Origin of the sequence: Rhizobium sp. BK313 (assembly GCF_014193655.1) — a bacterium.
Classification (GTDB): domain Bacteria; phylum Pseudomonadota; class Alphaproteobacteria; order Rhizobiales; family Rhizobiaceae; genus Rhizobium.
Genome location: NZ_JACHZQ010000001.1, coordinates 683,953 through 741,623 on the forward strand (window position 1 = coordinate 683,953; position 57,671 = coordinate 741,623).

Sequence of the window (57,671 nt, forward strand, 5' to 3'; positions counted from 1 at the left end):
AGACGCGCTCCTGCTTTTCGATGGCACGGCGGAATTCCGGTGTTTCAGTGATCTTCAGACGGACGTAAAGGCCAATTGCCACCAGCGCCAGGCTGATGAGGAAGGGAATGCGCCAGCCATAATCGAGGAAGTCGGCATCCGGCATGCTTTCACGCAGGATCAGGAACAGACCAGCCGACAGGATGAAGCCGATCGGCGCGCCGAGCTGCGGGAACATGGCGTACCAGCTCCGCTTGCCCTCGGGTGCATTTTCCGTGGCGAGTAGCACTGCGCCGCCCCATTCACCGCCGAGGCCAAGACCCTGGCCGAGACGGCAGAGCGCCAGCAGCAGCGGTGCGAGAACGCCGATCGAATCGTAGCCTGGGAGAAGGCCGATCACGACGGTCGAAAGACCCATGGTCATCAGTGCTGCCACCAACGTCGCCTTGCGGCCGACCCTGTCGCCGAAATGGCCGAAGATCATCGCGCCGATCGGCCGGGCGAAGAAGGCGATGGAGAAGGTTGCAAAGGATTGAAGCGTCGCCGAAGTGGGGTCGCTTGCCGGGAAAAATAGCTTGGGGAAGACGATAACCGCCGCCGTCGCATAAACGTAAAAGTCGAAAAATTCGATCGTTGTGCCGATAAGGCTCGCGATCAGAACGCGTGCCGGGGAATTCGCAACGACGCTGTTCGATGACGAGGGAGTCGGCGATAAAGGAGATATCGCGTCAGTCATGGTCCTACCAATTTAGATGATGCTAAGGTTTCCTTAGCGGGAAGCGTGTGTCCTTAGCGCAATTTTTGTTCAGCGCAAACGTTTAAAAAGCAAGAAACGATTGAATGCGTGCTAATCTTTTGCCGTATTTGTTGATTCGTAAGCAATTGAGCGAGCGTTTGCCGTTTTTATAGGCGCCTGTCCGGTGAAATCTTACCGGAACCCTTTTTTCGTAAGTGGCTAACTTGCACTCTGGTTGAGGGCTGAGGAGATAGTTTTATGCAAAAAAAACTGATTGCGGAGTTTCTTGGGACATTCTGGCTTGTGTTCGGCGGCTGCGGAAGTGCAATCTTTGCGGCAGCTTTTCCGAGCCTCGGTATCGGTTTTCTAGGTGTTGCTTTCGCGTTTGGGTTGACCGTGCTCACCATGGCCTTTGCGGTCGGGGGTGTGTCGGGTGGCCATTTCAATCCAGCGGTTTCGGTCGGTCTCACGGTTGCCGGCCGCTTCCCCGGTTCGCAGCTCATTCCCTATATCATCTCTCAGGTCGTCGGCGCGATAGTCGCAGCGGCCGTGCTCTATCTGATCGCCAGCGGCAAGGCTGATTTCCAGCTCGGCGGTTTTGCGGCCAACGGTTACGGCGAGCATTCGCCGGGCGGTTATTCCCTTGTATCGGCACTGGTCGCCGAAATCGTACTGACGTTGTTCTTCCTGATCGTGATTCTCGGCTCGACCAGCAGCAGGGTGCCGGCCGGTTTCGCACCGATCGCCATCGGCCTCGCGCTGACGTTGATCCATCTGATCTCGATCCCGATTACCAATACGTCGGTCAATCCGGCCCGTTCGACCGGCCAGGCACTATTCGTCGGCGGCTGGGCGCTGCAGCAGCTCTGGCTGTTCTGGGTGGCCCCGATCGTAGGCGGCGCGCTCGGCGGACTCATTTGGAAACTGGTCGACGATCGCGACTGATTCAGGCTTGCAATAAGCCTCGCGAAGGCCCGCGCCGGACACCCCTGCGCGGGCCTATTTGTTTAAAAATTTCTAAAGATCGATATTCAAACATAGCAACTCTCTGATTCTAATGGCAGAATTCTTCAAGTCGATTTGATTCGAAGAGATCGATGTCAGCGAGAGCGGCCAAAAGTTAACGAAAGTAAACGCTTCATTAACCTTAATGCTGTTCTAATGGAGCGGTAAAAGACGTAGCGAGAATCGCTACTTAGCGATCAGGCAGACGTCGATTGAAGACGGTGAATTTGGGGGTATTGATGGGTGGCAAGCATGTGGCTGTCCTTTTGGGCGGATTTTCCTCGGAGAGGCCGGTTAGCCTGTCTTCGGGAAAAGCATGCGCCGATGCCCTCGAGGCCGAAGGCTTTCAAGTCACGCGGGTCGATGTGGGGCGGGATGTATCCGCGCGCCTTGCTGATCTGAAACCCGATGTCGTTTTCAATGCTCTGCATGGTCCCTTCGGTGAAGACGGCACCATCCAGGGCATTCTTGAATATCTGCAGATCCCTTACACTCATTCGGGCGTGCTTGCTTCGGCGCTCGCCATGGACAAGTCTCGTGCCAAGAGGGTGGCTGATGGCGTCGGCATTCCTGTCGCCGATTCGTTGGTAATGGACCGTTTCGCCATTGCTGGCAAACATCCGATGAAGCCGCCTTATGTCGTCAAGCCGGTACGGGAGGGTTCGAGTTTCGGTGTCGTGATCGTCAAGGAAGATCAGGCGCATCCGCCGCAGATCATCGCTTCCTCCGACTGGCGCTATGGCGATGAAGTGCTGGTTGAGCGTTTCATCTACGGCCGGGAGCTGACGTGCGGTGTCATGGGAGATACCGCGCTTGGCGTGACCGAGATCGTGCCGCTGGGACATAGCTTCTACGATTATGATTCCAAATATGCAGAGGGTGGATCAAAACACGTCATCCCTGCTAAAATTTCACCGAATCTTTACCAAAAGATACAAATATTAGCGTTAAGGGCGCATCAAGCTATCGGCTGCCGTGGCGTCAGTCGATCTGACTTCCGTTATGACGATCGCTTTTCCGAAGAGGGCGAGCTTATCTGGTTGGAAATCAACACTCAGCCAGGCATGACACCTACCTCGCTCGTGCCCGAAATGGCCGCTCACGCCGGCTACTCTTTTGGCGAATTTCTCCGGTGGATGGTGGAGGACGCGTCTTGTTTGCGCTGACGGTCAAAAATATGAGGCGGTCCCGCCACCGTGTCCCACTCGCGATTGACGATGTCGAGGATGCGTTCGTGTTGCCGCGGCCGATGCGTCGTGCTGTGCGCTTCCTCGTGAGCCTAGGTTCCGGCCGCGTCAACATTCCAGCCCATACGGGCACGGTCTCCGCTCTCGCTCTCCTGGCTGCGACGGGCCTTTATGGCATGTCGATCGGTGGCCATACGCAGGACGTCGCGCAGGCAACGACTTCGGCTGCTGGCTTTGCAATCGAAGACGTGAAGGTCTCGGGCAACGATCAGACCTCGGAAATCGAAATCCTGCAGCTTCTCGGTCTCGACGGCACGACTTCGCTGGTGGCGCTCGATGCCGATGCGGCTCGCCAGAAGATCGCGAGCCTGCCCTGGGTGCAAAGCGTCGAGGTCCGCAAGGTTTATCCGAAGACCGTCGAGGTGAAGCTCACGGAACGCAAGGCTTATGCCATCTGGCAACATGGTTCCGAACTGTCGCTGATCCAGAAGGACGGCAGTGTGATCGCGCCGCTGCGTGACAACAAGTTCGCCAAGCTGCCGCTTTTCGTCGGCCGTGATGCCGAAACGGCTGCGGCGTCGATCGATGATGAGTTTGCCAACTGGCCGGATGTTCGTGGCCATGTGAAGGCTTTCGTACGCGTCGCCGGCCGTCGTTGGGATCTCTATCTCGACAATGGTGTGATCATCAAATTGCCGGAAGACAACATTGATGGCGCCCTCGCAAGACTTACCAGGCTCGACAAGGACGAGAACCTTCTGCAGCGCGATATTGCCGCTGTCGACCTTCGCCTTGACGACCGTACCGCCATTGAATTGACCCCGGATGCAGCGCTTCGCCGCCAGGCAGCGTTGGATGCAAGAACCAAGGCTTTGAAGAAAGCAGGGCAGGATACATGAGCTTATTCAGTTCGTCCCATTTCGGTCTGCCGCGCCTGAAGCCGCTGTCCTCCAAGCGGTCGCATATCGTATCCGTTCTCGATATCGGTTCGACGAAGGTCGTCTGCATGATCGGCCGGCTTACGCCGCGCGAGGAAAGCCAGGTTCTTCCGAACCGCACGCATAATATCGAGATCATCGGCATCGGCCATCAGCGTTCGCGCGGCATCAAGACCGGTGTGATCGCCGATCTCGACGCGCTGGAAAACGTTGTCCGTCTTTCGGTCGATGCCGCCGAGCGCATGGCCGGCCTCACTGTCGACAGCCTGATCGTCAACGTTTCCGCGGGTCGTCTCGGCAGCGATATCTATACCGCCACCATCGATTTGGGCGGCCAGGAGGTCGAGGCCAACGATTTGAAGAAAGTCCTTGCCGCCGCTTGCCAGCAGTCGCTCCGCCAGGATCGCGCCGTGCTGCATTCGCTGGCAACCGGCTATTCGCTCGACGGCGAACGCGGCATCCGCGATCCCCTGGCGATGTTTGGCGACGCGCTGGGTGTCGATATGCATGTGGTCACAGCGGAGCGCGCAGCCCTTCGCAATCTCGAACTCTGCATCAACCGCGCGCACCTTTCGGTCGAGGGCATGGTCGCAACGCCTTATGCCAGCGGTCTCGCCGCTCTCGTCGACGACGAAGTCGAGCTCGGTTGTGCCGCGATCGACATGGGCGGCGGTACGACCACGATCTCGGTCTTTGCCGAAGGCAAGCTGGTGCACACGGACGCCGTCAGCCTCGGTGGTCATCATGTCACCACCGACCTTGCCAGGGGTCTTTCGACGCGCATCGAGGATGCCGAGCGGCTGAAGGTAGTGCATGCCTCTGCGCTCGCGAATTCTTCGGAAGAGCGCGAACTGATTTCCATCCCGCCGATCGGCGAGGATGAACGCGACCAGCCCACGCAGGTGCCGAAGGCGCTGGTGTCGCGCATCGTCAAGGCCCGTATCGAGGAGACGCTGGAGCTGATCCGCGATCGTATCCAGCGTTCCGGTTTCAGCCCGATCGTTGGTAAGCGCGTCGTGCTGACGGGTGGTGCCAGCCAGTTGACCGGCTTGCCGGACGTGGCGCGGCGCATCCTTGCCCGCAACGTCCGCATCGGCCGCCCGATGGGCGTATCCGGCTTGCCGACGGCGGCCAAAGGCCCCGCCTTTTCCACGGCGGTCGGACTGATGATCTATCCGCAGGTTGCGGACATGGAGACACATGCGGCGGGCAGCGGTCTGCTCTCGTCGCTTGGGGGTAACAACAGCCGCATCGGTCGCGTTGGCCAATGGCTGAAGGAGAGTTTCTGAGTGCCTGATCCCGGATCGCGGCAAGCGCTTTCCGGGCAGGGGTCAGGCGAGTGAAATATAGTGAATTGGCCGGCGTGGCGATGCGGCCATAGAGAGAAGGAACGGGTACCATGACTATCAAGCTGCATAAGCCAGATATCACCGAGCTGAAGCCGCGGATCACCGTGTTCGGTGTCGGTGGTGGTGGCGGCAATGCCGTCAACAACATGATCACGGCAGGCTTGCAAGGCGTCGATTTCGTCGTCGCCAATACAGACGCACAGGCTTTGACGATGACGAAGGCAGAGCGGATCATCCAGCTCGGCGTCAATGTCACCGAAGGCCTCGGCGCCGGCTCGCAGCCGGAAGTCGGCCGCGCGGCTGCTGAAGAGTGCATCGACGAGATCATCGATCATCTGAACGGTACCCACATGTGCTTCGTCACCGCCGGCATGGGCGGCGGCACGGGCACGGGTGCTGCGCCGGTCGTTGCACAGGCCGCCCGCAACAAGGGCATCCTGACCGTTGGCGTTGTCACCAAGCCGTTCCATTTCGAAGGTGGTCGCCGCATGCGGCTCGCCGAAATGGGCATCCAGGAACTGCAGAAATCGGTCGACACGCTGATCGTCATTCCGAACCAGAACCTGTTCCGTATCGCCAACGACAAGACGACATTCGCCGATGCGTTCTCGATGGCTGACCAGGTTCTCTATTCGGGTGTTGCGTGCATCACCGATCTGATGGTGAAGGAAGGTCTTATCAACCTCGACTTCGCCGACGTCCGTTCGGTCATGCGCGAAATGGGCCGCGCTATGATGGGCACAGGCGAGGCTTCCGGCCAGGGACGCGCAATGCAGGCTGCTGAGGCTGCCATCGCCAATCCGCTGCTCGACGAAACCTCGATGAAGGGTGCACAGGGCCTGCTGATCTCGATCACCGGCGGCCGTGACCTCACTCTGTTCGAAGTCGACGAAGCTGCGACCCGCATCCGCGAAGAAGTCGATCCAGACGCCAACATCATCCTCGGTGCTACCTTCGACGAATCGCTGGAAGGCATCATCCGTGTGTCCGTCGTCGCGACCGGCATCGATCGCGCGATCAACGAAGCGGCCGACAAGGCTATGGAATTCCGTCCGGTCGCAAAGCCGGTTGTCCGTCCCTCCGCGGCCGTTGCTCCGGCAGCGGCCGCAGCTCAGCCTGCCCATGTCGCGCAGGCACCGAAGGCCGTTGTCGATCCGATCGCGCAGACCATCCGTATGGCGGAAGCCGAAATGGAACGCGAATTGGAAATCCAGCCTATCCGCCAGCAGCAACCGGTAATGCAGCAGCAGCCGGTCGCTCAGGAGGAAACCTTCCGTCCGCAGAGCCGCATCTTTGCAGCCGCACCGGAGGCACAGCCGATGCGTCAGGCTCCGCTTCAGCAGCAGCCGGCCCCGGTCATGCATCAGCAGCCCCCGATGCAGCACCAGCCGGCTCCCGCGCAGATGCAGCAGCCGATCCGTCAGGAGCCGGTCATCCGGCAGGCTGCCGAGCAGGTCCGCATGCCGAAGGTCGAGGATTTCCCGCCGGTCGTGAAGGCCGAGATGGAACATCGGGCTCAGCCGGTTGCCGCCCAAGCTACCGAGGAGCGCGGTCCGATGGGCCTGCTGAAGCGAATCACCAATTCGCTTGGTCGCCGCGACGAGGACCCGGCTTTCAGCGACATGACGGCTTCGGCTCCGAACGCCGCCTCGCAACAGCGCCGTCCGCTGTCACCGGAAGCCAGCCTCTACGCACCGCGTCGTGGCCAGCTCGATGAGCAGGGCCGTCAGGTTCCGCAGGCACGCATGGCAACCCAGGAAGACGACCAGCTCGAAATACCGGCTTTCCTGCGCCGGCAGTCGAATTGATCCGGTAAAGATCATCCTATTAATAGGATGCTAACCATGTTTGTTGAATCCGGGGCTTATCGGCCCCGGATTTCTTTATTTTCGACCTGTCTTTAATTCTAAAATTACCTAGCAAATTCAATCGTCTGCTTTCGTAACAAAACGAAAGAAACAGTGATTTGGAATGCGATGTCCCCGCGCGTATGTAGGTAGCAAGCGAGCCTGCGGAATCGCATTTGGCAACTGTTGCATGTGAGTTCGCGGAGTAGGTAACAGACTGAACCAGCAATGAGGGCAGGGGTCCAAAGGTGACCGCCCGGTCTGGAACAGACAGACGAAGGCAGAATTTATATGGCAATCGGATTACTGGGTTTTCAAACCACCATTGCAAGCCCTGTAACACTTTCGGGTATCGGTGTTCACTCCGGTGCGAATGTGTCGATTACGCTCTATCCGGCCGAAGCCGGCGCGGGCGTCATCTTCCAGCGGATGCATGACAACGGCGACGTGACTGAGTTGCGCGCCGTTTCCTCGCAGGTCGGCAACACCGATCTCTGCACGGTTCTCGGCTTTTCGCCGGCGCGCTCCGTCGCGACGATCGAACACGTCATGGCGGCGATTTACGCCGTCGGCTTGGACAATGTCATCGTCGAAGTCACCGGCGCGGAAATGCCGATCATGGATGGCAGCGCTTATCCTTTCATCGAAGCGATCGAGCAGGCAGGTATCGTTTCGCTCGGCGTCAAGCGCCGCTATATCCGCGTCACGAAGCCGGTGCGAATCGAAGCCGGTGGTTCCTGGTGCGAGTTCCGCCCTTATGACGGTACGCGTTTCGAAGTCGAGATCGACTTCGATTGCCCGCTGATCGGCCGGCAGAAGTGGGAAGGCGATCTGACCGCGAAGACCTTCAAGACCGAGCTGTCGCGCGCCCGCACCTTCGGCTTCATGCGTGATGTCGAGCGTCTCTGGGCTTCGGGGCATGCGCTCGGCTCTTCGCTCGAAAATTCCGTTGTCATTTCCGACGACAATACAGTGATCAATGTCGAGGGCCTGCGTTACGCCAAGGACGAATTCGTTCGTCACAAGGCGCTGGATGCCGTTGGCGATTTGGCGCTGGCCGGCGCTCAGTTCATCGGCTGCTACCGGTCTTATCGCGGCGGTCACCGCATGAATGCCAATGCGTTGAAGGCGCTGTTAAGCGATCCCTCGGCTTATGACGTCGTCGAAACTTCTGCTCCGCGTCAGCGTGCGCATAGCCGCGATTTCGTTGCCGTCAATGCTCCCGAATTCGCCCCCTGGTCTGCGTGACCTCCAGAAAGCCAGGTGGCAAAGTCGCCGCTCCCGAAAGGGGGCGGCTCTTTTTTTAACAGGAGATTCGCCAGCAGTGCTTCAAAGCCGGGCAAGGCATCGCGTTCAGGAGGGCTGGAAACGAAATCTCCTGTCAATACAGCGGCTAAAGCCTGCCATCGCGCAGTCTTTGCCACAAAAATGCGTTAATGCATCATCATTGCGTTGCCCTGATGGTGCTTTTGCGGCTAGAAACGCCAGCGAGAGAACGCCGTTTCCGCAACAACGGCTAGTGGGACAGTCATCCGATGGGTTTTGCAGGGTCTGAAAGCATGAAGATTACAGCACGGGCTTTGCTCGTATCGCTTCTCCTGGCCGGTACCGGTGCGGTGGTAACGGGTTGCAATACGGACAAGGATATCGACATCACCAAGCTTGGCGTCGAGACCGATCCGCCGGAAACCCTCTACAATCAGGGCCTTGCCAACATCAAGGCCGGCAATATGACGGAAGCCGGACGCAAGTTCGACGCCATCAACCAGCAGCAGCCCTTCTCCGAATGGGCGCGCAAAGCGCTGGTCATGAGCACTTTCGTCAAATATCGCACCGGCCGCTATGATGATGCCGTCCAGTCGGGCAACAGCTATCTCAAGCAGTATCCCGGCTCCGAAGATGCCGATTACGTTCAGTATCTCGTCGGTTCATCCTACGCCAAGCAGATCGTCGACGTGACGCAGGATCAGCGTGCCGCGCAGCAGACGATCGAGGCGATGTCCAAGCTCGTGAGCGACTATCCGAACTCGCAATATGTGAGCGACGCGCAGGCCAAGATTCGCTTTGCCCGCGACCAGCTCGCCGGCAAGGAAATGCAGATCGGCCGCTACTATCTTGAGCGCAAGGATTACCTTGCGGCCATTGCTCGCTTCCGTATCGTCGTCGAGCAATATCCGACGACGAATCAGATCGAAGAGGCGCTGGCGCGCTTGGTCGAAGCCTACTATGCCATGGGCATCGTACCGGAAGCGCAGACGGCAGCGGCCGTTCTCGGCCACAACTATCCGGACAGCCGCTGGTATGCTGATTCCTTTAAGCTTCTGAAGTCCGGCGGTGTCGAGCCACGTGAAAGCGAAGGCTCCTGGATTTCGAGAGCGGGCAAGAAACTTCTTCTTGGGACGTGAGATTGAGCGCACATGCTGGTCCAGCTTTCGATCCGCGATATCGTTCTGATCGAGCGGCTGGATCTTGCCTTTGAAACCGGGCTTTCGGTACTAACCGGCGAGACGGGCGCGGGCAAATCCATCCTGCTTGACAGTCTCTCGCTGGCCCTTGGCGGGCGCGGCGATGGCGATCTCGTGCGTCATGGCGAGGATCGCGGCCAAGTGACGGCAGTTTTCGATGTCGGCATGCAGCACGCTGCCCGCAAGCTTCTGCGCGAAAATGGCATCGATGACGATGGCGACCTCATCTTCCGTCGTACCCAATCCGCCGATGGCCGCACCAAGGCTTTCGTCAACGACCAGCCGCTCAGCGTTCAGCTGATGCGCCAGGCGGGCCAGCTTCTTGTCGAAATTCATGGACAGCACGACGACCGTGCCCTGGTCGATACAGACGCCCACCGCATGCTGCTCGATGCCTTCGCGGGCATCGCCGACGAAACGCAAGCCGTTGGACGGCTCTACAAGACCTGGCGGGACACCGAGCGAACGCTGAAGAAACAGCGCGAGCAGGTGGAAAACGCCGCGCGCGAAGCCGATTATCTCCGCGCTGCGGTCGAGGAACTGGAAAAGCTGTCCCCGCAAGATGGCGAAGAGGACGACCTTGCTGACCGTCGCTCGCGGATGATGAAGGCGGAGCGCATCGCCGGCGATATCTCTGAAGCCTCAGAGTTTCTGAACGGCAATGCCTCGCCTGTGCCGCATATTGCCTCGTTGGTGCGCCGGCTGGAGCGCAAGAGCCATGAGGCGCCGGGCTTGCTGGAAGACACCGTAGCGCTGCTCGACGCAGCGTTGGATCAGCTCTCCAACGCGCAGATGGAAGTGGAGGCGGCCCTCCGCAAGACTGAATATGATCCAAGGGAGCTGGAACGGGTGGAAGAGCGGTTGTTTGCGCTACGCGCTGCTTCACGCAAATACTCCGTGCCGGTCACCGGCCTTCCGGCGCTGGCCGAGAAGATGATTGCCGAGCTCGCCGATCTTGACGCCGGCGAAGAGAGGCTGGCGCGGCTGGATGCCGACTTGGCAGTTGCCAAGGCTGACTATGACGCCGCCGCCCGAGGTCTTTCCGACAAGCGCCGTCACGCCGGCGAAGCGCTTGCGGGCGCCGTCATGGCCGAGCTGCCGGCGCTGAAGCTGGAGCGGGCGCGCTTCATGGTGGAGATCACCACCGATGCCGACGAGGCCACGGCCGAGGGCATCGACGTCATCGAATTCCATGTACAGACCAATCCTGGGACGCGGCCGGGACCGATCATGAAGGTGGCCTCCGGTGGCGAGCTTTCGCGTTTTCTGCTGGCGCTGAAGGTGGCGCTTGCCGATCGGGGTTCGGCTCCGACTTTGGTTTTCGACGAAATCGACACTGGTGTTGGTGGCGCAGTGGCGGATGCAATCGGCCAGCGGCTGAAGCGACTCTCCGAGCGTGTGCAGGTGCTCTCCGTCACCCATGCGCCGCAGGTCGCCGCGCGTGCGGCGACGCATTTGCTGATTTCCAAAGGCCCGGTCGCCGACGGCTCCGAGAAAATCTCCACCCGCGTCGCTACCATGGCTCCCAAGGATCGCACCGAGGAAATCGCCCGCATGCTCGCCGGCGCGTCGGTGACCGAAGAGGCGAGGGCGGCCGCCAAGCGGCTGTTGGCGGGCAACGGCTGAGGGCTTCAAGCCTCATCCTCTCCACTTCCCATTCCCCAAATTTTCTCTAAAACATCTCGGAAATCCGGGAGTGCGAATCCATGAGCAGCGAACAGAAGCCTGTTGAAGATTTGACCGAAGAAGAGGCAGCCGCAGCGCTTGCCTATCTGGCAGCCGAGATTGCGCGAAATGACGCGCTTTATCACGGCCAGGATGCACCTGAGATTTCGGATGCGGAATACGATGCGCTGAAGCGGCGCAACGATGCCATCGAAGCGCGTTTCCCGGCGTTGATTCGTGCTGACAGCCCGTCACGGCGGGTCGGCGTTGCGCCATCCGAAACCTTTGCGCCCGTTGTGCATGCAAGGCCGATGCTGTCGCTCGACAATACGTTTTCGCAGGAAGATGTGCAGGATTTCGTCGCCGGCGTTTATCGTTTCCTTGGCCGGTTGCCCGATCAGTCGATCGCCTTTACCGCCGAACCAAAGATCGACGGGCTTTCCATGTCGATCCGCTACGAGAACGGCCGGATGGTGAACGCCGCGACGCGTGGCGACGGCACGACCGGTGAAAACGTTACCGCCAATATCCGCACCATCAAGGAGATCCCCCAGACCTTGCCTGCCGGCGCCCCGGCGGTCGTGGAAGTGCGCGGCGAGGTCTATATGGCCAAGAGTGATTTCTTGGCACTGAACGCGCAGATGGAAGCGGAGGGGAAGCAGACCTACGTCAATCCGCGTAACACCGCGGCCGGCTCGCTGCGCCAGCTCGACCCGAAGATCACGGCCAGCCGCAAGTTGAAATTCTTCGCCTATGCCTGGGGAGAGATGTCCGACATGCCGGCCGACACGCAGTTCGGCATGGTTCAGACATTCGGGGAATGGGGCTTTCCGGTCAATCCGTTGATGAAGCGGCTGAATTCGGTCGCCGACATTCTCGCGCACTATGACGAGATCGGCCTTCAGCGTCCGGACCTCGATTACGATATCGATGGTGTCGTCTACAAGGTCGACAGCCTGGAACTGCAGGCTCGTCTCGGTTTCCGTTCGCGTTCGCCACGCTGGGCGACAGCGCATAAATTCCCGGCTGAGCAGGCGTTCACTCGACTTATGGGCATCGATATACAGGTCGGCCGCACGGGCGCACTGACGCCGGTGGCGCGGCTGGAGCCGATTACCGTCGGCGGCGTCGTCGTGACCAACGCGACGCTGCATAACGCCGATTACATCAAGGGCATTGGCAACAAGGGCGAGCCAATCCGCGATGGCCGCGACATCAGGGTCGGCGACATGGTGATCGTGCAGCGCGCCGGCGATGTCATCCCGCAGATCGTGGACGTTGTGCTGGAGAAGCGGGAAGCGACAAGCGTTCCTTACGAATTCCCCAAGGTGTGTCCGGTCTGCGGCAGCCATGCGGTGCGCGACATCAATGAAAAGACCGGCAAGGTCGATGCGGTGACGCGCTGTACCGGCGGCTTCATCTGCCGGGCGCAGGCTACGGAACATCTGAAACATTTCGTGTCGCGCAATGCCTTCGACATCGAGGGTCTTGGCTCAAAGCAGATCGATTTCTTTTTCGAGAACGAGGATCCGGCCCTGCAGGTGCGCACTGCGCCCGATATCTTCACATTGGAGAGACGCCAACAGTCCTCGCTTACCAAGCTGGAGAATATCGACGGCTTCGGTAAGGTCAGCGTTTCCAAGCTCTATGCAGCCATCAACGAGCGGCGCGATATCGCTCTGCACCGCTTCATCTTCGCGCTCGGCATTCGCCATGTCGGCGAGACGACGGCGAAGCTCTTGGCGCGCTCCTACGGCACCTACGAAGCCTTCGAAGTGGCGATGAAGGAGGCGGCGCCTCTTGCGGGAGACCCATGGAACGATCTCAACAATATCGAAGGGATCGGCGAAGTGGTGGCTCGTGCCATCGTCGAATTTTACAAGGAACCGCGCAACGTCGCAGTGATCTCAAAGCTGCTTGAAGAGGTGCGGCCGCAAGAGGCGGAACAGCCGACCACATCGGGCAGTCCTGTGGTCGGCAAGACGGTGGTTTTCACCGGTTCGCTCGAGAAATTCACGCGCGACGAAGCCAAGGCCAAGGCCGAAAGCCTCGGCGCCAAGGTTTCCGGCTCGGTTTCGAAAAAGACCGACATCGTCGTCGCCGGACCTGGTGCGGGTTCGAAGCTGGACAAGGCGCGGGAATTCAATGTGCAGGTCATGACCGAGGATGAATGGCTGGCGTTGATAGGGGGATGATCGACGGCGGCGAATCGAAAGAGCGCCGCCCGTCGCTGTTTACATCCTCACGCGCGCCATCGTGAATGCGTCCACATATTCGCCATTGCGAAACGCAAAGGCCTTGAGCCGCCCTTCGGTCTCGAAGCCGAACTTTTCGTAAAGCCGGATCGCAGTTTCATTGTCGACATAGACGGTCAATTCCAGGCGTTTGATCGCCAGCCAATTGTCGGAGGCATCGACGAGGGCGGCAAGCAGCGCAGAGCCGATGCCCCGGCCGGTAAAGTCGTCGTGGACACCCATGCCGAGGTGGGCGGTGTGAATCTGTCGGCCGGAATGGCGGCGCATGCCGGCATTGCCAACGACTTGGCCGTTAAGCACGGCAACCAGGCTGATCGAATCGGACACGGGCTTTTCCAGCCATTGTCGGGTTTCTTCGACGCTCTGAAAGGGTAGGCGCAGCGTGCCGGCGCGATAGCCGGGCAGGTTGGCGATAAGGGTTATCGCCTCGGCGTCGGATGGTCGCGCGGCGCGGATTTCCACAGCGCCCGATTTGCGGGATTGTCGCTCGTCTGAATCTTGTGATTCGGAATTCACATTGCTCTCCTTGAGGTTCGGGAGGAGAGCGGAGCCGTCAAACCCTGCTCGCCTCGGCAGGGTCTGGTGGGGATCGCAGTCAGCTTAACGCAATGCCGCTCCCACTCGCCCTGCAAGGGGTGAGGTGGTGAGAATATGCATCACGATGGTACGGTTTGCGATCATGCGCGGAACTTTCAGCGTTTTTTTCCAGAAGTCAACTCCCCTAACGGAAGTAGCTGGGGTCGCAGGTCTAATCGCGCATGCCGTGCGACCACTCGCCTTAGTGCGAAAGGATGAATTGAATATCTTCGGAACAGGCCGCTCAATACCGCCAGGGGCATGATGTAAAAGGCGAATCCCTTTCGTCTGGTCCCGCACAAATACTGTTGGTGAGTTCCAGGTTCCATGCGTCTTATACTTGTCAACGATGTCTCAATCATTCGCGGCGGTGCGACCAAAGTGGCGTTGCAATGCATCGATGCGAGCAGGCAGGCCGGGCTGAATTGCGCCATCCTGGTCGGCGATGACGGGGAAGGGCTGAAGCCGCGCTTTGCGGGCATCCGCACGGTCGCACTTGGAGAACGACCTCTTCGCGATGGGCCAACCTTCGCCGACGTCTTCGAGAAAAATTACAACAAGCGCGCCTACGAGGCGCTGGACGAGCTGTTGAACGAAACGGACGAGGAAACCGTTGTCCATGTGCACGGCTGGTCGCAGATTCTCTCGCCGTCGATCTTTTACGCACTGGCCAAACATAAGGCCAAGGTCATCATCACGGCGCATGATTTCTTCCTGAGTTGTCCGAACGGAGGGCTGATCAATTTCCAGAGCGGTACGGTCTGCAATCTCCGGCCGCTGTCGGCAGGGTGTCTTGCGACCAATTGCGACAAGCGCAACTATTTCCACAAGCTCTGGCGCTTTCGCCGCACACTGACACAGCGCGGCGTCGGTGAAGAATTCTGGAGTCGCGTCGGCATCGTACTGGCGCATGAGAGCATGGAAACCTATCTGCGCTCCGGTCCGCTGCAGCATTTTCTGACGCTGCGCACGCCGACCGAGCCCCTGACGCCGGCTCCCGTGGAAGCCTGGCGCAATCGCCGCACCGTCTTCTTGGGGCGTATGTGCTGGGAGAAGGGCGTACGCACGCTCGCCGACGCGTTGAACAAGACCGGGCGGACAGCGACGCTGATCGGCCGCGGGCCGCTGCTCGCCGAGATGCAGCAGGCTTTGCCGCATTGTTGGGTGCCGGGTTGGCTGGCCGACGAGGAGGTGACGGCGCTGGCCAGCGAGGCGCGCGTCTTCATCATGCCGTCGCGCATGCCTGAGCCCTACGGCCTGGTTGCCGCCGAGGCATTGATGTCTGGCATTCCCGTCATCGTCAGCAGCAATGCGTTGATCGCCGCCGAGGTGGAGCGGAACAGCGCTGGGCTGGTCTTTACGAGTGGTGACGCCGGTTCGCTGGCCGAACGGTTGGCAAGCACCGATGACGACAAGCTGATGCAGAGACTTTGCGAAGGCGCGCTCGCGCTTGGCAAGCGAATTGCGCCGAGCAAGACGGAGTGGGCTCAACGCATGGTCGATATTTATACGGGCAAGAGCGGCTTCCTCGCTCATTGAAAGGGATAATAAAATGGCGCGGGCTTTGGTAACGGGAGGCTGTGGTTTTGTTGGGAGGCATCTTATCCGACGGCTTTTGACGGAGGGACTGGATATCGTCTGCGTCGACTCGTTGGTGGAAGGGACGGGCGCACGGCATCCCGATCTCTGGCAGCGCTTCCCCGGATCGCGCTTTACCTTTTTCGAGGAAGACTGCCGCGCCTTTTTTACCCGCCCTCAAGAACATTTCGACTATGTTTTCCATCTTGCCGCATTGGTCGGCGGCCGCGTGACGCTCGAGGCGCGGACGCTCGATGTCGCCGAGGATCTGTCGGTGGATACCGAATTGTGGAAATGGGCCGCACACACCAAACCCGGCTGTGTCGTGTTCTTCAGCTCCAGTGCGGCCTATCCCGTCTCGCTGCAGACGGTCGCGAACCATCGGCTACTTTCTGAAGATATGATTTCCTTCGAGGCTGCCATCGGCGTGCCCGATCTCAGCTATGGTTGGGCGAAACTGACCGGCGAATATCTGATGAAGCTCTATGTCGAGCGCTATGGCAACCGGGCGATCGCCTATCGGCCGTTCAGCGGCTATGGGGAGGATCAGGATCTCGCCTATCCCTTTCCGGCCATATGTCGCCGCCTGCTTGGGGAAAGAGGCGCTGCGGAAGTCTTCGTCTGGGGCTCGGGCCGGCAATGCCGGGACTTCATCCATATTGATGATTGCATCGATTTCATCTGGCAAACCAAGGAATTGTTACCAGATGGTGCCAGCCTCAACCTTTCGACGGGCACTGCTACATCCTTTATTGAACTAGCGGAAACCATCGCGCGTCAAATCGGCTGGAATCCTGTCGTAAGCGGCCTCTGCGATCGCCCCGAAGGGGTTTTTTATCGCTGTGGCGATACGGCCCTGCAGCGCTCCTACGGGCTCTCTCCACGCGTCAGCTTGGAGGAGGGAATCGCGCGGATGCTCGATCATCTGCGCATGGAGCAGGAACAATACGCCATAGCTATCTGACGAGCCTTGTCTCGATCGGCTTTCCCGCCGTGACCTCTGAACATGTCGCTTGACATGCAACCAAATAGTTGCCTATAAGATCAATAATAGGCAACTAAATGGTTCCATATTCAATATGAACGACGATGCGGTTTTTCGAGCTTTGGCGGATGCAAGCCGGCGGCAGTTGCTGGACCGGCTGTACGAGCAGAATGGCCAGACGCTCGGCGAACTCTGCCAGGGGCTGGAGATGACGCGCCAGGCCGTGACGAAACATCTTGTTATCCTGGAAGAGGCGAACCTGGTGTCCGTGCAGCGGCAGGGCCGGGAGAAGCTGCATTTCATCAATCCCGTTCCGATCAATCACATCGCCGAACGCTGGATCAACAAGTTCGAGCGCCGGCAGTTAAGCGCTCTTTCCGCTCTCAAGAAAGTTCTGGAGGGCGATGGCGGCCAGTAGCAGCCGTCAGATCACCGTGAACAGCAAGCCACCCAACAAGAGGAGAAATGTCATGACCGGAAGCAGCTTTGTTTATGTCACCTACATCCGCACGACGCCGGACAAGCTCTGGTCTGCGTTGACGACGCCGGAATTCATAAAAAAATATTGGTTCGGCATCGAGCACGAGACCAATTGGAAGGTCGGCTCACCATGGAAGATGACTTACCCGGACGGGCGGGTCACCGACACGGGCGAGATCGAAGCCTTCGATCCACCGAAGCGTCTGGCCATCAAATGGCGCAACGAATTCATGCCCGAATTGAAGGCTGAAGGCTGGTCGCAATGCGTGATGGACATCGAGCCAGTGGGGGATTCAGTAAAGCTCACCGTCACCCATACGATGGAATTGGAAAACGCAAAGTTCATTGGCGCCGTTTCCGGCGGCTGGCCGAAAATTCTCTCCAACCTCAAATCGCTTCTGGAGACCGGCGAGGTGGTGTTGAAAGAAAAATGAGCGACAGCGGGGCGCTTGTGTGGCGCCCCGACCTCCTTGCATCCCCGGCCCGCCATCTTACCTTAGCGGTGCCGCTGCTCGACCGGCGGCGATGTTGGAGGATGTTCGATGACTTCACTGAAATTGCATGCCGCCATTGCCGCGTCGTTCCTGGCGCTCGCGCCTGTTTCCGCTTCGGCCGAAATTGTCGGCAAGGTTGGGGTGGATTGGACCGGCAACGACATTTTGGTCGATGCCGTGCCCGATCCGGAAGTGTCCGGCGTCACCTGCCACGTCACCTATTTCGACCGGAGTGTCATTGACCGGCTGAAGAACGGCAATTGGTTTGAGGACCCCTCCAACAACTCCATTGCCTGCCGCCAGACCGGGCCGATCGAGATCGGCAATATCAGCCTGTCAGAGGGTGGCGAGGAAGTGTTTCGCGCCGGCTTGTCGTTGATCTGGAAGAAGCTGGTGGTCGACCGAATCTACGACAAGAAGAACGACACGCTGATCTATCTCATTCATTCGCGCGAATTGACCAACGGTTCGGCGAAAATGGCGATTTCGACCATTCCGCTGTTCGGCCAGAATGTTACCTGGAAGAACGGCAAGCCTAAATAAGATTACCGAGATACCGCATCGACAATCGTCAAGGGGTTTGTACCAAAAAAAGTCCTGCTCTTTGGTTGCTGAATACCTCTTGGTCGCTTTCGGATTGCACCGTTTTCGTGCAGTTCTAGGGATGAACGTGGAAGTGCCACTTCCATCTGTTCACGGCCTGCGCGACCGGCGCACCGGCAACACCCCGCCGACGTCGGTCACACAAACACGATCGCCCTGAAGCTGCTGCTCCAGGGCGATTTTGGTTTCAGGCATTTTCTGAAAATCAAGCCGCCTGCGCCAGCTCGTCCGCGATGACAGTGTCGAGGTTCAGGAAGCAGACCATGGTCTTTTCCAACGCCACGATGCCACGGCAGAAGGCACGCTGCGCTTCCGGAATGATCTCCGGCGGCGGCTGCAGATCTTCGCTCTTGATGCTCATCATGTCGGAAACCTGCTCGACCAGCAGGCCGACGAGCTTGCCAGCAATATCCGTGACGATGATGGCAGACCGTTCGGACGGTTCGGTCATCTTCATGCCGAGGCGGCAGGCCATATCGATGACCGGGATCACCGCGCCGCGCAGGTTGATGAGGCCAAGCACATAGGGCGGCGTGTGCGGCATCGGCGTCACCGGCGCCCAGCCGCGGATTTCGCGGATAGCCATGATATCGATGCAGAATTCCTGATCGCCAAGATGGAAGGAGACGATCTCCAGGTAGGCGCCCGATTGTTTGATGGCATTCGTCATGGTCAAGGACTTCCCGTTTGGCGCCGGCGGCAAGCGGCGGTCGTGATTGAAAAGGGATCGGCTGAGGCGGCCAGGGCAGCGACAGCATCCGGTGGCTTTGGCGCTCGAAAGCGCTTCGCTGCTCCGGCGGGCGTCATGCCCTTCTGAAAGAAGATCGGTCTGCCGCGTATTCGGCGGCTGGCGAGTCGGACCTCGCCTTTGTGTTTCGATGTTGGCGCGGAGTGGTTAGGATTGGTTTAACGTGTGGGCGTCTTCCGTATCTTTGCGCTTGGCCCGGATTTTCCGGACGTGGAACCGCCAGATACGGTGAACTATGGACCTCGATATCGAGATGGGGTCACCCGTGCGTCCAAAAACATCTTCTTGAATTGCGTCCTCCACTTCAACCCGCTACACCCACGCAAAGATGCCCGCTGCCCCACATATCGAGCCGAAGCGGGCATGGTGAGGAAAAGCAGCGATGAAGACCGTTCGGATTGTTGTCTGGATAGCCGTGGTGATTGTGGCCGGGCTGTTAGGTTGGTTGAGCTTTGGCACTTTCAAGTCCCCTGAGGCTGCGAGCGAGGGCCCGTACGGGGTGCCGTTCACGCTGGTCGCGCAGAATGGCCAGCCGATCAGCGACCAGGCATTCCGCGGCAAACCCACGGCGCTGTTTTTCGGCTACACGCATTGTCCCGACGTCTGCCCGACGACCCTATTCGAGCTGAATGGCTGGATGCAGAAGGTTGATCCCGACGGGACGAAGCTCAACGCCTATTTCGTAACCGTCGATCCGGAGCGCGATACGCCCGCGATCATAAACCAGTATGTCTCCAACGTCTCGAGCCGCATCACCGGCATTTCGGGTGATCCCGGCAAGGTGATGGATATGGTCAAGGGCTTCCGGGTCTACGCCAAGAAAGTTCCGCTCGACGAGAAGGACCCGAACGGCGACTATACCATGGATCACACCGCCTCCGTCTTCCTGCTCGACTCCACCGGCCGTTTCGCGGGCACGATAGCCTATCAGGAAGACCCGGACATAGCGGTCAAGAAATTGGAAAACCTGATCAAGAAGGGATAGACGCGCCGATGGGGGACGGGGCCGGAGGAGAGCGGAAAACCAAATCCATCCTGATTGCAGGTGCGGGCCCCGCCGGCCTGACTGCGGCCTTGGAACTTGCCCGCCGCGGCTTTGTCCCGCGTATTATCGATGATGGCCAAGGGCCAGTGCCTCTGGAAGAGAGCCGGGCGCTCGGCATCAATGCCCGCACATTGACGCTGCTTTCGGCCTCCGGCGTCACCGACCATATTGTCGCAGCCGCCCAGCCGATCGGACATTTCCGCATCCGTTCCGGAGCGAAGGTCCTTGCCGATGTCGATACAAGGCGGTTGCCGGGCCGCTTTTGCGCGATTCATGGCTTAGCGCAGGGAGCGACCGAACGGTTGTTGATTGCAGCGCTTGCGGCCTACGGCATTGCGCCGGAGTGGCAAACGGCAGTCGACGCGGGAATAATCGCCGATCTTCTGAAACCGGAGGTGACGCTGCGGCGTGCGGATGGGGCTACGGAAACGGTTCGCCCGGACATCCTCATCGGGGCCGACGGTGCGCATTCGGCCGTCCGCAAGGCGCTTGGTGCTGGGTTTCCCGGCGAGGCGCTGGAGGCTTATTTCTATATCGCCGATTTTCGGTATGCCAAACCGGTGGATGCACATTTCGCCGAAATCACGCTTTGCGATCCCGGTATGCTCGGGCGTTTGCCGGTGTCCGCCGATGTGCTGCGTTACATTTCGACGTTGGAAGACTTCGAAGGCCGTATCGTTCATCCGGAGGTGGTTGCCGAGAAGACATGGGCCTCGCAGTTCCGTATCCATTTCCGCCATGTTGAGCCGATGGCCAAGGGTAACGTGTTCATGGCAGGCGATGCGGCCCATATTCATTCCCCGGCGGGAGCGCGCGGTATGAATCTCGGCATAGAGGATGCCTGTTGGCTCGCCTGGCTCATTGCGGAAGGCCGCGAAGAGGAGTATTCGGCCCTCAGAATTCCAGCCGTGAAACAGGTGCTGAAGCAGACCTATGGCCTGACCCGACTGGTCACTATGAAAAATCCGCTGGCGATTGCCATGCGCAATCTGTTCGCGCCGTCGCTTCTGCGTTTCGGACCTGCACGGCGTAGGCTGCTTCATAGTATCGCCGGCTACGACACGCCAAGGCCGCCATGGATCGACTGGGCTGAATAAGAATTAAGAGAGACCGAAGACTTGAGTGAAATCCGCCTGTACGTGACGACGACCGAGAAAAAGGCCGAACAGATTCTCGATCTGATGACGCCGGTGTTCGAAGACGAAGAGTTGCCGATTGCCACCACGGAGATCGATGAAAAGAAGGATATCTGGGAAGCTTCGATCTATCTCTACGCAGATGACGAAGACGACGTGCGCGCCCGTTTTGCGAGTGTGTTGAAACGTGCTTTTCCCGAGCTCGTCATCGAAAGGGAAGTCATTCCCGATGTCGATTGGATTGCCAAGTCGCTGGAGGGATTGAAGCCGGTTCGGGCTGGGCGTTTCGTGGTGCACGGCTCACATGACCGCGACAAGGTGGGGCCGAGCGATATCGCGATCGAGATCGATGCCGGCCAAGCCTTCGGCACGGGCCATCACGGCACGACGGCGGGTTGCCTGGAGACGATCGAAAAAGTGCTCGCCAGCCGTCGGGTGCGCAATGCGCTCGATCTCGGCACCGGTAGCGGCGTGCTGGCGATCGGCGTGCGCAAACTGCGCAATATTCCAGTTCTTGCCACCGATATCGATCCAGTTGCGGTTCGTGTTGCCCGCGAGAACGTCCGCCGCAACGGCATCGCCTCCGGTATCGCACTGGAGACGGCGCCTGGCTTCCATTCCACAGCCTTTTCCCGCCACGGGCCGTTCGATCTGATCATCGCCAATATTCTTGCCAGGCCGCTGATCAGGATGGCGCCGCAGCTGGTTGCCCATCTTGCTCCCGGCGGCTCGGTGATTCTTTCCGGCATCCTCGCCGAGCAACGCTGGAAAGTACTGGCGGCCTATAACGGTGTGAAGATGCGCCATGTGCGCACCATCTGGCGCAACGGCTGGGTCACGATCCATCTCGACCGGCCTTAGAATCCTTCGCCCCGCCATGCGGGGAGAAGGTGGCTTGGAGCAATCGAGCAGAGCGACATCGCGGCAAGTCGGATGAGGGCCTTCTCGATTTCAGCGGCATTTGCAGAATATGCCGGACCCTTTGCCCCTCACCCTCACCCTATCGCCGCGAGCGGGGAGAGGGGACTTTACCGTAGGTCTTAAAATGCAAAAGGCGGTGCCGAAGCACCGCCTTGCAGATCGGTATTTGACCGATCCTGCCCGCGAGCGTGTGGAGGAGGAGTGCTCAAGCGGGCTCTACCGTTCTGGATGCGAGCCGGGGAGGGAGGAGGAGTTCCGGACCGCGATCCAATACGAACGCGTAGTTCTGTAACTGTTAGTGGCGACCGCCACGGTTTGTGCCGATTGCCTTCGACGTTTCGACTTCGAGCTGACGAAGCGCGCCGATGGAGTGGCGTACGGTGCGACGCTCGCCTGCCAGCGCCGGGCTAACATATGCGGAGCGATAGATTGGCATTGTCATAGTCCTTTTCGAGTGGGTTCGCCGTGAACCCGTTTGATGCGCTCCATATAGCGACTCGCCCTTTTGCGTGGCAGGGGGCATGTTTCATGGGAGCTATGCAGTTCATGCATATTGCCCGCCGTTAAGATGTCACAATCGACTTCGGCTGCTCACGAAATGGGCGAATTCGTTAACGCGCGATTCTCCTCACTTGGGTGTTCATCAGTCGGCGCTCCTTATCGGATCAATAGCGCGCGATCCGGTCGGAAAATCGTTTCACACTTCTCGCGATCGTGCTCTAACATGCTGTCACCGCTCAGTTTCACGGATTCTCGATCAATTTCGGATTACGCTATGTTCCAGTCTTTCGACGTCACTTCCACCCCGCAATTCGGCCGCGAACGTGTCACCGGTTTACGCGCCGCCTTCGGCGATCTCGGCATTGATGGCTTCCTCGTGCCCCGCGCCGATGAATATCAAGGCGAGTATGTGCCCAAGTGTTCAGAGCGACTGGCCTGGCTGACCGGCTTCACTGGGTCGGCGGGTGTTGCGTTTGTGACACAGTCTCAAGCCGTGGTTTTCGTTGATGGCCGCTATGTGACGCAGCTTGCCGAACAGGTCGACAAATCGGTCTTCACCGGTGGCGATTTGGTTGACGAGCCGCCGCATGTCTGGTTGCCGCGTCATGCGCCAAAAGGTTTCAGGCTCGGTATCGATCCGTGGCTGCACACCGGTGCCGAGGTCCGGCGGTTGGAAAAGGCGTTGGCGGAAATCGGAGGCAAGCTCATCTTCCTGACACACAACCCGCTCGACAAGCTCTGGAGCGATCGGCCTGCTGAGCCACTAGGGGCCGTCATCATCCAGGACATCGCGCAAGCCGGTGTGCTGGCCAGAGACAAGCTGGCAACGATTGCGGCCGATCTGAAGGCCAAGAACCTCAAGGCGGCACTGATCACCGATCCGTCTTCGGTCGCCTGGATATTCAATATTCGCGGCAACGACGTGCCGCATACGCCGCATCCTCTTGCCCGCGCCATCATCCATGCCGAAGGCGAAGCGCAGCTCTTCCTCGACAAGCGCAAGACCAAGGTCGAGGCGGAGGCCTATCTGGCGCAGATCTGCAAGCAGTTGCCACCTTCCGATCTCGCCAAGCAGTTGGGCGCCGTCTCGGCGAATGGCGGGCGCATTTTCGTCGATCCCGATCTGGCCTCCTACGCGCTGACAGACATCATCCGCCGCGAGGGCGGCGAGGTGGTGGAAGGCACCGATCCAGCCCGGCTGCCGCGCGCGCGCAAGAATGCCGCAGAAATCAACGGGTCGGCCGCAGCTCATCTGCAGGACGGTGCCGCTATGGTCGAATTCCTCTATTGGCTGGACACCAGCAAGTCGGGCACGGTCACGGAAATTGCCGCCGCCGAGCGACTGGAGGCAACCCGGGCACGCGTCGGTCAGAGCATGCAGAACCCGCTGAAGGATATCTCCTTCGACACCATCGCCGGTGCCGGTGAGCATGCGGCGATCATGCACTATCGCGTCACGACGGCGACAGACCGGCTGATCCAGGCCGGCGAGCTGTTTCTGATCGATTCCGGTGCGCAATATATCAATGGCACAACCGACATCACTCGCACGGTGGGTATCGGCGCTGTCTCCGAAGAGCAGAAACGCCTGTTTACGCTTGTGCTGAAAGGCATGATCGCCATCAGCACGGCGCGTTTCCCAAAGGGCTCGCGCGGCTGCGATCTCGATCCGCTGGCGCGCATCGCGCTGTGGAGAGCTGGCGTAGACTTCGCTCATGGCACCGGCCATGGCGTCGGCTCCTACCTTTCCGTACATGAAGGCCCGCAGCGCATCTCGCGGCTATCGACGCAGGAGCTGCTTCCCGGCATGATCCTGTCGAACGAGCCCGGCTATTATCGTCCCGGCCATTTCGGCATCCGCATCGAGAACCTGATTTACATTCGCGATCCTGAGGAGGTTGAAGGCGGCGACATGCCGATGCTCGGTTTCGATACGCTGACCTTCTGCCCGATCGACCGCAGCCTCGTTCTTCCGGAGCTGCTGACGCATGACGAGCTGCATTGGCTGAACGACTATCACGTCAAGACCCGTGAGGCGCTGATGCCGTTGATCCACGATCCGGACATCCTGGCCTGGCTGGAGAATGCGACGCTGGAATTGAGTCGCTGAGGAAGGGGCTCTATCTCGCCTGCCAAGGGTGAGATGGAGCCCATCTCGTTCTCAAATCCCGATGAAGTGCCGCCACGCCATCACGACAATCCAGCCGGCAATCAGCATGAATGTCGGCGAGAATCGCAAGCCCGCCAATAACGCCGCTGCCATCGCTATCTTGGTATCCCAGCCGCCGATGAAGAAGGCGGGGGCGACGAGAGTTGTCAGCACGGCCGCGGGCACTGCATTCAGTGCCGCTTCGACGCGTGGAGGGATGCGGGTCATCTTGGTAATGAGGACGTAGCCGCCGATGCGTGTAAGGTAGGTCACGACGGCGGCGGCGAAGATCAGCAGGACCATATGCGGGTCGAAATCGGTCATGGTCAGACCTCGTGATTTTCGGTGACAAGGTCGGGTTTGCGATTCGACTTGACCGGCGGCAGCACAGCCGCAAGGGCAACGCCGGCCAGAGCGCCGATGCTGACATGCCAGGGCGAACCGACATAGCGATAGGCAATGGCAGAGGCAGCGGTGCTGGCGATGACCACGGGCAGGAAGTTGTCGCGTTTGCGGAAGCCGATGACGATGCCGAGGAAATAGACCGGCAGCAGAATATCGAGGCCGATCGTCTTCGGATCGCCGATGAGGCTGCCGAGCAGGCCGCCGATGAGGCTCAGCACCACCCAGGGGACATAGACCATCGCGGCAAAGCCAAAGTACCACGCAAAGGTGACCGGCTTGCCACTCTCGTTGCGCTTGATCGTTTCGGCGAATTGCGGATCAACCAGAAGGAAGAAGGTGAGGAATTTTTCGACGGGCGAGAAATGCCTGATGTAACGCGCGATTGCCGCCGAATAGAGCACATGGCGGAAATTGACCGCTAGGATCGACAGCACGATCAGCCACGCTTGGACGTTATGGCCAAATAGATCGAGGCCCACCATCTGGCTAGCGCCGGCATAGACCGTGCCGCTCATAAGGGTCAGCTCGCCTAGCGACATGCCTTGGTCGCGCGCCAGGGCCCCAAACAATGCGCCGAAGGGCGCGGCTGCGAGGCCGACGGGGATACCACCCTTCAACCCCTCAAAAAAATCCGCGCGACTCATTGCCCGCTCTGTCCTTTATGGAAAACCTTTCGAGCTGTAAGCTGCGTGTGGGATGCCGGCAATTCAATTTCCTTGATAGGACAATTGATTTCGTTGATCTAGCCGTTTGGATTTGCTCGTAAAACGTTGGAGCGCAATACGTGAAGAACATTACTTTCCCGAAAGAGGAAAAAGCCGCGATCGTGGCTCGGCTTCGGCAATATTTCTCCGACGAACTCGACCAGACGATCGGCGCGCTGCCGGCGGAATTCCTGCTCGATTTCTTCACCACCGAAATCGGTCCGCATTTCTACAATCAGGGCCTGCGTGATGCCCATGCGGCGCTGATGACCAAGATGGAGGATTTCGGCGAGGCGATCTATCTTTTGGAGAAAGAGGCGGTAAGCCATCCACAGCCGGGGAAGCGGTGAACAATCGGAAGAGCAAAGTTAAACTGAGAGGCTGCGGCACGTCCCGCTACTTTTTCACCTGAAATATATGCTCCGCGCCTGGAAATGTCCGGGCTTTCACCTCTTCCGCATAGGCCTCCGCCGCCTTTGAAATCACCGGCGCCAATTCAGCAAAATGCTTCACGAAGCGGGGTTTGAAGTCGTTGAAGAGGCCAAGCATATCGTCGGAGACGAGGATCTGGCCATCGCAGGCTGCCGACGCGCCGATGCCGATGGTGGGGACGGCAATCGACTGGGTGATCTCGCGGGCGAGGGGCTCCACCGTACCTTCGACGACGATCGCGAAAGCACCGGCTTCAGCGATCGCTTTGGCGTCAAGGCGGATCTTGTCAGCTTCCTTGTCGGAGCGACCGAGCGAGCGATAGCCGCCTGTGGTGTTGATCAGTTGCGGCATCAGTCCCACGTGGCCGAAGACCGGCACGCCTCGGTGCGTGAGGAAGGCAACGGTTTCGGCCATTTCTTCGCCGCCCTCCAGCTTGACGCCGTTGCAGCCGGTTTCTTTCAAAATGCGTGCCGCATTGCGAAAGGCCTGTTCCTTCGATTCCTGATACGAGCCGAAAGGCAGGTCGACGATGACGCAGGCCTTTTTTGCGCCGCGCATGACGCCCTGACCGTGGGCGATCATCATTTCCAGCGTTACCCCGACCGTCGATTCCATGCCGTATAGAACCATGCCGAGGGAATCGCCGATCAGGAGCAGGTCGCAATGCGGGTCAAGCAGGCGGGCGATCGGTGTCGTGTAGGCCGTGAGGCTGACGATCGGGCGGGTGCCCTTCATCGCCTCGATCTGTGCGGGGGTGATGCGCTTGGTCTGTCCGATCGTGCTCATCTCAGGCGGCCTTGTCGCTGGCGGCCTGCTTGAGACCAATGACGCGGTTGTCCAGTAGTCGGGTGGTGCCGAAGCGGACGAAGAGGGCGACGAGGATAGGCTGTCCCTGCAGTTTCGTCAGCGGTTCCAGTGTATCGGGATTTCGGACAGCGGTGACTTCGGGCATTGCCAGCGGCTCGCTGGCAATGAACGCACGCAGTGCTGCCTCGAAGGCGGCGGGATCGTCGGCGCCCTCACCATAGAGCCGTTCGGCTTCAGCCAGCGCTTGCGGTACGATGTCGGCGGCAGCGCGCTCTTCCTTCGAGAGGTAGACGTTGCGCGAGGACAGCGCCAAGCCATCGGCATCGCGGACGGTCGGCACCGGCACGACGCGGACCGGCTGAGCCAGATCGTCCACCATGCGGCGGATGATCGCCACCTGCTGATAGTCTTTCTCGCCGAAATAGGCGCTGTCGGGCTGGACGATGTTGAAAAGCTTGGTGACGACCGTGGCAACACCGGAGAAATGGCCGGGGCGAACCGCACCCTCCAGTTCCATCCCAAGCTTCGGCACATCGACGAGCGTCGCCATCGGCCGCGGATACATGTCGGCCACACCGGGTGCGAAGAGGAAATCGACCTTGGCGTCGCGCAGCACGGCGCTGTCGCGCTCGAGGTCGCGCGGATATTTTGCAAGGTCCTCGTTGGCGCCGAATTGCAATGGATTGACGAAGATCGACACGACGACAATGTCGTTTTCCGCCCGGGCGCGGGCGACCAACTCCATGTGGCCGGCGTGCAGATAGCCCATGGTCGGCACCAGGCCAATGCTTTTCCCGGTCTTGCGGTGGAAGGAAAGGTGTTCGCGCAATGCGGCTATCGTGGTAATCGTTTCCATGCTGGCACTCCTCCACGGACTGACGCCGCCCAACGCCTCTCCGTCTCCCACCCCTTTGATTTGGCGCGTCCTTCTAACGTGTGCGGTGCAAAAAGGCAATTCAAGGAGGACATCCTCTGGCCCCTGTCCATCATATGTTGCGCATATAGCTTAGCGCTTTTCTCAATCTTTTGCTGTTAGCTGCCGCCATGGCAAAGATCGTAGCGTTGGCGGCATATTTTTATCAGGCGGCGGTGGCCTTCGGGCTGCTGATCGCGGTCGCGCATTTGCTGTCGCCGGCGGATTATGCCGCTTATTCGCTGTTCATCTCCATCAGCCAGTTCGCGGCGATCTTCTGTTTCGAATGGATCCGCTTCGCCTGCAGCCGCTTCTATCCGGGCCAGGCGGCAGGCAGCGAGGCAGCGGAACGTACGGCATTGAGCGTCCAATTTGCTGCTTGCGCCGTGATCTGCATCCTGGCCGCGGTCGCGTCGACCTTCTTCGCCGTGCCGACGGAGATCGCGGTGCTCGGGGGCCTGGTAGCGATCTTTCAGGGCGGCAGCGACCTGCATCTGACTATGCTGCGTTTCCGTCAGGAGTTTCGGGCCTTCTCGCGGCTGCAGGGTTCGCGGGCCACAATTCTGGCGGTCGGCACATTGGCCGGTGCGGCGATCATGCCGAATTTCGCTTATGCGGTCGCTGGCTTGCTCGCCGGCTATGTCGCCTATAGTGCGCTGGCAATGTTCCTGACCCGCAACAGTTTGCGCGAGGCGGCCGGTTTCCAGCTGCCCCTGGTGCGAAAGCATTTTGTCTATGGCAGTGTCGCGGCCGGCGCCTCGGTCATCGGGCTTTTGGCGCCGCTTGGGTTGAAATCGATCCTGACGGCAGCATTGGGAGCAGGAGGGGCAGCGGGCGCGCTATTGGCGCTCGACCTGTTGCAGAGGCCTTTCGTGCTCATTGTCTCGGCTCTGCAGGCTATCCAGTATCCCGATGTGGTCGCAACCTACGACCGCGAGGGCGCGACACCGGCGTTCAGGCGGCAGCTTGGCGCTTATTATTCGCTGCTTACGGGTTTCACCTTGATGACGGCAGCAGGGATCTTTGCGTTGCTCCAACCGGTCGGCCAATTCGTCATCGCACAGGGTCTGCGCGATGGCTTTTTGAGTGCAGCGCCGTTCGTCACCGGCCTGTCGGTCTGCCGGGCCTTGACGCTCAACATGCTGCCGACGCCGGCGCATCTGCGCCATCGACTGCTGGCAATCTTTTTGCTGGCCGTAGTGGATTGCGCGCTGCTCAATGCAGGCGCACTTGCAGGCGGTTATCTTACTTCCTTCAGCGACGGCGCACTGGTGGCGGGCGGCATGATCGGGGCGCTGATCGCAATGGTGATCGGCGTGAAAGTGCTGATGGCGCTGCCCTTTGATTTCATCTGGCAGCCGGTTGTGCTTTCCGCCGCCGGGCTTGCCGTGCCGGTATTTGCGACCGCCGGCTTCGATTATTCGCTGTGGATTTCGGTCGGCACGGGAATCGCCGGCGGCGCGGCCTTCTGTCTGCTTGGCCTCTACAGCTATTTCGTCAAGATGTTCCGCCCGCAGACCCAGTCGTAGATCATAGATCTTCCAACATGGTCAGCACCCGGTCGGCGCTGCGGTCCCAGGAGAAACGGGCAACATTCTCGCGGCCCCTTTGGCGCAGGTCCTCGCGCAGCGTTTCATCGCCGGCGATCTGGCGCATGGCCGCAACCAGTTCATCCTGCCGGGTCGGGTCGAAATAGAGTGCGGCGGTGCCGGAGGCTTCTCGCACGGCGGGGATGTCTGCGGCGAGCACCGGGCAACCCTGCGTCATGGCCTCGAGCGGCGGGATGCCGAAACCTTCATAGAGACTTGGGAAGACGAAAGCGGTGGCGTGGCGCTCGAGCGCGGCAATTTCTGCGTCGCTGAGCCGCCCGGGAAAGAGCATGTGATCGTTCGATTCGGGGCCATCCGATTTGAACACAGTCGGCGCGGTGCCGCCGACGACCACCAGCTTCTGATCGGGGTCGCCCAGCGCCTCGAAGGCGCGAATGGCGAAATCGAGGTTCTTGTTCGGCTTCATCGTGCCAACCAGCAGAAAGAAGCCATTCGTTTTGAGACCCAGGCGCCCGATAATCGTCTCATCCGGCTCGATGGCGGCGAAATGATCGACGGCGTTGTAGACGACATCGATGCCGTCGGAAGGGACATGGAAGACGGAGGCCAATTCCCTGCGCGAGAATTCCGACACGGTGCCGATCTTCGCGGTGCGGGTCAGCACCGAGCCGAGTGCGCCGTGCAGCAGGCGATAGCTGCGCTTGAAGGATTGTGGATGACGGAAGATCGTCACGTCATGGATGACCACGGCCTGGCGGCGATGGAGCAGCGGACCGCTGCCCCCGAAGCCGATCAATCGCCCGCCTCGCGAATGGGCAAGCAGCGCCGTCTGTTCCCAGACGTGTCCGGGGCCGGAGCTGAAGGCGTCGACCGATATGGCCGAAAGCCCGATATCGACCGGGGTATCGCGCGGGACGGCCAGCCGCCAGTTGATACCCTTCAGTGCAGCGGGCACAGTGCCGGCAGCGATCTTGCGGTCGAGCGCCAGCGTCAGCTCGCGGGCGAAACGCTGCACGCCCGATAAGGGCTGGCTGAGGAAACGGCCGTTGATGGTGATCGACTGCACGCGAAATGTCCCAATATCTTCAATATCGGGAACAGCTTGCGCCATTTTCTTTAGAGAAGGTTTAGCCTGATAGGAGGGATTTTAAGCAAGTGCGTCTTCGCTGCCGATGATGGTGACGCCGCGTACCCGCATTTCGTTGATCGCCGCCTCGACACCGGCCGGATCGATGCCTCGGCTGGCGTCCTCGATGAATCGGACCGTAACGCCCGGCAGCATTTCAACGGCGTCCAGCGCCGAAAATTTAACGCAATAATCCGTCGCCAGCCCGCAGATGTCGAGTTGGGTAATGCCCTCTGCGCGCAGGTGCGCGGCAAGCCCGGTGAGGGCTGCCTGATCATTGTCGCGGAAAGCGGAATAGCTGTCGACGGTCGGGTTCTGACCTTTCTGCTGGATGAAGTCGATACCGTCGAGGTTCAGGTCAGGGTGAAGCATGGCGTCTTCGGTATTCTGGACGCAATGATCCGGCCACATCATCTGCGGCTTGCCGGTGAGCATGCCCATTTCGAAGGGCTTCTTGCCGGGATGGGCGGAGGCGAAGCTGCCGTGGTCTGCGGGATGCCAGTCCTGGGAGGCGAGGACCATGTCGTATTTGCCGCTATCGATCAGCCTGTTGGCGATAGAAACCACCTGATGCCCATCCGGCACCGGCAGATTGCCGCCGGGGCAGAAACCATTCTGGATGTCGATCAGCAGCAGCGCTTTCATGGCTATCCTTCCATCTCTATTGCGCTGCAACGATGTCAAGCGTTGCGCGTCGGATCAAGCCTTTTATGCCCCACCTGAAGATAAGGTGGGGCGCGACGGTTTTCGAGAGGTTACGCGGGCTTGTGGCCCTTGAGGCCGTAGAAGGCGATGTAGGCATAGCAGATGATGGGCATCAGGAAGGCGAGATGGATGCCGATGGTGTCGGCAAGTCCGCCCTGGATCACTGGCAGGACAGCGCCGCCGACAATGGCGAGGCAGAGGATGCCAGAGCCCTGGCTGGTATATCTGCCGAGACCGTGCAGCGCGAGGCTGAAGATCGTCGGGAACATGATTGAGTTGAAGAGGCCAATCGCCAGCACCGACCACATGGCGACATGGCCTGTCGAGAGCACGGTTATCAGCAGCAGGACGGCAGCGATTGCGGCGTTAAAAGCCAGCGCCTTGCCGTCGTCGACATGGCGCATGACCACCGAGCCGATGAAGCGGCCGATCATGGCACCACCCCAGAAATAGGAGACATAGTGGGCGGCATCGGCCTCCGAGAGATGGGCGATGTCCGGCTGGCTCAGGAAGTTGACCAGGAAGCTGCCGACGCTGACTTCGGCGCCGACATAGAGAAAGATGCCGACCGCGCCGAGAACGAGGTGGCGATATTGCCAGGCCGATCCACCACCACGCATGGGCTCGATCGTCTCCTCGTCTTCGACCTCCGGCAGTTTCAGCGCCGCGAAGACGGCGGCAAGCACCAGGAAGGCTGCGGCGAGCAGTAGGTAGGGGAATTTCACTGCGCTGGCTTCGGTAAGCCTGATCGCATCGAGCTGCTCCGGCGTCGCATTGGTGATTGCGACCGTTGCAGCTGAGAGGATCAGCATGGCGCCGAACCAAGGGGCGAGCGTGGTACCGAGCGAATTGAAGGCCTGCGTCAGATTCAGGCGGCTGGCTGCGGTATCGGGCGGGCCGAGCACGGTGACATAAGGGTTGGCTGCGACCTGCAGGATGGTGATGCCGGCGGCGAGCACGAAGAGGGCGCCGAGAAAGAGCGCGTAGACTCGGTAACTGGCGGCCGGGATGAAGAGAGCGCAGCCGATCGCGGCGATGACGAGGCCGACGACGATGCCCCATTTATAGGTGATGCGCTTGACCAGCGCGCCTGCAGGCAGTGAGACGATGAAATAGGCGCCGAAAAAGCAGAGCTGGATCAGCATCGATTGGGTGTAATTGAGCTGAAAGACGCTCTTCAGATGCGGCACCAGAATGTCGTTCAGGCAAGTGATGAAGCCCCACATGAAAAAGAGTGAGGTGAGTGCGATGAGCGCGAATTGATAATTGCCCTGGCCTTGGCGTGCGGATGCACCGGCGCTTGTGGGCGCAGAGCTTGTTGCTATGCCAACCACTTTTTTGTCCTCGAATTTTGATTTTGCCAGACGAGGGTGGGGGCCCTTGGGTAAGCCGAACGGCAGGCTGGCAACGGCTTGCCGGGAGATCGCGAGACGCGCGGTAACTCGAAGCCGCAAAACTCGATATAAGCGATTGGTCCGAGATTGGTAGTGTGCTAGCGATGCGGATTTGGCACGGCTGGGATGCTGTGAGCGGGATGGAAAACGTCTCCCGTCAGCGATTTTGCCAGCGTCCGGAGCGGCGAGCTCGTACCGTCCTAGTCCTGATGGCTACCCGGCAGTCGCTGTAATTGCAGAGCGGGCCCCCGGGGTTATTCGGGGGCCTGTGTGGCATCTCTATCGTGTCGCGTCACCTCGACGGTATTCAGCGGTGAGATCGTCAAGCTTCGCCTTTAGGTCCGGTTCGAGCTTATAGTCTGCGGCTGCAAGCGTGTCAGCTAATTGCTCTGTCCGGCTCGCCCCGAGAATGACTGAGGTGATCGTCGAATTTGCTAGCACCCACGCTATCGCGAGCTTTGTCAGAGGTTCGCCGATTTCGTTGGCTATCTCGCGTAGCTTGCCGACTGTCTCGAATTCGCGCTGATGCCAATAGCGAGCCATGTACATGGCGCCGAACTGACCGACTTCTGCTGAGAAACGTCCGGTATCGGGCTTTTCATCAGGTTGATATTTTCCGCTTAGGAGACCACCAGCGAGAGGATTGAACGGGATAACTGCCAGATTCTCCTCTTGGGCAAGCGGTAGCAGTTCGCGTTCGATCTCTCGAAACAGAAGGTTGTAACGTGGCTGCGCAGAAACAAAACGCGCCAACCTCAAAGTGTCTTGGCGGCCGATAGCACGCGCCAAGCGATAGGCCAGGAAATTCGAGACGCCAATATAGCGCGCCTTGCCCGACCGAACGATCGCGTCGAGCGCCTCGACGGTTTCGTCCAGTGGCGTCTCGGCGTCGTCCATATGAACCTGATAAAGATCCACATAATCGGTATTCAGGCGACGGAGGGATGCGTCGATAGCATCGAGCAAGTGCTTGCGGGACGAGCCGTGATCCCATGAGGATGCTCCCATTGGCCCCCCGCCCTTGGTTCCGAGAATGAAACGGTCGCGCTTGCCCTTCAGCCAGCGGCCCGTGATTTCCTCGGATCTTCCCACCTCGGACATAGTGGCGCCGCCGGGGTATATGTCAGCGGTGTCGATAAAATTCACGCCGGCATCCGCCGCCTTATCAAGGACCCGAAACGATTCGGCTTCGTCGGTTTGTTTGCCAAACGTTCCAGTTCCAAGGCAGAGGCGGGACACCATAAGACCGGTGCGACTAAACTTTTTGAATTGCATGAAAGCTCCGTTCAACAGAAGGCCGTACGCTGAGCGAGACGGCAAATGAATTGTAACGATCGCTATATTTAATGGTTTGCTTGATCCGTCAAGAACATTATATAGTGATCACTATAGAGCGTAGGATGGCTGAGATGAGGCAGGGAGCAGATGGCACGACCGCGGGTTCTTGATATCGATAAGGCGATTGAGACGGCGACGGACCTATTCTGGCGAAATGGCTATGAGAGGACGTCGGTTGCCGATTTGACCAACGCCATGGGTATAACGCCACCGAGCTTCTATTTTGCGTTTAGCAGCAAGGACGGTCTGTTCCTTCGGGTGCTCGAGCACTATCTCGAAACGCGCTTAAGCTACGCTGAGGCGGCGTTGAACGAGCCGACCGCGCGAGGCGCCGCCGAACTCATGCTCTGTCGCATGGCCGATCTTTACACGGACGCCTCTCATCCGCCCGGATGCCTGGCGGTAAACTGCGCGCTGGCGGGCGCCGATGACGCAGGTCCGATCCGAGGCGAGCTATCAAAGCTTCGCGAAGCCCGGCGTGCGAGATTGCGCGATCGGCTTCAGGAGGCGAAAGCGTCCGGGGATCTGCCTCCTGGTGCTGATCCCGACGAACTCGCTCGTTTCCTAATGTCCGTTGGATGGGGGATGGCCTTCGACGCCCGATCGGGTGCAAAACGAGAGCAGCTTTACGGCACGGTCGAGAGAGCGCTCAAGGCGTGGCCGAGTTGATAGTGAACGTCGACAATGGCCGCTCCCGGCGGAAAGACGCCCTCGGCAACTTCACACCCTCTCCACAAATCCGTCCAACACCCTTTTCTGCCCCGCTCGATCGAAATCGATCGTCAGCTTGTTCCCCTCGATCTCGCAGACATTGCCGTTGCCAAACTTGATGTGGAACACGCGGTCGCCTACGGCGAATTTGGAGGGTTCGGCGGAGGTGGATTTGGCCACGAGTTCGCCGTCGATTGTGCGGGTTTTGGGACCGCTTTCGCCGTAGCCGATGCGTTCGACGGCGTGGCCTGAGCGCGAGCCCCAGTTGTCGCGGGTGGCGTCGGTCTTGTTCGCCTGGGCGCGCTTCCAGCCCGGGGTGGAATAAGAGTTGGCGAAGGGGTCTGCCTTGTCGAAGCGCGACTGGCCGTAACCACCTCTGCCGTAACCGCCATAGGATTGCTCCATCTCGGCGACTTCGACGTGCGTTTCCGGTAATTCGTCGAGGAAGCGCGAGGGGATCGTGGATTGCCAGAGGCCGTGAATGCGGCGATTGGAAACGAACCAGATGTGGCAACGGCGCTTTGCACGGGTGAGGCCGACATAGGCGAGGCGGCGTTCTTCCTCCAGGCCGGCGCGGCCGCTTTCGTCGAGGGAGCGCTGGTGCGGGAACAGGCCTTCTTCCCAGCCGGGCAGGAAAACGGTTTCGAATTCCAAGCCCTTGGCGGAGTGCAGCGTCATGATCGAGACGGCGTCCATATCCTCGTTCTGCTCGGCGTCCATAACGAGGGCGACGTGTTCGAGGAAGCCGCGCATCGACTCGAAGCTGTCCATCGAGCGGATGAGCTCCTTCAGGTTTTCCAACCGTCCCGGTGCTTCCGCCGATTTGTCGTTTTTCCACATGTCGGTATAACCCGACTCCTCGAGGATCTGCTCGGCAAGCTCGGTGTGCGGAGTGTTCTCGAGAAGACCCTGCCAGCGACGGAAGGATTGCACGACGTCGAACAGTGCCTTGCGCGGCTTCGGCTTCATCTCATCGGTTTCGATGATGTCAGCTGCCGCCGCCAACATCGGAATGTCGCGGACGCGGGCATAATCGTGCAATGCGCGCACGGTGGTGTCGCCAAGACCGCGCTTCGGCGTGTTGACGATGCGCTCGAAGGCAAGGTCGTCGGCCGGCTGGCAGACGAGACGGAAATAAGCCATGGCATCGCGGATTTCGAGGCGCTCGTAGAAGCGCGGGCCGCCGACGACGCGGTAGTTGAGGCCAAGCGTGACGAAGCGATCTTCGAACTCGCGCATCTGGAAGGAGGCGCGCACCAGAATCGCCATGTCGTTGAGATTGTGCCTGACACCGCTGGAATCGCCGCGCTGAAGCTGCTCGATCTCCTCGCCGATGGCGCGGGCTTCCTCCTCCGAATCCCAGGAGGCATGCACCTGCACCTTGACGTCGTCGGGATCGGAGCGGTCGGTGAACAGCGTCTTGCCGAGCCGGCCCTCATTATGCGCGATCAGATGCGCGGCGGCACCGAGAATGTGCTCGGTGGAGCGGTAGTTGCGCTCCAGCTTGATCACCTTGGCGCCGGGAAAATCCTTTTCGAAGCGCAGGATGTTGTCCACTTCCGCGCCGCGCCAGCCATAGATCGACTGGTCGTCATCGCCAACGCAGCAGACATTCTGCAATTCGCCCTTTGGCCGCTGCGCCAGCAGACGCAGCCACATATATTGCGCCGTGTTGGTGTCCTGATACTCATCGACGAGGATATAGCGGAAACGCTGGTGGTATTCCTTCAATACATCCGGGTTCTGTCGGAACATATTGATCGGATGCAGCAAAAGGTCGCCGAAGTCGCAGGCATTGAGCGTCTTCAGGCGGGCCTGATAGGCGGTATAGAGTTCGCGGCCCTTGCCGTTGGCGAAGGCGCGGGCATCGCCCTCGGGAATCTCGGCCGGGCTGAGACCCTTGTTCTTCCAGGTATCGATCATCCCCGCGAATTGCTTGGCCGGCCAGCGCTTGTCGTCGATGCCCTCTGCCTGGATCAGCTGCTTGATCAGCCGCACGACATCGTCGGTGTCGAGAATGGTGAAGCTGGAGGCGAGGCCCACCAATTCGGAGTGACGGCGCAGCAGCTTGACGCCGATCGAGTGGAAGGTGCCGAGCCAGGGCATGCCTTCGACGGCGCCGCCGACGAGCAACGCGATACGTTCCTTCATCTCGCGCGCGGCCTTGTTGGTGAAGGTGACGGCGAGAATTTGCGAGGGGAAAGCGCGGTTCGTGGAAAGGATATGGGCGATGCGGGTCGTCAGCACGCGGGTTTTGCCAGTGCCTGCGCCAGCGAGCACGAGAACCGGCCCATCCAACGTCTCGACTGCTTCGGCTTGTTCCGGATTGAGGCCGGCGAGATAGTCGGGCCGGCGGCCGCTATCACGCGCCGCCATGGCGCGGGCCGCGATGCCGCCGCCTGCGGGGCCGGGTGCGGGCGCAGGCCGGCGCATCGCCGCATGCGGAGCAAGGTGCTCCGGCTCCTCGTCAAAGAAGGGAATGTCGTCATGTCCGATAGTCATGCGGCTCAATGTAATGATTCTGCCCCGAAAGGCAAAAGAAACGGCCGGGAAATAGAACAAAAAGTGCACATTTTTCCGTGCGCAAGCCTTTGAATAATTCACCTCGCGTATTCTGCGGCCGTTTACTGGCGAGCATCGAAACGTGCCGTTGTTCACGGCAAGATTACAACTTCGTCATAATGCCGTGCAAATCTTGCCGCAGAACGGCAAAAGATCGATATTGCTGAAAATAGGGCGGAATCGTGCGGCATATTGCCACTTCGCCTGTAGCGTGGTCCCGAGAAACGCGAAGGATTCTTGGAGAGACCATGCTGAATTTACGACGCGATTTCATCGCCTCTGACAACCCGAGCCGGAGACGTGCATGACCGCCTGGAAGCAGCTTTTCCTATCTCTCATCGTGCTCGTGGCCGGATGCGCCGCGGCGTTGATTTTCGTGCCCGGCACGGCCGGATTGCTGACGAAAATCGGCGTTCCTCAGCCATGGGTGGCGGTAGTTGCACCGGCTGACGGCAGAGACGAAGCGGGAAAGGGCAATGCCGCTACGCCCGGCAACGGGCGGCATGGCACCAATACGCCGCTGGTGGTGACTGAGGCCGTGGTGAGTGGCGTGGTCAACGATCGTCTCAGCGCCATCGGTACCGGCGATGCCATCCGCTCCGTCGTGGTCACGCCGCAGGCGGCGGGCATGATCCGCGAGATCCTCATCAAATCCGGCGACCGGGTGAAGCACGGGCAGGTCCTGGCTCGCCTCGACAATGACGAGCAGATCATCGCCCGGGGCCAGGCGGAAGTGGCGCTGAAGAGCGCAGCCGAGAAATCGGAGCTCTATCACACCATCAAATCCAGCGTGTCCCGCATGGATGTTTTCGACGCCGAAATCGCCGAACAAGGTGCAAGGCTGGCGCTGCAGTCGGCCGAGCTGGCGCTGAAGCGTCGGGATATCGTCGCGCCGATCGACGGCATTGTCGGCATTGTGCCCGTCGTCATCGGCGACAACGTCACCACGACGACCAGCATCGTCACGCTCGACGACCGCTCCGAAATCCTTGTCGACTACTGGGTACCGGAGCGTTTCGCCAACACGGTCAAGGTCGACCAGCCGGTCGACGCGACATCGGTGGCTCTGCCGGGGCGACAGTTCTCGGGCGCTGTGGAGGCGGTGGACAACCGGATCGACGGCACCAGCCGGACACTGCGTATCCGCGCTCGTATCGACAATGCATCCGACGAGCTACGCGCCGGCATGTCCTTCAATGTCGGCATGCGTTTTGCCGGCGAGACCTATCCTTCCGTCGATCCGCTGTCGGTGCAATGGGACGGAGAGGGTTCCTATGTCTGGCGCATCGTCGACGGCAAGTCGTCCAAGGTGCGCGTCAACGTCGTGCAGCGCAATCCGGATGCGGTGCTGGTCAAGGGCGCTCTCGAGAATGGTGACCTGATCGTCACCGAAGGATTGCAGCGGGTAACCGAGGGCGGTGCGGTGCGCTTTGCCCGTGATGTTGCCGAGGCGGCGGAGGTCGTCACGCAATGATGGGGCATCACAACGACGCTGGCGACGCTGCTGAGGCCGGCACAGGTACCGGCAAACAAACTTTCACCGCTCTCTTCGTGCGCCGGCCGATCCTGGCGCTGGTTTTCAATACGCTGATGGTCGTTGCCGGCCTTGCCGCCTATTTCGGCGTCGAGGTGCGTGAGCTGCCCGATGTCGACCGTCCCGTGGTGACCGTGCGGACCATGTTCGATGGCGCCGCGCCGCAGACCGTGGACCAGGAGCTGACCAAGGTTATCGAAGGTGCGGTCGCACGCGTCAGCGGCTTGAAATCGATGTCTTCGAACTCCTCCTTCGGCCAGAGCCGCGTGACGCTTGAATTCACCACTGCGACCGATCTTTCCGTCGCTGCCAATGATGTTCGCGATGCCATCGGCCGTGTCGCAGAGCAGTTGCCCGAGGAAGCGGATGCGCCGCAGATCGTCAAGGCGGATTCGGATTCGCAGCCGATCATGCGCCTTGCCGTCACCTCCAGCACGCTGACCATGGACGACTTGACGCAACTGGTCGACAACGAGATCACCGACCGCTTGGCCTCCGTCGATGGTGTTGCCGATGTGGAGCTCTACGGCGACCAGGAGAAAATTTTCCGTATCGATGTCGATCAGGCAGCGCTTGCCGGGCGTGGGCTGACAATCGGCGATCTGACGACGGCGCTCGCGACGGCCGCGCTGGATGTCCCGGCGGGATCGCTGAAGAGCACGCGGCAGGATATCGTCGTGCGCGCGACGGCCGCGCTGCAGACGCCCGAGGATTTCTCACGGCTAATCATCAAGGATCGCATCCGGCTGGCCGATGTCGCGACCGTGACGCTCGGCCCCCGTGACGGCACGACAGCGCTGCGCTCCAATGGCGTGCAGGGCGTGGGCCTTGGTATCATCCGCCAAGCACAGTCGAATACGCTGAACATCTCCAACGGCGTGAAAGCCGTGGTGGCGCAATTGTCGAAATCGCTGCCCGAAGGCACCCGCATCGCCATCACCAGCGATGACGCCGTGTTCATCCAGGGGGCGATTCATGAGGTGGTACTGGCGCTGGTGCTGTCGGCGTTGATCGTCACCGTCGTGATCTATCTCTTCCTGCGGGACTGGCGCGCGACATTGATCCCGGCCGTCACCATGCCGGTCGCGCTGACGGGCACGCTGGCGGCGCTTTATATGGTCGGTTTTTCCGTCAATATCCTGACGCTACTGGCGATCGTGCTCGCGACCGGCCTTGTGGTCGACGACGCCATCGTCGTTCTCGAAAACATTGTACGGCGCAGGTCGGAAAAGATGGGACCGCGGGCGGCCGCCGTTCTTGGCACGCGCGAGGTCTTCTTCGCAGTCATCGCGACGACCGCGACCCTTGCCGCCGTCTTCATTCCGCTGTCCTTCCTGCCAGGACAGGTGGGCGGCCTGTTCCGTGAGTTCGGCTTCGTGCTCGCCTTCTCCGTCGGTCTGTCGTCGATCGTGGCGCTGACGCTTTGCCCGATGCTGGCCTCGCGCATGCTGACCAAGGAGATGCGCGAAGATCACGGCATGCTCGGCCGCTTCGGCGAGCTGTTTTCCAGCGTCTATCGCCGCACGCTCCGGGCCTGCCTGAATGCGCCGCTGGTGGTCATGGTCTTCTGCGCGATCTTTTCCGCCGCCGCGGTCCTCGCTTTCATGGGCGTCAAGAGCGAGCTGACGCCGAATGAGGACCGTGCCATGGTGATGCTGAGATTGACCACGCCGCAAGGCGCGAGCCTCGACTACACCAAGGATCAGTTGCAGCGTGTCGAGGAGAATCTGCAGCCATTGATGGATAGCGGCGACATCCGCAACGTCTATGCGATCTCCGGCCAGAATGGGCAGATGAACAGCGGCTTCATGGTATTGACGCTCGCGCCCTGGAGCGACCGCCATCGCACGCAGACTGAAATTGTCGCCGATATCAACAGGGCAATGGCCCAGGTGCCTGCGCTGCGCGGCAATGTCATCCAATCGAACAGCCTGCGCATCCGTGGTGCCGGCAGTGGCGTGCAAATGGCACTGACCGGCAATGACCACGAGGCGCTGACGCAAGCGGCCCTGAAGCTGGTGCAGGCGCTGGACGCCACCGGGCAGTTCGATACGCCACGGTTGAACAACGAACCGACGCAGGCGCAGGTCTCCGTCGCGATCGACCGTGAGCGCGCCTCCGATCTCGGTGTCGATATCACCGGCCTGTCGACGGCGCTGCAATCGCTGCTCGAAGGGCGCTCCGTCGTCGATGTCTTTGTCGCCGGCGAGGCCTATCCGGTGCTTCTGACTTCGACCATGCGGCCGATCGACGATCCGACCGATCTCGAAAACGTTTTCCTGAAGACTGGTGACGGCAAGATCGTACCGATGTCCGTCATCGCCAGCCTGAAGGAGGGGGCGGTCGCGCCGCAGCTCACCCGCGAGCAACAGCTTGCTTCCGTCGCTATCACCGCCGGCCTGAAGCCCGGCATGTCGCTCGGCCAGGCGGTCGAGCAGGTGACGGCGATCGCCGCGCCGCTCTTGCCGCCCGGTGCACGGTTGATCCCTCTCGCGGAGGCAGCGACGCTGGAGGAGAATTCCAGCGGCATGGCGCTGACCTTCGGCTTTGCCATCGTCATCATCTTCCTGGTGCTTGCCGCACAGTTCGAAAGCGTGCTGTCGTCATTGATCATCATGTCGACGGTGCCGCTCGGCCTTGCCTGCGCCGTGTTCGCGCTCGTCATCACGGGTTCCAGCCTCAACATCTACAGCCAGATCGGGCTCGTGCTGCTTGTCGGCGTGATGGCAAAGAACGGCATCCTGATCGTGGAGTTCGCCAATCAATTGCGTGACAAGGGCGAGAGCGTGCGCGCGGCAATCGAAAAAGCCTGTGCGCTGCGTCTGCGCCCGGTGATGATGACGATGATCGCCACCATTCTCGGCGGCGTGCCCTTGGTATTCGCCCACGGGGCGGGCGCGGAAGCGCGAATCGCGCTCGGTTGGGTGATCGTTGGCGGCCTTGGTTTTGCGACCTTGGTGACGCTTTACATCACACCCGTCGCCTATCTCCTGATCGCCCGCTTCGCCAAGCCGCAGGCGCATGAGGAGCTGCGCCTGCACGAGGAGATGTCGGAAGCGGCGTTGCGCGCAAAGGTGACCAAGCTCAGGGCGGCGGAGTAACCGCGATCTCAACAAGACGGGTCATTTCCGGGTCGATGGGCGATTTATGGTAAATCGCCCGTTTCGATTATCCCTTTTTTAAGCATGATTGCTAATCATAGGTGCCTGTAACCGCTGGAGTTCAGGCGCTGTTTTTGCCGGGCTCAACGTTCGCCGACTTGGTCGGCCCGCGCGCATGAAAGCTCGCGGCATGGTTCCAATGTCTCCTTGTGCTTGTTGCGTATTGTTGTGTCCGGAGTCCATGTGCCGTGAGTATTTTTTCGACCTTCATCAGGGTTAGTTCCCCTGTCACCACCGCCCTTGAAGTCCTTAGAAACACCCAGTCAAATCTGAGTGTCGCACAGCGTCAGATGTCATCCGGTCTGCGTGTGCAGAGCGCCAAGGATGACGCTACCTATTGGACAATCTCGACATTGACACGCACCGATATCGGCGCTGTCTCGGCAGTGCAGGATGCGCTCGGGCTTGCATCCGCCACGGTCAGTACCGCCTCCACGGGCATCAACAGCGCAATCGATATCGTGACTGAGATCAGGTCGAAATTGGTGACCGCCTATGAAGGCAGCGTCGACAAGACCAAACTCAACGACGAGATCACCGAGCTCAAGGACCAGCTCCGCAGCGTCGGCGAGTCGGCGAGCTTCAATGGCGTTAATTGGGTGATGCTCCAGGATGGTGACGATCCGACCGAGCCACATCAGATTCCCGGCTCCTTCATCCGTCATACCGATGGCACGGTTTCGGTCGGCATGCTGAACTACGAAGGCGTCAGCTCGACCAGCGGTCCTATCGTATCGACGGATGCAAGATACCTGATCGACGATCAATCAAGCGGCACCGGCGGTTATGGTGTGCTCACCTCCACTGCCTTTGCAACGGAAGCGGGGGCAGCCAAGAACTATGTGCTGATCGGCAGCAAGAACGGCGACACGAGCGGGCAGGTAGAGATTTCGCTCGACGCCAATACGACACAGGGCGATTTGGTGGATATGGTCAATACCGTCACCGCGATGCTGCATCAAATGAACACGATAGGATCGGCCTTCGGCTCGTTGGAGACGCGTGTCACCCTGCAAAACCAATTCGCCAGCAATCTCAGCGATTCGCTCACCAGCGGCGTCGGCAAGCTGGTCGATGCCGACATGGAGAAGCAATCAAGCAGGGTATTGGCGCTGCAGACCCAGCAGCAATTGGGGTTGCAATCGCTGTCGATTGCCAATGCAAGCTACGACACCGTCAGACAGCTTTTCCAGAACCTCTGATCGCGCAGAGCCTGGATTTCAAGGGAAATAGGCAGAGGTCGGCAGAGCGCATCCCATTTCCTCGACGCCGTCGGTCTCGGGGAAAGCACTCCGGAGCAATGGCTGGGCAGCTCGCCAGCAGGTGCGCGAAAATTGCGCTTCATCATATTGCCGCAATGCTTCATATCTGCTGCGGACCATCGAACCGGAGAGCGACGATTCCATGATCAAGAAATTTGCCATCCTTGCCATCTCGGCAGCCTTTCTCAATGCATGCACGACGACCGACCCTTATACGGGTGAGCAGAAGGTGTCCAACACGGCGGGAGGTGCCGCGATCGGCGCCGGCGTCGGTGCGGTTGCCGGCCTTCTCATCGGCCATTCGCCGGCCTCGCGTCGCAATGCTGCGCTGATCGGCGCCGGCGTCGGTGCGCTCGCAGGTGCCGGTATCGGCAACTACATGGACCAGCAGGAGTCCGAGCTGCGTGCCCAGCTCCAAGGCACCGGCGTTTCCGTGACACGCGTCGGCGATCGCATCATTCTCAACATGCCTTCGGCGATCACCTTCGATATCGACAGGGATGCGGTCAAGCCGGAGTTCTATCCGACTCTGAATTCGGTTGCGATCGTATTGCGTAAGTTCAATCGCACGCTGATCGACGTCAACGGCCATACGGACTCGACCGGCAGCCTGCAGCATAATCAGGATCTGTCCGAGCGCCGCGCCGATTCGGTTGCCGCTTATCTTTCGAGCCAGGGCATCGACCAGCGTCGCGTCTCCGCCGTTGGCTTCGGACCGACGCAGCCGGTCGCCACCAACGCGACGGAAGCAGGCCGCGCCCAGAATCGCCGTGTCGAAATCCAGATCGCGCCGATCACCCAGAACGGCTGACGTGACATCGATATTCAAACAAAGACGGCCGGGCTTGATGACCCGGCCGTTTTGTTTGACTGCAGTTCATTCACGAATGCATCGTTGCGCCCTTGGTGATCTTGTCGACGATCTTCTTGTCGGCGCGCAACGCGATGCCGACCACCTTGGCGTCTTCGGGAGTAAATTCGGAGAAGACGGCGCGATTGGCAACGTCATGGCCGGTCGAGAACATTTCCTCGATAAAGATTGACGAGGTGACGCCGCGTTCCAGGGAGCGGCGATGGATCGTGGCGATCGTCGCTTCGTCGGCGGATAGAACGATCATCGGTTGGATCGACAGCGCGTTGTACGTGTTGCCGGCGCGATCACGATAGGGTTCGCCGATGATATCAGGAAACTGACCGACAATGCCGGTGGACAGGAAGGCAGTCACATTCAGTTTTTGCCAGGATTGAAGATTGCTTCGCAGAACGATCGCGATTTTGGTATTGAACATTGATTGTCTCTCTTATGCAGTCTGGGAATGAGCCGTTGTCCGAGGATGTTGCCGGCCGGATCTTCGAAGGTCTTGAACGTTCGTGCACGATGCCGGAAGCGAACCGCATCGTATCCGCACCCGCTTACCCCGGTATCGAGCGCATCCAGGCGCAATTCCATGGTGATGCGTTCGAACCGCACCGGCACGACACCTACGGCCTCGGCGTCACCATCCGTGGTGTGCAAACCTTCAGCTATCGCGGCGAGCGGCGCTACAGCCTGCCGGGCCGGGTGATCGTCCTTCATCCGGACGAGCTGCATGACGGCGGCGCCGCGACCGACGACGGGCTGCTCTACCGCATGCTCTATCTCGAACCGTCGATGCTGATGCAATGCCTGGAAGCCGCGCGCATCGGCTTGCCCTTTGTCGATGAGCCCGTGGTCGAGGACAAGCGTCTCGCCGGCCTGCTGCTGTCAGCGCTGGGCGAGCTCGACCGCGAGTTGGACGAACTCTTCGTCGATGATTTCGTCTCGCGGCTGGCAACGGGGCTCGCGTCACATGCGCGCCTGCCGCAAAAGCCGCTGGGAAGCGTTGCCTGGGGACAGGTGAAAACGGCGCGCGACTATCTGGAAGTACATGCCATGCGGGATGTCCGTTCGGCGGAACTGGAGCGCATCACCGGCCTCGACCGTTTTGCGCTCTCACGTCATTTCCGCGCCGCTTTCGCTACCAGCCCACATCGCTTCCTGCTAATGCGACGGCTGCAACGGGCCAAGGCGATGATAGCCGATGGCGAGCCGATCGCCGAGGTCGCTGCCGCCACAGGTTTTGCCGATCAAAGCCATCTGACACGGCATTTCAAGAAGGCATTCGGCATGGCGCCGGGCGCTTGGGTTGGAATGCTCGGGAACACGCGGGTGCGAGATTAACCGGCAGCCCTTTCGGCAGGTCTCAATGCACGCCGAGAAAATGTTAGAGTTCCGGCATTTGCGGATTGGCAAATACGTCGCCCGGCGGACCAATTTCATGGACGCGACCCCGGTGCATGAAGACGACGCGCGAGCAGACGTCACGAGCGAACTTCATTTCGTGCGTCACCATCAACAACGTCATGCCATCACCGGCAAGTTCGCGGACGTGCGTGCACCTTTTGAGAGAGCTTTGTGCTGACTGCATCGAATTCCGCCCAAAATAATTGCAGATTTTGCATGCCGCGTAGTCTGCGCATCGCCTAACGACGATAGCGTCCGGTCGTGTTTATTTCCCTGGATATCCTTGACTGGACAGGCTGGCTCAGTTGCCCCATACAACCCATGAAGGCGAGGGAGATCGGTGCAATGGCTTTAACGGATATGATGGCGGGCATGGGTCGCGAAGCCGGTATCGCACCGGCTCCCAAGCAGATTTTTCGCGCTGGTTTAGTGCCGGGCCGAGTGGTTGCTGTCGCCGCTTCCTTCGCTGCTCTTCTTGGAAGCAGTCCCGCCTTTTCCCTGCAGGTCGAAGGGCATGAAGCCTTCATCGTCGATCGCTGCGGTGGCGACTATGATTGCAAGGATGTGAAGCTGGTGGTGCTCAATGACAAGCACGACAAAGCAGATATCTATAGCGGCAATGAGGTTAACGATCACGAGGCGGATGGCACGCCAAGCCACGTCTCCGGCTATGCGTTCAAATACAATGGCGGCAATCTCAGCATATCCCAGGTCGGGACTCCATCGCAGTTGAACGGCAAGGCGACCGAGGTGAAATTCACCAATGGCGTCGCATTCGAATCGGACAAGAATTACGTCTATGTCTACAGCACCTGCGATGCGGACGGAGCGAGCAGTGTCGCCGGTATTACGACCTCCTGCGATCTGAACTATATCGGCGTCGACAAGAAAACGTCGAACGCAATCCAGATTGGCGGGCACTATACGCCTTTGGCTGCTGCGACGGCCGGGCACGCCGATTTGTGCAAGGCCGGCGTGATGGCCGGACAGTTTTCCTTTCTCAACAACGGTTACGAATATCGCCTTTCCAGCGACCTCTGCCCGGAGGGAAAAAGCACACTCGCGATCATTTCCAACAATGTGGTGAAGTCGAGTTTCGATCTGCAAATGCGGCCGCTTGCGGGGAGCAATTGAGACCGCTCGATCTGGAGTCACCGATACAGACGCCGCGCGGAAACTACGGGCTATTTCGTGACTGGACAGCAAAGCTTTGATGTCCCATAGAACCGCAAAAAGGGTTAACGCGCCTGCGATACTTGTGATGGGAGATCGGAAACATGGCTCTGGCTGATGCAAAGGCGGGGATACGCAACGAGGCGGGCATTACTGCCGTCCTCGGTGTCCTGAAGCAGGCCTTCGGCGAGCGTTTCCAGACTGGCGAGAGCTTTCGCGCCCAGCACGCCCATACGACCACCTATATCCCGGCGCAGCTTCCAGATGGGGTGGTTTTCGCCGAGACGAGCGACGATGTGAAAGCGGTCGTCAGAGCCTGCGCGGAATACAAGGTGCCGATCATCGCCTACGGCACCGGCTCTTCGCTCGAGGGGCAGGTGAATGCGCCGCATGGCGGAATTTCCATCGATTTCAGCCGGATGAATCGGGTGCTTGAAGTGAATGCGGAGGATCTCGACTGCACGGTCGAGCCTGGCGTCACCCGCGAACAGCTCAACACCTATCTGCGCGATACCGGCCTGTTCTTCCCGATCGATCCCGGCGCCAATGCCTCGATCGGTGGTATGGCGTCGACGCGTGCTTCAGGCACCAACGCGGTGCGCTACGGCACGATGAAGGATAATGTACTCGCCGTAACCGCGGTCACCGCCAATGGGGAGGAGGTCCGTACCGCCCGTCGTGCCAGGAAATCATCCGCCGGCTATGATCTGACCCGGCTCTTTGTCGGTGCCGAGGGAACGCTCGGCGTCCTGACGTCGGTAACGCTACGCCTGCAGGGCATTCCACAGAAGATCGCCGGCGGCGCGTGCGCCTTTCCGAGCGTGAAGGCGGCTTGCGATGCGGTCATCATGACCATCCAGATGGGCATTCCGGTCGCTCGCATCGAACTCCTGGACGCCGTCCAGATGCGGGCCTGCAATCGCTATTCCGGCCTGACCTATGACGAGCAGCCGACATTGTTCGTGGAGTTTCACGGTACGGACGAGACGGTCGCGCTGCAATCGGCTCAATTCGGCGAGATCGCGGCCGAATGCGGCGGCGGGGAGTTCCTCTGGACCAGCAATCTCGAAGAGCGCAACAAACTCTGGAAGGCGCGCCACGACGCCTATTGGGCGGCGCGGGCTTTGGCGCCGGAATTGGCCGCGTTGTCGACGGACGTGTGCGTACCGATCTCGAAACTTGCCGAATGCGTTGCCGCGACTCAGGCCGATATCGAGGAACACGGATTGCTGGCGCCGATCGTCGGTCACGCCGGCGACGGCAATTTCCATGTCCTGGTGCTGTTCGACGACAAGACGCCTGAAGGTATTGTCGTCATCGAGGCCTTCGTTGCACGGCTGAATGCGCGGGCGCTGGCCATGGAGGGTACTTGCACCGGCGAGCACGGTGTCGGGCAGGGAAAGATGTCGTTTCTCGAACAGGAGCTTGGCGGCGCCGTCAATCTGATGCGCCAGGTCAAACAGGCGCTTGATCCGGATGCGATTTTCAACCCTGGCAAGATATTCCACGGCAACTGAAAAATGGAATATTGCCATGATCTTGGCTTGCCCCCGGCGTGAATGGCGTTAGGCTAGCACATCCCGTTTTCAGATGGCGTCATGGAAAGCGGTTAAGATGCCCTAGATTTGCAGCATGGTCCCAAGAATTGCGACGCAGTTCGGATAGGGATCAGGCTTAGGCTGAAGATCTAAGGCGTATGTGTCCGTTTGAATAAGTGGCGCTTTGATATCGTAATTGGAATGCAGAATGGAGACGGTGTGCATTGTTAGGTAAGGTCCTGGTTTTCCTGGGGGGAGTACTCGTAGTAGTGCTGTTCGTGGCGCTGCTTGCTCCGCTCTTCATAGACTGGACCGATTTTCGCAAGAATTTCGAGGATCAGGCGAGTCGGATCATCGGCAAGAAGGTGACCGTTCATGGCACCGTTGACGCTCGTCTTTTGCCCTTTCCTTCCGTGACATTGCATGATGTTCGCGTAGGGCAGGAAGCCGACGGAACGCCGCTGGTACAGATCGCCCAATTCTCCATGGACGCCGAGCTGGCGCCATTCCTGTCCGGCGAAGCCCTGATCTTCGATATGCGTGTTTCCGAGCCGAAAGTACGTCTACGGCTGTTGAAGGACGGCACGCTCGACTGGATGCGCGGCAGCCAGCCGGAAATTCCCGCCAAGTCGGTGGTGCTGGAGGGTGTGCATGTCGACGGCGGCGACATCCAGTTCATCGACGAGCAATCCGGCCGCACGCGGCACATCACCGGCTTGAACGCGGAAATGTCCGCGCGATCGCTGGCAGGTCCGTGGCGAATCGATGGCGATGCAGCGCTCGACGGCGAGCACGGCAATTTCAGCATCTCCAGCAGCCAGCCTGACGACAACGGCGTATTGCGTGTTCGCACGCGACTGCTGCCGGACCGCCATCCACTCAATATCGATCTCGACGGCGAGTTGAAGCTGGTCAACAGCAAGCCGGACTATATCGGCCTGTTCACGGCGGGGATTGAAGATAAGCAGACACACAAACCCGCCGACGAGCAGGTTCAGCCTCGCGCCAAAGGTCGCTTCGAGCTGACCAACGAACGCATACGGATCCCCGAATATCGCCTCGAGGTGGGTGCTACGGATGACCCCTATGTCGTGACAGGGGAGGCGACGCTGGACACCGGCACCAAGCCGGAGTTTCTGTTGACCGCCGATGGCCAGCAGATCGATGTCAACCGCCTCGGCAACACTCAAGGCACCAACGGCAAGACCAACCGCAATCCCGCGGTCTCAGCACGTCAGCGGCTGAACAGCCTGATTGCGGTCGCAGCCGAAATCCCGGTGCCACAGGTGCCTGGCAAGGCGACTTTCCGCCTGCCGGCGATTGTTGCCGGCGATACGACCATCCGTGATGTACAGCTCGACCTGGAGCCTGCCGGAACCGGCTGGAAGGTCGACCATGCGATCGGCACTCTGCCGGGCCGCACCCAGGTCGAGGCCAAGGGCAATTTGATGCTGCAGGGCGAGCCGAATTTCATCGGCAACCTCGTTGTCGCCTCCAGCCAGCCATCCGGCCTAGCATCATGGCTGGTGGGTTCGGTCGATCCGGCGATCCGGCAGTTGCGACAGGCAGGCTTCTCCGCCGATGTCAGCCTGCGTCATGAGGAGCAGCGCTTCGAAAATCTTGAAATTGCCATCGGTTCGGCCACGCTCAAAGGCCAGCTCGACCGGCAGGCGGCGGCCGATAACCAGGCGCCGAAGCTTGCCGTCGATCTCAGTGGCGACGCGCTCGATCTCGATGCGCTGAGGGCGCTCACCGGCTTGTTCACCGGCCAGGATGCTGGCGAGACCCTGCTTGATCACCGGATTACGGCACATCTGAAAGCGGATAAATTCGCCGCTTTCGGCGTGCAGGCCGACAATGTCGAGACATCGTTTTCGATTGCGGATGGCGCGCTGACGCTTGACAAGCTTGCAGTGCGCAATGTCGCCGGCGCCGAAATTACCGCGACGGGTCGTGCCGATGGTTCGCTGCTGGACTATAAGGGTTCGGGCGAAATCACCTTCAAGGCAGCCGATCCCGGCCCGTTCTTCGACATGCTGAGCCAGCATCTGCCACATCACCCGGCGATGGATCGGCTGGTTCGTAATGCTGCCTGGTATGGAAATACTGCGCTGCGCGGCGCGCTGACGCTCGGCGGCGATCAGGGTGATGGGCTGGCGGTGACGCTCGCCGGCGTTTCCAACGGCAGCCGCGTCAATCTCGATTATCGCATGTCCGACCTGCTGGCGCTGACGGGCAAGGGGACGACGACGCTCGAGGCGACGCTCGAGAATTCGGTGACCTCTATCCTGTTCGGGCAGGCGGGGCTCGATCCGCTGCCAGTCGAAGCCGATGCCAACGGCCGCCTGACGCTGAAGGTGACGGCAAACGGCACCGATCCGGCGGATGCGGCGCTGACATTTGCCACCGACAAGACCTCGTTCACCGCCAATGGCAAGGTGGACGTGCGTCCCAACAGCTTCCTCAACGGCAATATCGCGCTTTCGCTCGAAAGTGCCGATCTCGATCCCTATTTCGTCATGAATGGTATTGGCGTGCCACAGATGGGTACGGGCTTGCCGGTTAAATTCCAGGCGAACGCTACACTCGATGCCGACAAGGTCGTGCTGTCGGATATGAAGGGCCAGCTTGCCGACAACAATGTTTCGGGCGCACTGACCTTTGATCGCAAGGCCCAGAATATCAAAGCGACCGGCGAACTGGCGCTCGACAAGGCCGATCTCGGCTGGTTCGGCGAAGCGATCTACGGGCCGATGACGGATGCGACAACGGGCAACCTGACGAAAGCCAAGCTCGGGCTGCCGATGTTCAGCGGTCTCGATCTCAGCATCAAGCTTTCGGCCAAGCAATTGTGGCCGGGCATCTTCGGTCCGATCTCGGATTTCAGCGCAAATGCTGCCTATAAGGGCGAGGAGCTGCGGCTGAACGACATTGCCGGTGCCTGGAACGGCGGCACGCTCGCCGGCAACCTGATGTTTGCGAATTCCGACGGTACCGGATTGATGCAGACCAAACTCAACCTCGCCAACGGCGATCTTGCCGCCGTGGCCTGGCAGCGCGATGGTGCGCCGCTCGCCAATGGCCGTTTCGGCTTGGGGTTGAGCATGGAGGCCAGCGGCAAGAGCTTGGGTGAGCTGGCCGCCAACGCCAGCGGTTCCGGTGAGATCAAGCTTGGCGACACACATGTGCGCGGCCTCAATCTTTCTGTGTTGCCGCCACTGTTGTCGGCCACGGACCAGATTCAGGGCGATATCACTGCCGACAAAGTGTTGCCGATTGTGCAGACTTTGCTCAACAATGGTGAAGCGGCCCTGCCTGCGATGAGCATACCCTTCAACATTTCGACTGGTGTCATCCGGGCGACCAATATCAGTGCCGGCAACGACCTGGCGAAGCTTTCCGGCAATGCCGAGATCAGCCTGCCGGATGAGCGCATGCGCGGCTCGCTCGGCATCGATTTCAATGCCGGCAACGAGGCTTTAAGCGGCGCCGAACCGGCGTTGCGCCTCGATTTCGCCGGTCCGTTGGCGACGCCAGGCCGGACGATGGATGTAACCGACATCACCAGCTTCCTGTCGCTGCGCGCCTTCGAACGCGAGCGCCAGCGCGTCGAGCGGCTTCAGGCGAGCGTATTGGAAAAGCAGCGGCTGCGGCGCGAGGTGGCGCTCTATAAATATACCGCCGTTGCACGCGAAGCTCAGCGTCAGCGCGATGCGGTAATCGAACAGCAGCGAAGCGCCGAGGAGAAGCGCCTGAGGGAGCTGGCGCGCCAGGCCGCGGCAGAAAGGCAGGCGGAAGCCGCAGCCAAGGCAAAGGCCGATGCGGAAGCCAAGGCGAAGGCCGATGCGGAAGCCAAAGCGAAGGCCGACGCGGAAGCCCGCGCGAAGGCCGAAGCGCAGCAATTGCCGGCTCTTAACGGACAAGCGCCGCAGACGAGTGCACCGCTGAACTTTAATGGCCTTCCCGGCATCGCTAGGTAGGATGCGCTCCCCGACTATGCCAGAGCCGCCCCGTTTTCAGATGGACTTTGCTGGGAGCGGGTGGATCCTTTTGAGCACAAGAGTGAAAGATCGATCGCATTCCAAGGTCTGTGGACATTCAATCGCACAAAGCAGGTTCGGTGGTGTCTCAGTTTGAGTTCTTTGCCACACTGCTTTGTTGGAAGTGTTCGACGGCACCATCAAACTGAACCCAATTGTGTTTCGACTGCTCAAAAATCGATCTGACGGGGGCAGGGTATTTGGGGTCTGCCAGCGCGCCCACTGCAACGCCGATAAACGACGGTAGGTTGTCGGCCTTCCAATAGATCGTTGACCCGCAGTTTGGACAAAAATAGGTGTGGACCTTCCCGCCGCTTGCTGCATCGCGGGTGAACTCTTTCGGAGTTCCGGAAATGGCGACGGCGTCGGCCGGATAGAAGGCGCCCACGCCAAATGGCGCGCCGGTTCTTCGTTGGCAGTCAAGACAATGACAGGCGACAACCAATTTTGATGGCTGTGAAAGCGTTAGCGTCAGAGCGCCGCAACTGCATCGGGCATCAGCCATTGGAAAACCCTCCCTTTTCTGAAGCGAGATCGCGTTGAGATTTCAAACTGAGACATCACCGGGGAGCGCCGCTGCCGTCGTTCCGCCCAAGGCCGACCGATCCAAGCGCGTCTCGTGCGACTTCGAGATTCGCAAATGGCGCCATCTGGTCGAGAATTTTTTCTGTAATTCAAGGCGAACGACGTATCGCCGCTCGTTACGAAAAAAACTGACGTGAGCTTCGCGGCAATGGTCCACCTCGTCAGCTCACTCCTGGCCATCCTGTGAATATCCACCGGCCCTGGGGCTGGGGGTTCAGCCTTTCAGTAAACCGCAGAAGTGCCCTATCTTTTGTTTTTCGCAGTTCCGGCGGAAAACCGCTTCGCACCTTTGCTGGAATTGCGCTAACGCGCCACACTTTAGGTGCGATCCTTCAGCCATTTCAGCACATAGAGCCGAAGCGCCGAGGAAAGGTTGCTCGCTGCATCGCGCCCGTCGTCGATTTCAGAGATCAACGCCGCAAGCGACGTGCCGCGCGCATTGGCGATGGCCTTCAGTTCGGTCCAGAAGGCGTCCTCAAGGGAAAAGCTTGTGCGATGGCCATGGAGCGTCGCGGAATGTTTGCGGATCATCGGCGGATCGATCAAAAAAAGTTCGGAACGGGAGAAGTGATTCTAAAAATGATTGAAAATGCTGGGGTAATTGTTTGATTTCGGAAGGGCTTCGATCTTGGTTCAGCAATTTAATCGTCGGTATTGGATGGTTCGATGTGGCCGGCCTCGTGCGCTTTCGAGGCCTTATCGTTGAGCGCCTTGGTCAGGTGCCTTTCCGCTTTCGTGCGGCCGAACGTAATCCGATTCTGTTCCGCCTGCTTTTCTTTTTCAGAGCGGCTCTGCTTCTTGCGGAACTGGCGTAGATTAACGATTTCGGCGCTCATCGATGTCTCCCCCAACTGCCGATGTGAAACGGGAAGCTTACGCTTCCCGAATGCTATTGCTTCTTGCGGAATGCGTCGAGGGAGACGACCGATCCCGGTTTCTTCTCCTCGCCGTCCTTGGCAGCCGCAGGCTCTTCGCTGTTCTCCGCCGATACCGGATAGGCGGTGATCTCGCCGGAGGGCATTTCCTCGTCTTCGGCGAGCGGCACATCGAATTCCAGCTCGAAATTCACGGACGGATCGTAGAAGCCCCGGATCGCGTTGAACGGGATGACCAGCTTTTCCGGGACGTCGGAGAAGGAAAGACCGATCTCGAACAGGCTCTCGGTGACCTTCAGATCCCAGAATTGATGCTGGATGACGATGGTCATCTGCTCCGGATATTTCGACTTCAGGTGCTGCGAAATGCGCACGCCGGCCGCACCGGTCAGAAATGTGATGAAGAAATGATGGTCACCGGGCAGACGGCCGGTAGCGCCGACCTCAGTCAACACCTTGCGGATGACCCCACGCAGGGCGTCCTGTGCCAAAATGTCGTAGCGGATATGATCCTGCCCCATGCTTTCCTGTCTTTCGTTGGCCATGTTTTTTCTAAGGCTTATGCCACGCCGAGCGCAAGCGGGAAACCCCCGTGCGCGAGTCACCACCTGATCATACATAATATCGAAGAGAGGGAGAAGGTGAAGGCTTCTGTTGCCAGGTGCCTTCGAACCCCGCCTAAGAGTGCGACCCCTTAGGACTTTATTTGAAGTGCCACACTGCGATTAAGCAGCGAGACGAGCTTCCGCATAGTTGTCGTTTGCAACTACAATTTTAGCCCGATAACGGTGGTACAATGCCGAGCGAAAAGTCGATCTTTACACCCTTGTCGATCCTGTTTCGCCCCCATCAAAAGCCGGTCTGACCCGGCCGGTTTTTGGTGGAGGCGCCGGGTACCGCCCCCGGGTCCAATAGGTTTATTACACCGCTCATTTATCGCCATAGCCGGCCCGAAGACCGGCATGGCTGATATAGTGTTTTCCTCAGGCGAAGGGAAGGGGATTTGTCATAAATGCTTCGCTCGAACACCGGTTTGCCGCAACAATCGATCGGCGGGGCGCGAGAATTGCAGGGATTATCCTTGCCCATGGTTGGTTTCGTGCCGACTTGCCATTAAATTGGGGAGGAATGGAATCGGCGGCGGGTGCGATGAAGCAATATCTCGATCTCTTGAAGCATGTGATGGATAACGGCATTGACCGCGGCGACCGTACCGGTAAAGGCACACGCTCGGTCTTCGGTTATCAGATGCGCTTTGACCTTTCAGAAGGCTTTCCGGTGCTCACCACCAAGAAGCTGCATCTGCGCTCGATCATCCATGAGTTGCTATGGTTTCTGCAGGGTGAGACGAATATCCGTTATCTCAAGGAGAACGGCGTTTCGATCTGGGATGATTGGGCCGACGAAAACGGCGATCTCGGCCCGGTTTACGGCTATCAATGGCGTTCCTGGCCGGCACCTGACGGCCGCCATATCGACCAGATTGCCAATCTGATCGAGGGGCTGAAGACGAACCCGAATTCCCGCCGCCATATCGTTTCCGCCTGGAACCCAGCGGAGGTCGATGATATGGCGCTGCCGCCGTGCCATTGCCTCTTCCAGTTCTATGTTGCCGACGGCAAGCTTTCCTGCCAGCTCTATCAACGTTCCGGGGACACCTTCCTCGGTGTGCCCTTCAACATCGCCTCCTACGCTCTGCTGACGTTGATGGTGGCGCAGGTGACGGGGCTCAAGCCCGGCGATTTCGTGCATACACTGGGTGACACCCACATCTATTCCGACCATTTCGAGCAGGTCAGATTGCAGTTGACCCGTACCCCGAAAAAACTGCCGACCATGCGGCTCAACCCGGCAGTGAAGAACATCTTCGATTTCAAGTTCGAGGATTTCTCTTTGGAAGGCTACGAGGCCGACGCGCATATCAAGGCGCCGATCGCCGTCTGAGGGTGAAAGATGGCAGAACCCGTAAAAACCATTCTCGTTGCCGTCTCGCGCAACGGTATCATCGGCCGTGACGGGGATATGCCGTGGCGGCTGTCGTCCGATCTCAAGCGGTTCAAATCCATGACGCTCGGCAAACCCGTCATCATGGGACGCAAGACGTTTCAATCTATCGGCAAGCCGCTCCCTGGCCGGCCGAACGTGGTGATTAGTCGCGATTCCGGGTTTTCCGCCGAAGGCGTGAAGGTGGTGCATTCGCTCGGCGAAGCCATCGACGCCGCGAGCCGCCTTGCGGCAGACACCGGTGTTGGCGAGATCTGCATCCTCGGAGGCGGTGAAATCTATCGGCAGGCGATCGGTCTTGTCGATCGGCTGTTGATCACGCATGTGGAAGCTGAGGTGGATGGCGACACATCCTTTCCGGCGATCGATCCGGCCCTATGGCAGGTCGAAAGCGAGCTTACCGTGCCTGCAGGCGAAAAGGACAATTATCCGACGCGTTTCGTCACCTATTTCCGGCGAAAAGCATAAAAGCTGCACGCAAAAATCAACTATTTTCCAATAAATCCGACGAACTTCCTGAAGTTGCGTTGAAAGCAGATGCGCCGATACCTATAACGGAGGACAATCGCCGCCGCCTGCGAATTTCAAAGTTTGGCGCGATACTGGGAGTCAATAAACAAAGAGGTTTGAATGCCCTGGAGCAATCAGAATGGCGGCGGCGGCCCTTGGGGCGGCGGTGGCGGTGGAAATAATCAAGGGCCTTGGGGGCAGGGACCGAACCGGCCGCGAGGAAGCGGCAGCGGTGGGCCACCGGACCTTGAAGACATCATTCGCCGTGGCCAGGACCGGCTGAGGGGGCTCGTTCCCGGCGGCTTCAATGGCGGCGCCTTTGTCATTGTCGCAGCGGTCATCGGCATTTTCTGGCTTATCCAGTGCGTCTATACGATTCAGCCGGACGAACGCGGCGTCGAATTGCGTTTCGGCCAGCCGCGCGCCGAAGTGTCTATGCCCGGCCTGCATTTCCATTTCTGGCCGATGGATCGCGTCGAGATCGTCAAGGTTACCGAACAGCAGCGCAATATCGGCGGCCGTTCGAGCTCCGGTTCGAATTCCGGCCTGATGCTGACGGGCGACCAGAACATCGTCAATGTGCAGTTCTCCGTGCTCTATACCGTCACCAATCCGCAAGCCTATCTCTTCCAGCTTGAAACTCCTGACGAGACGCTGCAGCAAGTTGCCGAAAGCGCCATGCGCGAAGTGGTCGGCCGCCGTCCGGCCCAGGATATCTACCGCGACAATCGCCAGGAAATCGCGGTCGAGGTGAGGAACATCATTCAGGATACGATGGATCGCTACGGCTCGGGCATTTCCATCAATGCCGTGCCGATCGAGGATGTATCACCGCCGCGCGAAGTGGCCGATGCCTTCGACGAGGTGCAGCGCGCCGAGCAGAACGAAGACCAGCAGGTGCAAGAAGCCAATCAATACGCCAATCAGAAGCTGGGTCAGGCCCGTGGCCGCGCGGCGCAGATTCGCGAAGACGCGGCTGCATATAAGGATCGGGTCGTCAAGGAAGCCCAGGGTGAGGCACAGCGCTTCATCTCCATCTACGACGAATACGTCAAGGCGCCTGACGTGACCCGCAAGCGGCTGTTCCTTGAAACTATGGAGGCCGTTATCGGCAATTCGAACAGCATCATCATCGACGACAAGCAGGGCGTCGTGCCGTACCTGCCGCTGAATGATCTCGGCAAGCAGTCAACGACTCAGACGGGCGGCCAGTCCGGCAAGCCTGCGACCGCACTTCAGCCGGAGGCCAAATAATGACGTCCAGCCGTTTGCCAACGATTCTCATCGCGCTCGCGGTGCTGTTGCTGATCGTTTATTCCTCGGTTTTCGTAGTCAATGCTCGCGAACAGGCGATCGTTCTGCGCTTCGGTCAGATCCGTGACGTGAAAACGGAGCCTGGTCTTTACTTCAAGCTGCCTTTTGCCTTCATGGATGCCG

The 57,671-nt window shown here is 59.7% G+C and carries 51 protein-coding genes, 1 other RNA gene and 2 pseudogenes (2 of these 54 only partly in view); 34 read left to right on the forward strand and 20 right to left on the reverse strand.

What is annotated here, in order from left to right:
- Positions 1-715, reverse strand: the 5' portion of a protein-coding gene (locus FHT86_RS03240; RefSeq protein ID WP_133705504.1) for an MFS transporter. It extends 617 nt beyond the left edge of the window; the window shows 715 of its 1,332 coding nt (coding positions 1-715); its start codon is at positions 713-715; its stop codon lies beyond the left edge, outside the window.
- 258 nt (positions 716-973) lie between these two features.
- On the opposite strand from FHT86_RS03240, the gene aqpZ reads away from it, so the two are divergent.
- The 9 genes from aqpZ to ligA all read left to right on the forward strand — a co-directional run bounded on the left by aqpZ (position 974) and on the right by ligA (position 13,366).
- Complete coding sequence (gene aqpZ, locus FHT86_RS03245) at positions 974-1,660, forward strand: aquaporin Z (protein ID WP_133705505.1); 687 nt, start codon at positions 974-976, stop codon at positions 1,658-1,660.
- A gap of 299 nt (positions 1,661-1,959) precedes the next feature.
- On the forward strand, positions 1,960-2,886 hold the full coding sequence (locus FHT86_RS03250; protein WP_133705506.1) for a D-alanine--D-alanine ligase: 927 nt from the start codon (positions 1,960-1,962) through the stop codon (positions 2,884-2,886).
- Entirely contained in the window at positions 2,874-3,806 is a 933-nt protein-coding gene (locus FHT86_RS03255) for a cell division protein FtsQ/DivIB (protein ID WP_133705507.1), read from the forward strand. The genes FHT86_RS03250 and FHT86_RS03255 overlap by 13 nt, the downstream gene beginning before the upstream one ends.
- Complete coding sequence (gene ftsA / locus FHT86_RS03260) at positions 3,803-5,134, forward strand: cell division protein FtsA (RefSeq protein ID WP_133705508.1); 1,332 nt, start codon at positions 3,803-3,805, stop codon at positions 5,132-5,134. Before FHT86_RS03255 ends, ftsA begins: the two co-directional genes overlap by 4 nt.
- Before the next feature lie 110 nt (positions 5,135-5,244).
- Complete coding sequence (gene ftsZ, locus FHT86_RS03265; RefSeq protein WP_133705509.1) at positions 5,245-7,002, forward strand: cell division protein FtsZ; 1,758 nt, start codon at positions 5,245-5,247, stop codon at positions 7,000-7,002.
- A gap of 330 nt (positions 7,003-7,332) precedes the next feature.
- Positions 7,333-8,289: a UDP-3-O-acyl-N-acetylglucosamine deacetylase gene (gene lpxC, locus FHT86_RS03270; protein WP_133705510.1), complete on the forward strand. Its 957-nt coding sequence runs from the start codon at positions 7,333-7,335 to the stop codon at positions 8,287-8,289.
- A gap of 287 nt (positions 8,290-8,576) precedes the next feature.
- The gene (locus tag FHT86_RS03275; RefSeq protein WP_183868526.1) at positions 8,577-9,446 is read left to right on the forward strand and encodes an outer membrane protein assembly factor BamD; all 870 of its coding nucleotides are present in this window, start codon (positions 8,577-8,579) and stop codon (positions 9,444-9,446) included.
- Positions 9,447-9,458: 12 nt separating this feature from the next.
- Entirely contained in the window at positions 9,459-11,132 is a 1,674-nt protein-coding gene (gene recN / locus FHT86_RS03280; protein ID WP_133705512.1) for a DNA repair protein RecN, read from the forward strand.
- An 80-nt stretch (positions 11,133-11,212) separates the two neighbouring features.
- Positions 11,213-13,366: an NAD-dependent DNA ligase LigA gene (gene ligA, locus FHT86_RS03285; RefSeq protein ID WP_133705513.1), complete on the forward strand. Its 2,154-nt coding sequence runs from the start codon at positions 11,213-11,215 to the stop codon at positions 13,364-13,366.
- Between the two features lie 39 nt (positions 13,367-13,405).
- Here the strand turns inward: ligA and FHT86_RS03290 are convergent, their stop codons facing one another.
- Positions 13,406-13,942, reverse strand: coding sequence for a GNAT family N-acetyltransferase (locus FHT86_RS03290; RefSeq protein ID WP_133705514.1), 537 nt, complete (start codon positions 13,940-13,942; stop codon positions 13,406-13,408).
- A gap of 387 nt (positions 13,943-14,329) precedes the next feature.
- Between FHT86_RS03290 and FHT86_RS03295 the strand changes: the two genes are divergently transcribed.
- From FHT86_RS03295 to FHT86_RS03315, 5 genes are all read left to right on the forward strand, one after another.
- On the forward strand, positions 14,330-15,541 hold the full coding sequence (locus FHT86_RS03295; protein ID WP_133705515.1) for a glycosyltransferase family 4 protein: 1,212 nt from the start codon (positions 14,330-14,332) through the stop codon (positions 15,539-15,541).
- Positions 15,542-15,554: 13 nt separating this feature from the next.
- A complete protein-coding gene (locus FHT86_RS03300; RefSeq protein WP_133705516.1) occupies positions 15,555-16,544 on the forward strand; it encodes an NAD-dependent epimerase/dehydratase family protein in 990 nt (329 codons plus the stop codon).
- Positions 16,545-16,659: 115 nt separating this feature from the next.
- On the forward strand, positions 16,660-16,983 hold the full coding sequence (locus tag FHT86_RS03305) for a helix-turn-helix transcriptional regulator (RefSeq protein WP_133705517.1): 324 nt from the start codon (positions 16,660-16,662) through the stop codon (positions 16,981-16,983).
- Between the two features lie 52 nt (positions 16,984-17,035).
- Entirely contained in the window at positions 17,036-17,479 is a 444-nt protein-coding gene (locus FHT86_RS03310) for an SRPBCC family protein (RefSeq protein ID WP_133705518.1), read from the forward strand.
- A gap of 108 nt (positions 17,480-17,587) precedes the next feature.
- The gene (locus tag FHT86_RS03315; RefSeq protein WP_133705519.1) at positions 17,588-18,082 is read left to right on the forward strand and encodes a CreA family protein; all 495 of its coding nucleotides are present in this window, start codon (positions 17,588-17,590) and stop codon (positions 18,080-18,082) included.
- A 265-nt stretch (positions 18,083-18,347) separates the two neighbouring features.
- Here the strand turns inward: FHT86_RS03315 and FHT86_RS03320 are convergent, their stop codons facing one another.
- Complete coding sequence (locus FHT86_RS03320; protein WP_028752375.1) at positions 18,348-18,812, reverse strand: chemotaxis protein CheW; 465 nt, start codon at positions 18,810-18,812, stop codon at positions 18,348-18,350.
- A gap of 460 nt (positions 18,813-19,272) precedes the next feature.
- Here FHT86_RS03320 and FHT86_RS03325 point away from each other — a divergent pair, with 460 nt between their 5' ends.
- From FHT86_RS03325 to FHT86_RS03335, 3 genes are read left to right on the forward strand one after another with little or no spacing between them, the layout of a single operon-like run.
- Entirely contained in the window at positions 19,273-19,875 is a 603-nt protein-coding gene (locus FHT86_RS03325) for an SCO family protein (protein ID WP_133705520.1), read from the forward strand.
- Between the two features lie 8 nt (positions 19,876-19,883).
- Entirely contained in the window at positions 19,884-21,032 is a 1,149-nt protein-coding gene (locus tag FHT86_RS03330) for an FAD-dependent oxidoreductase (protein WP_133705521.1), read from the forward strand.
- A 21-nt stretch (positions 21,033-21,053) separates the two neighbouring features.
- Complete coding sequence (locus tag FHT86_RS03335; RefSeq protein WP_133705522.1) at positions 21,054-21,932, forward strand: 50S ribosomal protein L11 methyltransferase; 879 nt, start codon at positions 21,054-21,056, stop codon at positions 21,930-21,932.
- Between the two features lie 355 nt (positions 21,933-22,287).
- On the opposite strand, the gene FHT86_RS03340 is transcribed toward FHT86_RS03335, so the two are convergent.
- Entirely contained in the window at positions 22,288-22,428 is a 141-nt protein-coding gene (locus tag FHT86_RS03340; RefSeq protein WP_166656711.1) for a hypothetical protein, read from the reverse strand.
- A 339-nt stretch (positions 22,429-22,767) separates the two neighbouring features.
- Here FHT86_RS03340 and FHT86_RS03345 point away from each other — a divergent pair, with 339 nt between their 5' ends.
- Positions 22,768-24,603, forward strand: coding sequence for an aminopeptidase P family protein (locus FHT86_RS03345; RefSeq protein WP_133705523.1), 1,836 nt, complete (start codon positions 22,768-22,770; stop codon positions 24,601-24,603).
- Positions 24,604-24,654: 51 nt separating this feature from the next.
- Here FHT86_RS03345 and FHT86_RS03350 read toward each other — a convergent pair whose 3' ends face one another.
- Both FHT86_RS03350 and FHT86_RS03355 read right to left on the reverse strand, forming a co-directional pair.
- Positions 24,655-24,966: an AzlD family protein gene (locus tag FHT86_RS03350; protein ID WP_133705524.1), complete on the reverse strand. Its 312-nt coding sequence runs from the start codon at positions 24,964-24,966 to the stop codon at positions 24,655-24,657.
- 2 nt (positions 24,967-24,968) lie between these two features.
- The gene (locus FHT86_RS03355; RefSeq protein ID WP_133705525.1) at positions 24,969-25,691 is read right to left on the reverse strand and encodes an AzlC family ABC transporter permease; all 723 of its coding nucleotides are present in this window, start codon (positions 25,689-25,691) and stop codon (positions 24,969-24,971) included.
- A 140-nt stretch (positions 25,692-25,831) separates the two neighbouring features.
- On the opposite strand from FHT86_RS03355, the gene FHT86_RS03360 reads away from it, so the two are divergent.
- The gene (locus FHT86_RS03360; protein ID WP_133705526.1) at positions 25,832-26,101 is read left to right on the forward strand and encodes a DUF2164 domain-containing protein; all 270 of its coding nucleotides are present in this window, start codon (positions 25,832-25,834) and stop codon (positions 26,099-26,101) included.
- Positions 26,102-26,147: 46 nt separating this feature from the next.
- Here FHT86_RS03360 and panB read toward each other — a convergent pair whose 3' ends face one another.
- Together panB and panC are read right to left on the reverse strand one after the other, a co-directional pair.
- Positions 26,148-26,969, reverse strand: a complete 822-nt coding sequence (gene panB, locus FHT86_RS03365) for a 3-methyl-2-oxobutanoate hydroxymethyltransferase (protein ID WP_133705527.1) — start codon at positions 26,967-26,969, stop codon at positions 26,148-26,150.
- A 1-nt stretch (position 26,970) separates the two neighbouring features.
- On the reverse strand, positions 26,971-27,846 hold the full coding sequence (gene panC / locus FHT86_RS03370; protein ID WP_133705528.1) for a pantoate--beta-alanine ligase: 876 nt from the start codon (positions 27,844-27,846) through the stop codon (positions 26,971-26,973).
- 188 nt (positions 27,847-28,034) lie between these two features.
- On the opposite strand from panC, the gene FHT86_RS03375 reads away from it, so the two are divergent.
- On the forward strand, positions 28,035-29,432 hold the full coding sequence (locus FHT86_RS03375) for a hypothetical protein (RefSeq protein ID WP_133705529.1): 1,398 nt from the start codon (positions 28,035-28,037) through the stop codon (positions 29,430-29,432).
- A gap of 1 nt (position 29,433) precedes the next feature.
- Here the strand turns inward: FHT86_RS03375 and FHT86_RS03380 are convergent, their stop codons facing one another.
- The 4 genes from FHT86_RS03380 to FHT86_RS03395 all read right to left on the reverse strand — a co-directional run bounded on the left by FHT86_RS03380 (position 29,434) and on the right by FHT86_RS03395 (position 33,968).
- Positions 29,434-30,519: a glycosyltransferase family 4 protein gene (locus tag FHT86_RS03380; RefSeq protein WP_133705530.1), complete on the reverse strand. Its 1,086-nt coding sequence runs from the start codon at positions 30,517-30,519 to the stop codon at positions 29,434-29,436.
- 81 nt (positions 30,520-30,600) lie between these two features.
- Positions 30,601-31,224: a bifunctional nicotinamidase/pyrazinamidase gene (gene pncA, locus FHT86_RS03385; RefSeq protein WP_133705531.1), complete on the reverse strand. Its 624-nt coding sequence runs from the start codon at positions 31,222-31,224 to the stop codon at positions 30,601-30,603.
- 110 nt (positions 31,225-31,334) lie between these two features.
- The gene (locus FHT86_RS03390) at positions 31,335-32,618 is read right to left on the reverse strand and encodes a sugar MFS transporter (protein ID WP_133705532.1); all 1,284 of its coding nucleotides are present in this window, start codon (positions 32,616-32,618) and stop codon (positions 31,335-31,337) included.
- Positions 32,619-32,957: 339 nt separating this feature from the next.
- The gene (locus tag FHT86_RS03395; RefSeq protein ID WP_210297587.1) at positions 32,958-33,968 is read right to left on the reverse strand and encodes an aldo/keto reductase; all 1,011 of its coding nucleotides are present in this window, start codon (positions 33,966-33,968) and stop codon (positions 32,958-32,960) included.
- Positions 33,969-34,103: 135 nt separating this feature from the next.
- Between FHT86_RS03395 and FHT86_RS03400 the strand changes: the two genes are divergently transcribed.
- Entirely contained in the window at positions 34,104-34,685 is a 582-nt protein-coding gene (locus tag FHT86_RS03400) for a TetR/AcrR family transcriptional regulator (protein WP_133705534.1), read from the forward strand.
- 51 nt (positions 34,686-34,736) lie between these two features.
- Here the strand turns inward: FHT86_RS03400 and FHT86_RS03405 are convergent, their stop codons facing one another.
- Positions 34,737-37,229 (reverse strand): ATP-dependent helicase, encoded by a 2,493-nt coding sequence (locus FHT86_RS03405; protein ID WP_133707052.1) that lies wholly within the window; start codon positions 37,227-37,229, stop codon positions 34,737-34,739.
- A 364-nt stretch (positions 37,230-37,593) separates the two neighbouring features.
- Between FHT86_RS03405 and FHT86_RS03410 the strand changes: the two genes are divergently transcribed.
- From FHT86_RS03410 to FHT86_RS03425, 4 genes are all read left to right on the forward strand, one after another.
- On the forward strand, positions 37,594-38,763 hold the full coding sequence (locus FHT86_RS03410) for an efflux RND transporter periplasmic adaptor subunit (RefSeq protein ID WP_133705535.1): 1,170 nt from the start codon (positions 37,594-37,596) through the stop codon (positions 38,761-38,763).
- Complete coding sequence (locus FHT86_RS03415; RefSeq protein ID WP_409527560.1) at positions 38,760-41,924, forward strand: efflux RND transporter permease subunit; 3,165 nt, start codon at positions 38,760-38,762, stop codon at positions 41,922-41,924. Before FHT86_RS03410 ends, FHT86_RS03415 begins: the two co-directional genes overlap by 4 nt.
- Positions 41,925-42,172: 248 nt before the next feature.
- Positions 42,173-43,186 carry a flagellin gene (locus FHT86_RS03420; RefSeq protein ID WP_133705536.1) on the forward strand — a complete coding sequence of 338 codons (1,014 nt, stop codon included), beginning with the start codon at positions 42,173-42,175 and terminating at the stop codon, positions 43,184-43,186.
- 202 nt (positions 43,187-43,388) lie between these two features.
- A complete protein-coding gene (locus tag FHT86_RS03425; protein WP_133705537.1) occupies positions 43,389-44,057 on the forward strand; it encodes an OmpA family protein in 669 nt (222 codons plus the stop codon).
- Between the two features lie 70 nt (positions 44,058-44,127).
- On the opposite strand, the gene FHT86_RS03430 is transcribed toward FHT86_RS03425, so the two are convergent.
- On the reverse strand, positions 44,128-44,535 hold the full coding sequence (locus tag FHT86_RS03430) for a DUF2000 family protein (RefSeq protein WP_133705538.1): 408 nt from the start codon (positions 44,533-44,535) through the stop codon (positions 44,128-44,130).
- 14 nt (positions 44,536-44,549) lie between these two features.
- On the opposite strand from FHT86_RS03430, the gene FHT86_RS03435 reads away from it, so the two are divergent.
- Positions 44,550-45,446 (forward strand): AraC family transcriptional regulator, encoded by an 897-nt coding sequence (locus tag FHT86_RS03435; RefSeq protein WP_409527561.1) that lies wholly within the window; start codon positions 44,550-44,552, stop codon positions 45,444-45,446.
- A gap of 43 nt (positions 45,447-45,489) precedes the next feature.
- Here FHT86_RS03435 and FHT86_RS03440 read toward each other — a convergent pair.
- Positions 45,490-45,654, reverse strand: a pseudogene (locus tag FHT86_RS03440) (amino acid ABC transporter ATP-binding protein); the annotation flags it as partial.
- A 200-nt stretch (positions 45,655-45,854) separates the two neighbouring features.
- Here FHT86_RS03440 and FHT86_RS03445 point away from each other — a divergent pair.
- The 3 genes from FHT86_RS03445 to FHT86_RS03455 all read left to right on the forward strand — a co-directional run bounded on the left by FHT86_RS03445 (position 45,855) and on the right by FHT86_RS03455 (position 52,200).
- Complete coding sequence (locus FHT86_RS03445) at positions 45,855-46,643, forward strand: hypothetical protein (protein WP_133705540.1); 789 nt, start codon at positions 45,855-45,857, stop codon at positions 46,641-46,643.
- Positions 46,644-46,786: 143 nt separating this feature from the next.
- Positions 46,787-48,199 carry an FAD-binding oxidoreductase gene (locus tag FHT86_RS03450; protein WP_133705541.1) on the forward strand — a complete coding sequence of 471 codons (1,413 nt, stop codon included), beginning with the start codon at positions 46,787-46,789 and terminating at the stop codon, positions 48,197-48,199.
- A 245-nt stretch (positions 48,200-48,444) separates the two neighbouring features.
- The gene (locus tag FHT86_RS03455; RefSeq protein WP_133705542.1) at positions 48,445-52,200 is read left to right on the forward strand and encodes an AsmA family protein; all 3,756 of its coding nucleotides are present in this window, start codon (positions 48,445-48,447) and stop codon (positions 52,198-52,200) included.
- Between the two features lie 148 nt (positions 52,201-52,348).
- On the opposite strand, the gene FHT86_RS03460 is transcribed toward FHT86_RS03455, so the two are convergent.
- The gene (locus FHT86_RS03460) at positions 52,349-52,765 is read right to left on the reverse strand and encodes a GFA family protein (protein WP_133705543.1); all 417 of its coding nucleotides are present in this window, start codon (positions 52,763-52,765) and stop codon (positions 52,349-52,351) included.
- A 67-nt stretch (positions 52,766-52,832) separates the two neighbouring features.
- Between FHT86_RS03460 and FHT86_RS37720 the strand changes: the two are divergent.
- Positions 52,833-53,032 (forward strand): annotated as a pseudogene (locus FHT86_RS37720) (IS5/IS1182 family transposase); the annotation flags it as partial.
- A gap of 131 nt (positions 53,033-53,163) precedes the next feature.
- On the opposite strand, the gene FHT86_RS03465 reads toward FHT86_RS37720, so the two are convergent.
- From FHT86_RS03465 to ssrA, 4 genes are all read right to left on the reverse strand, one after another.
- A complete protein-coding gene (locus FHT86_RS03465) occupies positions 53,164-53,376 on the reverse strand; it encodes a ribbon-helix-helix domain-containing protein (RefSeq protein ID WP_133705544.1) in 213 nt (70 codons plus the stop codon).
- A 110-nt stretch (positions 53,377-53,486) separates the two neighbouring features.
- Positions 53,487-53,681, reverse strand: a complete 195-nt coding sequence (locus FHT86_RS03470) for a DUF4169 family protein (RefSeq protein WP_133705545.1) — start codon at positions 53,679-53,681, stop codon at positions 53,487-53,489.
- A 53-nt stretch (positions 53,682-53,734) separates the two neighbouring features.
- Positions 53,735-54,241, reverse strand: coding sequence for an SspB family protein (locus FHT86_RS03475; protein WP_133707054.1), 507 nt, complete (start codon positions 54,239-54,241; stop codon positions 53,735-53,737).
- 119 nt (positions 54,242-54,360) lie between these two features.
- Positions 54,361-54,721, reverse strand: a transfer-messenger RNA (tmRNA) gene (gene ssrA, locus FHT86_RS03480).
- 148 nt (positions 54,722-54,869) lie between these two features.
- Here ssrA and FHT86_RS03485 point away from each other — a divergent pair.
- From FHT86_RS03485 to hflC, 4 genes are all read left to right on the forward strand, one after another.
- Positions 54,870-55,664, forward strand: coding sequence for a thymidylate synthase (locus FHT86_RS03485; protein ID WP_133707055.1), 795 nt, complete (start codon positions 54,870-54,872; stop codon positions 55,662-55,664).
- Positions 55,665-55,673: 9 nt separating this feature from the next.
- Positions 55,674-56,192, forward strand: a complete 519-nt coding sequence (locus FHT86_RS03490; RefSeq protein ID WP_133705546.1) for a dihydrofolate reductase — start codon at positions 55,674-55,676, stop codon at positions 56,190-56,192.
- Between the two features lie 162 nt (positions 56,193-56,354).
- Entirely contained in the window at positions 56,355-57,488 is a 1,134-nt protein-coding gene (gene hflK, locus FHT86_RS03495; protein WP_133705547.1) for an FtsH protease activity modulator HflK, read from the forward strand.
- A protein-coding gene (hflC, locus tag FHT86_RS03500) for a protease modulator HflC (protein WP_133705548.1) crosses the window boundary here: on the forward strand, positions 57,488-57,671 show its 5' end (the start). The gene runs 761 nt beyond the window's last position; 184 of the gene's 945 nt are visible here — the first part of the coding sequence; its start codon is at positions 57,488-57,490; the stop codon falls past the right edge of the window. The genes hflK and hflC overlap by 1 nt, the downstream gene beginning before the upstream one ends.

Bases quoted from the DNA above. Each gene is read 5' to 3' on its own strand.
- aqpZ (WP_133705505.1), top strand. From the start codon at position 974: ATGCAAAAAAAACTGATTGCGGAGTTTCTTGGGACATTCTGGCTTGTG.
- FHT86_RS03250 (WP_133705506.1), top strand. From the start codon at position 1,960: ATGGGTGGCAAGCATGTGGCTGTCCTTTTGGGCGGATTTTCCTCGGAG.
- ftsA (WP_133705508.1), top strand. From the start codon at position 3,803: ATGAGCTTATTCAGTTCGTCCCATTTCGGTCTGCCGCGCCTGAAGCCG.
- ftsZ (WP_133705509.1), top strand. From the start codon at position 5,245: ATGACTATCAAGCTGCATAAGCCAGATATCACCGAGCTGAAGCCGCGG.
- lpxC (WP_133705510.1), top strand. From the start codon at position 7,333: ATGGCAATCGGATTACTGGGTTTTCAAACCACCATTGCAAGCCCTGTA.
- FHT86_RS03275 (WP_183868526.1), top strand. From the start codon at position 8,577: ATGGGTTTTGCAGGGTCTGAAAGCATGAAGATTACAGCACGGGCTTTG.
- recN (WP_133705512.1), top strand. From the start codon at position 9,459: ATGCTGGTCCAGCTTTCGATCCGCGATATCGTTCTGATCGAGCGGCTG.
- ligA (WP_133705513.1), top strand. From the start codon at position 11,213: ATGAGCAGCGAACAGAAGCCTGTTGAAGATTTGACCGAAGAAGAGGCA.
- FHT86_RS03295 (WP_133705515.1), top strand. From the start codon at position 14,330: ATGCGTCTTATACTTGTCAACGATGTCTCAATCATTCGCGGCGGTGCG.
- FHT86_RS03300 (WP_133705516.1), top strand. From the start codon at position 15,555: ATGGCGCGGGCTTTGGTAACGGGAGGCTGTGGTTTTGTTGGGAGGCAT.
- FHT86_RS03305 (WP_133705517.1), top strand. From the start codon at position 16,660: ATGAACGACGATGCGGTTTTTCGAGCTTTGGCGGATGCAAGCCGGCGG.
- FHT86_RS03310 (WP_133705518.1), top strand. From the start codon at position 17,036: ATGACCGGAAGCAGCTTTGTTTATGTCACCTACATCCGCACGACGCCG.
- FHT86_RS03315 (WP_133705519.1), top strand. From the start codon at position 17,588: ATGACTTCACTGAAATTGCATGCCGCCATTGCCGCGTCGTTCCTGGCG.
- FHT86_RS03320 (WP_028752375.1), bottom strand. From the start codon at position 18,812: ATGACGAATGCCATCAAACAATCGGGCGCCTACCTGGAGATCGTCTCC.
- FHT86_RS03325 (WP_133705520.1), top strand. From the start codon at position 19,273: ATGAAGACCGTTCGGATTGTTGTCTGGATAGCCGTGGTGATTGTGGCC.
- FHT86_RS03330 (WP_133705521.1), top strand. From the start codon at position 19,884: ATGGGGGACGGGGCCGGAGGAGAGCGGAAAACCAAATCCATCCTGATT.
- FHT86_RS03340 (WP_166656711.1), bottom strand. From the start codon at position 22,428: ATGCCAATCTATCGCTCCGCATATGTTAGCCCGGCGCTGGCAGGCGAG.
- FHT86_RS03345 (WP_133705523.1), top strand. From the start codon at position 22,768: ATGTTCCAGTCTTTCGACGTCACTTCCACCCCGCAATTCGGCCGCGAA.
- FHT86_RS03350 (WP_133705524.1), bottom strand. From the start codon at position 24,966: ATGACCGATTTCGACCCGCATATGGTCCTGCTGATCTTCGCCGCCGCC.
- FHT86_RS03355 (WP_133705525.1), bottom strand. From the start codon at position 25,691: ATGAGTCGCGCGGATTTTTTTGAGGGGTTGAAGGGTGGTATCCCCGTC.
- panB (WP_133705527.1), bottom strand. From the start codon at position 26,969: ATGAGCACGATCGGACAGACCAAGCGCATCACCCCCGCACAGATCGAG.
- panC (WP_133705528.1), bottom strand. From the start codon at position 27,846: ATGGAAACGATTACCACGATAGCCGCATTGCGCGAACACCTTTCCTTC.
- FHT86_RS03375 (WP_133705529.1), top strand. From the start codon at position 28,035: ATGGCAAAGATCGTAGCGTTGGCGGCATATTTTTATCAGGCGGCGGTG.
- pncA (WP_133705531.1), bottom strand. From the start codon at position 31,224: ATGAAAGCGCTGCTGCTGATCGACATCCAGAATGGTTTCTGCCCCGGC.
- FHT86_RS03400 (WP_133705534.1), top strand. From the start codon at position 34,104: ATGGCACGACCGCGGGTTCTTGATATCGATAAGGCGATTGAGACGGCG.
- FHT86_RS03405 (WP_133707052.1), bottom strand. From the start codon at position 37,229: ATGACTATCGGACATGACGACATTCCCTTCTTTGACGAGGAGCCGGAG.
- FHT86_RS03410 (WP_133705535.1), top strand. From the start codon at position 37,594: ATGACCGCCTGGAAGCAGCTTTTCCTATCTCTCATCGTGCTCGTGGCC.
- FHT86_RS03415 (WP_409527560.1), top strand. From the start codon at position 38,760: ATGATGGGGCATCACAACGACGCTGGCGACGCTGCTGAGGCCGGCACA.
- FHT86_RS03425 (WP_133705537.1), top strand. From the start codon at position 43,389: ATGATCAAGAAATTTGCCATCCTTGCCATCTCGGCAGCCTTTCTCAAT.
- FHT86_RS03430 (WP_133705538.1), bottom strand. From the start codon at position 44,535: ATGTTCAATACCAAAATCGCGATCGTTCTGCGAAGCAATCTTCAATCC.
- FHT86_RS03435 (WP_409527561.1), top strand. From the start codon at position 44,550: ATGCAGTCTGGGAATGAGCCGTTGTCCGAGGATGTTGCCGGCCGGATC.
- FHT86_RS03445 (WP_133705540.1), top strand. From the start codon at position 45,855: ATGGCTTTAACGGATATGATGGCGGGCATGGGTCGCGAAGCCGGTATC.
- FHT86_RS03450 (WP_133705541.1), top strand. From the start codon at position 46,787: ATGGCTCTGGCTGATGCAAAGGCGGGGATACGCAACGAGGCGGGCATT.
- FHT86_RS03460 (WP_133705543.1), bottom strand. From the start codon at position 52,765: ATGGCTGATGCCCGATGCAGTTGCGGCGCTCTGACGCTAACGCTTTCA.
- FHT86_RS03465 (WP_133705544.1), bottom strand. From the start codon at position 53,376: ATGATCCGCAAACATTCCGCGACGCTCCATGGCCATCGCACAAGCTTT.
- FHT86_RS03470 (WP_133705545.1), bottom strand. From the start codon at position 53,681: ATGAGCGCCGAAATCGTTAATCTACGCCAGTTCCGCAAGAAGCAGAGC.
- FHT86_RS03475 (WP_133707054.1), bottom strand. From the start codon at position 54,241: ATGGGGCAGGATCATATCCGCTACGACATTTTGGCACAGGACGCCCTG.
- FHT86_RS03485 (WP_133707055.1), top strand. From the start codon at position 54,870: ATGAAGCAATATCTCGATCTCTTGAAGCATGTGATGGATAACGGCATT.
- FHT86_RS03490 (WP_133705546.1), top strand. From the start codon at position 55,674: ATGGCAGAACCCGTAAAAACCATTCTCGTTGCCGTCTCGCGCAACGGT.
- hflK (WP_133705547.1), top strand. From the start codon at position 56,355: ATGCCCTGGAGCAATCAGAATGGCGGCGGCGGCCCTTGGGGCGGCGGT.